This window comes from Mucilaginibacter sp. (assembly GCF_039925265.1).
Taxonomy (GTDB): domain Bacteria; phylum Bacteroidota; class Bacteroidia; order Sphingobacteriales; family Sphingobacteriaceae; genus Mucilaginibacter.
Genome location: NZ_JBDSZG010000057.1, coordinates 57,672 through 115,342 on the forward strand (window position 1 = coordinate 57,672; position 57,671 = coordinate 115,342).

The 57,671-nt window shown below is 46.4% G+C and carries 48 protein-coding genes (2 of these 48 cut by a window edge); 20 read left to right on the forward strand and 28 right to left on the reverse strand.

Annotated features, from left to right (window positions below):
* Together ABIX36_RS24695 and ABIX36_RS24700 are read left to right on the forward strand one after the other, a co-directional pair.
* Nucleotides 1-487 carry the 3' portion of an SDR family oxidoreductase gene (locus ABIX36_RS24695; protein ID WP_348084839.1) on the forward strand. 308 nt of this gene lie to the left of the window's left edge, so 487 of the gene's 795 nt are visible here — the last part of the coding sequence; its start codon lies off the left edge, out of view; the stop codon is at nucleotides 485-487.
* 250 nt (nucleotides 488-737) lie between these two features.
* Nucleotides 738-1,127 (forward strand): hypothetical protein, encoded by a 390-nt coding sequence (locus ABIX36_RS24700; protein WP_348084840.1) that lies wholly within the window; start codon nucleotides 738-740, stop codon nucleotides 1,125-1,127.
* A 16-nt stretch (nucleotides 1,128-1,143) separates the two neighbouring features.
* Here the strand turns inward: ABIX36_RS24700 and ABIX36_RS24705 are convergent, their stop codons facing one another.
* From ABIX36_RS24705 to ABIX36_RS24755, 11 genes are all read right to left on the reverse strand, one after another.
* A complete protein-coding gene (locus ABIX36_RS24705; RefSeq protein WP_348084841.1) occupies nucleotides 1,144-1,536 on the reverse strand; it encodes a group III truncated hemoglobin in 393 nt (130 codons plus the stop codon).
* Between the two features lies 1 nt (nucleotide 1,537).
* Nucleotides 1,538-4,198 carry a family 78 glycoside hydrolase catalytic domain gene (locus ABIX36_RS24710; RefSeq protein WP_348084842.1) on the reverse strand — a complete coding sequence of 887 codons (2,661 nt, stop codon included), beginning with the start codon at nucleotides 4,196-4,198 and terminating at the stop codon, nucleotides 1,538-1,540.
* A gap of 247 nt (nucleotides 4,199-4,445) precedes the next feature.
* Entirely contained in the window at nucleotides 4,446-5,180 is a 735-nt protein-coding gene (locus ABIX36_RS24715) for a DUF1080 domain-containing protein (RefSeq protein ID WP_348084843.1), read from the reverse strand.
* Nucleotides 5,181-5,210: 30 nt separating this feature from the next.
* On the reverse strand, nucleotides 5,211-6,926 hold the full coding sequence (locus tag ABIX36_RS24720; protein ID WP_348084844.1) for a GMC family oxidoreductase: 1,716 nt from the start codon (nucleotides 6,924-6,926) through the stop codon (nucleotides 5,211-5,213).
* A gap of 22 nt (nucleotides 6,927-6,948) precedes the next feature.
* Nucleotides 6,949-8,058 (reverse strand): hypothetical protein, encoded by a 1,110-nt coding sequence (locus ABIX36_RS24725; RefSeq protein WP_348084845.1) that lies wholly within the window; start codon nucleotides 8,056-8,058, stop codon nucleotides 6,949-6,951.
* Nucleotides 8,059-8,061: 3 nt separating this feature from the next.
* Nucleotides 8,062-8,796: a glucosamine-6-phosphate deaminase gene (locus ABIX36_RS24730; RefSeq protein WP_348084846.1), complete on the reverse strand. Its 735-nt coding sequence runs from the start codon at nucleotides 8,794-8,796 to the stop codon at nucleotides 8,062-8,064.
* A 388-nt stretch (nucleotides 8,797-9,184) separates the two neighbouring features.
* On the reverse strand, nucleotides 9,185-10,276 hold the full coding sequence (locus ABIX36_RS24735) for a Gfo/Idh/MocA family oxidoreductase (protein WP_348084847.1): 1,092 nt from the start codon (nucleotides 10,274-10,276) through the stop codon (nucleotides 9,185-9,187).
* Nucleotides 10,276-10,959 carry a GDSL-type esterase/lipase family protein gene (locus ABIX36_RS24740; protein ID WP_348084848.1) on the reverse strand — a complete coding sequence of 228 codons (684 nt, stop codon included), beginning with the start codon at nucleotides 10,957-10,959 and terminating at the stop codon, nucleotides 10,276-10,278. The genes ABIX36_RS24735 and ABIX36_RS24740 overlap by 1 nt, the downstream gene beginning before the upstream one ends.
* Nucleotides 10,960-11,167: 208 nt before the next feature.
* Nucleotides 11,168-11,860, reverse strand: a complete 693-nt coding sequence (locus tag ABIX36_RS24745) for an ATP-dependent Clp protease proteolytic subunit (protein ID WP_348084849.1) — start codon at nucleotides 11,858-11,860, stop codon at nucleotides 11,168-11,170.
* Nucleotides 11,861-11,967: 107 nt separating this feature from the next.
* A complete protein-coding gene (locus ABIX36_RS24750; RefSeq protein WP_348084850.1) occupies nucleotides 11,968-12,234 on the reverse strand; it encodes a hypothetical protein in 267 nt (88 codons plus the stop codon).
* Nucleotides 12,215-12,754 carry a sigma-70 family RNA polymerase sigma factor gene (locus tag ABIX36_RS24755; RefSeq protein ID WP_348084851.1) on the reverse strand — a complete coding sequence of 180 codons (540 nt, stop codon included), beginning with the start codon at nucleotides 12,752-12,754 and terminating at the stop codon, nucleotides 12,215-12,217. The genes ABIX36_RS24750 and ABIX36_RS24755 overlap by 20 nt, the downstream gene beginning before the upstream one ends.
* A 695-nt stretch (nucleotides 12,755-13,449) precedes the next feature.
* Between ABIX36_RS24755 and ABIX36_RS24760 the strand changes: the two genes are divergently transcribed.
* Together ABIX36_RS24760 and lysA are read left to right on the forward strand one after the other, a co-directional pair.
* Nucleotides 13,450-14,760 (forward strand): aspartate kinase, encoded by a 1,311-nt coding sequence (locus ABIX36_RS24760; protein ID WP_348084852.1) that lies wholly within the window; start codon nucleotides 13,450-13,452, stop codon nucleotides 14,758-14,760.
* Nucleotides 14,761-14,930: 170 nt separating this feature from the next.
* Nucleotides 14,931-16,121: a diaminopimelate decarboxylase gene (gene lysA, locus ABIX36_RS24765; RefSeq protein ID WP_348084853.1), complete on the forward strand. Its 1,191-nt coding sequence runs from the start codon at nucleotides 14,931-14,933 to the stop codon at nucleotides 16,119-16,121.
* On the opposite strand, the gene ABIX36_RS24770 is transcribed toward lysA, so the two are convergent.
* The gene (locus ABIX36_RS24770) at nucleotides 16,118-16,810 is read right to left on the reverse strand and encodes a hypothetical protein (RefSeq protein ID WP_348084854.1); all 693 of its coding nucleotides are present in this window, start codon (nucleotides 16,808-16,810) and stop codon (nucleotides 16,118-16,120) included. The two genes, lysA and ABIX36_RS24770, sit on opposite strands and share 4 nt — an antisense overlap.
* A 134-nt stretch (nucleotides 16,811-16,944) precedes the next feature.
* Nucleotides 16,945-17,595, reverse strand: a complete 651-nt coding sequence (locus ABIX36_RS24775) for an HAD family phosphatase (protein ID WP_348084855.1) — start codon at nucleotides 17,593-17,595, stop codon at nucleotides 16,945-16,947.
* 391 nt (nucleotides 17,596-17,986) lie between these two features.
* Between ABIX36_RS24775 and ABIX36_RS24780 the strand changes: the two genes are divergently transcribed.
* Both ABIX36_RS24780 and ABIX36_RS24785 read left to right on the forward strand, forming a co-directional pair.
* Nucleotides 17,987-19,132: a GAF domain-containing protein gene (locus ABIX36_RS24780; RefSeq protein ID WP_348084856.1), complete on the forward strand. Its 1,146-nt coding sequence runs from the start codon at nucleotides 17,987-17,989 to the stop codon at nucleotides 19,130-19,132.
* A gap of 88 nt (nucleotides 19,133-19,220) precedes the next feature.
* Complete coding sequence (locus tag ABIX36_RS24785) at nucleotides 19,221-19,415, forward strand: cold-shock protein (RefSeq protein ID WP_128534559.1); 195 nt, start codon at nucleotides 19,221-19,223, stop codon at nucleotides 19,413-19,415.
* A 494-nt stretch (nucleotides 19,416-19,909) separates the two neighbouring features.
* Here the strand turns inward: ABIX36_RS24785 and ABIX36_RS24790 are convergent, their stop codons facing one another.
* Nucleotides 19,910-20,137 carry a hypothetical protein gene (locus ABIX36_RS24790; protein WP_348084857.1) on the reverse strand — a complete coding sequence of 76 codons (228 nt, stop codon included), beginning with the start codon at nucleotides 20,135-20,137 and terminating at the stop codon, nucleotides 19,910-19,912.
* A 228-nt stretch (nucleotides 20,138-20,365) separates the two neighbouring features.
* On the opposite strand from ABIX36_RS24790, the gene ABIX36_RS24795 reads away from it, so the two are divergent.
* Nucleotides 20,366-20,752 (forward strand): YtxH domain-containing protein, encoded by a 387-nt coding sequence (locus ABIX36_RS24795; protein ID WP_348084858.1) that lies wholly within the window; start codon nucleotides 20,366-20,368, stop codon nucleotides 20,750-20,752.
* 168 nt (nucleotides 20,753-20,920) lie between these two features.
* On the opposite strand, the gene ABIX36_RS24800 is transcribed toward ABIX36_RS24795, so the two are convergent.
* The 3 genes from ABIX36_RS24800 to ABIX36_RS24810 form a co-directional block, all read right to left on the reverse strand.
* On the reverse strand, nucleotides 20,921-22,804 hold the full coding sequence (locus ABIX36_RS24800; RefSeq protein ID WP_348084859.1) for a M1 family metallopeptidase: 1,884 nt from the start codon (nucleotides 22,802-22,804) through the stop codon (nucleotides 20,921-20,923).
* A 255-nt stretch (nucleotides 22,805-23,059) separates the two neighbouring features.
* Entirely contained in the window at nucleotides 23,060-23,362 is a 303-nt protein-coding gene (locus tag ABIX36_RS24805; protein ID WP_348084860.1) for a hypothetical protein, read from the reverse strand.
* A gap of 2 nt (nucleotides 23,363-23,364) precedes the next feature.
* Nucleotides 23,365-23,874: a DUF892 family protein gene (locus tag ABIX36_RS24810; protein WP_348084861.1), complete on the reverse strand. Its 510-nt coding sequence runs from the start codon at nucleotides 23,872-23,874 to the stop codon at nucleotides 23,365-23,367.
* Nucleotides 23,875-24,012: 138 nt separating this feature from the next.
* Between ABIX36_RS24810 and ABIX36_RS24815 the strand changes: the two genes are divergently transcribed.
* From ABIX36_RS24815 to ABIX36_RS24825, 3 genes are all read left to right on the forward strand, one after another.
* Nucleotides 24,013-24,957, forward strand: a complete 945-nt coding sequence (locus tag ABIX36_RS24815; RefSeq protein WP_348084862.1) for a Smr/MutS family protein — start codon at nucleotides 24,013-24,015, stop codon at nucleotides 24,955-24,957.
* A gap of 366 nt (nucleotides 24,958-25,323) precedes the next feature.
* On the forward strand, nucleotides 25,324-27,717 hold the full coding sequence (locus tag ABIX36_RS24820) for a TIM-barrel domain-containing protein (protein ID WP_348084863.1): 2,394 nt from the start codon (nucleotides 25,324-25,326) through the stop codon (nucleotides 27,715-27,717).
* Nucleotides 27,718-27,879: 162 nt separating this feature from the next.
* On the forward strand, nucleotides 27,880-30,297 hold the full coding sequence (locus ABIX36_RS24825; RefSeq protein WP_348084864.1) for an ABC transporter permease: 2,418 nt from the start codon (nucleotides 27,880-27,882) through the stop codon (nucleotides 30,295-30,297).
* Between the two features lie 111 nt (nucleotides 30,298-30,408).
* Here ABIX36_RS24825 and ABIX36_RS24830 read toward each other — a convergent pair whose 3' ends face one another.
* From ABIX36_RS24830 to ABIX36_RS24840, 3 genes are all read right to left on the reverse strand, one after another.
* Nucleotides 30,409-30,840 carry an SRPBCC domain-containing protein gene (locus ABIX36_RS24830; RefSeq protein WP_348084865.1) on the reverse strand — a complete coding sequence of 144 codons (432 nt, stop codon included), beginning with the start codon at nucleotides 30,838-30,840 and terminating at the stop codon, nucleotides 30,409-30,411.
* Nucleotides 30,841-30,843: 3 nt separating this feature from the next.
* A complete protein-coding gene (locus tag ABIX36_RS24835) occupies nucleotides 30,844-31,167 on the reverse strand; it encodes a metalloregulator ArsR/SmtB family transcription factor (protein WP_348084866.1) in 324 nt (107 codons plus the stop codon).
* 276 nt (nucleotides 31,168-31,443) lie between these two features.
* Nucleotides 31,444-32,499 (reverse strand): glycoside hydrolase family 130 protein, encoded by a 1,056-nt coding sequence (locus ABIX36_RS24840; protein WP_348084867.1) that lies wholly within the window; start codon nucleotides 32,497-32,499, stop codon nucleotides 31,444-31,446.
* 322 nt (nucleotides 32,500-32,821) lie between these two features.
* Between ABIX36_RS24840 and ABIX36_RS24845 the strand changes: the two genes are divergently transcribed.
* The 4 genes from ABIX36_RS24845 (at nucleotide 32,822) to ABIX36_RS24860 (ending at nucleotide 39,733) form a co-directional block, all read left to right on the forward strand.
* Nucleotides 32,822-33,424, forward strand: a complete 603-nt coding sequence (locus ABIX36_RS24845) for a TetR/AcrR family transcriptional regulator (protein WP_348084868.1) — start codon at nucleotides 32,822-32,824, stop codon at nucleotides 33,422-33,424.
* Nucleotides 33,425-33,754: 330 nt separating this feature from the next.
* Nucleotides 33,755-34,894, forward strand: coding sequence for an efflux RND transporter periplasmic adaptor subunit (locus ABIX36_RS24850; protein ID WP_348084869.1), 1,140 nt, complete (start codon nucleotides 33,755-33,757; stop codon nucleotides 34,892-34,894).
* A 116-nt stretch (nucleotides 34,895-35,010) separates the two neighbouring features.
* A complete protein-coding gene (locus tag ABIX36_RS24855) occupies nucleotides 35,011-38,217 on the forward strand; it encodes an efflux RND transporter permease subunit (RefSeq protein ID WP_348084870.1) in 3,207 nt (1,068 codons plus the stop codon).
* Between the two features lie 103 nt (nucleotides 38,218-38,320).
* Entirely contained in the window at nucleotides 38,321-39,733 is a 1,413-nt protein-coding gene (locus ABIX36_RS24860) for a TolC family protein (RefSeq protein WP_348084871.1), read from the forward strand.
* Between the two features lie 100 nt (nucleotides 39,734-39,833).
* On the opposite strand, the gene ABIX36_RS24865 is transcribed toward ABIX36_RS24860, so the two are convergent.
* From ABIX36_RS24865 to ABIX36_RS24885, 5 genes are all read right to left on the reverse strand, one after another.
* Entirely contained in the window at nucleotides 39,834-40,616 is a 783-nt protein-coding gene (locus ABIX36_RS24865; RefSeq protein ID WP_348084872.1) for a hypothetical protein, read from the reverse strand.
* 193 nt (nucleotides 40,617-40,809) lie between these two features.
* Nucleotides 40,810-41,103, reverse strand: a complete 294-nt coding sequence (locus ABIX36_RS24870) for an antibiotic biosynthesis monooxygenase (RefSeq protein WP_348084873.1) — start codon at nucleotides 41,101-41,103, stop codon at nucleotides 40,810-40,812.
* 38 nt (nucleotides 41,104-41,141) lie between these two features.
* On the reverse strand, nucleotides 41,142-41,585 hold the full coding sequence (locus ABIX36_RS24875) for a DUF417 family protein (RefSeq protein WP_348084874.1): 444 nt from the start codon (nucleotides 41,583-41,585) through the stop codon (nucleotides 41,142-41,144).
* Between the two features lie 184 nt (nucleotides 41,586-41,769).
* Complete coding sequence (locus tag ABIX36_RS24880; protein ID WP_348084875.1) at nucleotides 41,770-44,121, reverse strand: TonB-dependent receptor; 2,352 nt, start codon at nucleotides 44,119-44,121, stop codon at nucleotides 41,770-41,772.
* Between the two features lie 63 nt (nucleotides 44,122-44,184).
* On the reverse strand, nucleotides 44,185-46,863 hold the full coding sequence (locus ABIX36_RS24885) for a ThuA domain-containing protein (protein ID WP_348084876.1): 2,679 nt from the start codon (nucleotides 46,861-46,863) through the stop codon (nucleotides 44,185-44,187).
* 451 nt (nucleotides 46,864-47,314) lie between these two features.
* Here ABIX36_RS24885 and ABIX36_RS24890 point away from each other — a divergent pair, with 451 nt between their 5' ends.
* On the forward strand, nucleotides 47,315-47,857 hold the full coding sequence (locus ABIX36_RS24890) for an alpha/beta fold hydrolase (protein ID WP_348084877.1): 543 nt from the start codon (nucleotides 47,315-47,317) through the stop codon (nucleotides 47,855-47,857).
* A 76-nt stretch (nucleotides 47,858-47,933) separates the two neighbouring features.
* Here the strand turns inward: ABIX36_RS24890 and ABIX36_RS24895 are convergent, their stop codons facing one another.
* Complete coding sequence (locus ABIX36_RS24895) at nucleotides 47,934-50,432, reverse strand: DUF4965 domain-containing protein (protein WP_348084878.1); 2,499 nt, start codon at nucleotides 50,430-50,432, stop codon at nucleotides 47,934-47,936.
* A 177-nt stretch (nucleotides 50,433-50,609) separates the two neighbouring features.
* On the opposite strand from ABIX36_RS24895, the gene ABIX36_RS24900 reads away from it, so the two are divergent.
* Together ABIX36_RS24900 and ABIX36_RS24905 are read left to right on the forward strand one after the other, a co-directional pair.
* The gene (locus ABIX36_RS24900; RefSeq protein ID WP_348084879.1) at nucleotides 50,610-51,164 is read left to right on the forward strand and encodes an acyl-CoA thioesterase; all 555 of its coding nucleotides are present in this window, start codon (nucleotides 50,610-50,612) and stop codon (nucleotides 51,162-51,164) included.
* Between the two features lie 196 nt (nucleotides 51,165-51,360).
* Nucleotides 51,361-51,567: a hypothetical protein gene (locus ABIX36_RS24905; RefSeq protein WP_348084880.1), complete on the forward strand. Its 207-nt coding sequence runs from the start codon at nucleotides 51,361-51,363 to the stop codon at nucleotides 51,565-51,567.
* Between the two features lie 182 nt (nucleotides 51,568-51,749).
* Here the strand turns inward: ABIX36_RS24905 and ABIX36_RS24910 are convergent, their stop codons facing one another.
* Together ABIX36_RS24910 and ABIX36_RS24915 are read right to left on the reverse strand one after the other, a co-directional pair.
* Nucleotides 51,750-52,784: an Atu2307/SP_0267 family LLM class monooxygenase gene (locus tag ABIX36_RS24910; RefSeq protein WP_348084881.1), complete on the reverse strand. Its 1,035-nt coding sequence runs from the start codon at nucleotides 52,782-52,784 to the stop codon at nucleotides 51,750-51,752.
* Nucleotides 52,785-52,786: 2 nt separating this feature from the next.
* On the reverse strand, nucleotides 52,787-53,107 hold the full coding sequence (locus ABIX36_RS24915; RefSeq protein ID WP_128534286.1) for a hypothetical protein: 321 nt from the start codon (nucleotides 53,105-53,107) through the stop codon (nucleotides 52,787-52,789).
* A 380-nt stretch (nucleotides 53,108-53,487) separates the two neighbouring features.
* On the opposite strand from ABIX36_RS24915, the gene ABIX36_RS24920 reads away from it, so the two are divergent.
* From ABIX36_RS24920 to ABIX36_RS24930, 3 genes are all read left to right on the forward strand, one after another.
* Entirely contained in the window at nucleotides 53,488-54,312 is an 825-nt protein-coding gene (locus ABIX36_RS24920) for a glycoside hydrolase family 25 protein (RefSeq protein WP_348084882.1), read from the forward strand.
* Nucleotides 54,313-54,489: 177 nt separating this feature from the next.
* Nucleotides 54,490-55,875 carry an SGNH/GDSL hydrolase family protein gene (locus ABIX36_RS24925; RefSeq protein WP_348084883.1) on the forward strand — a complete coding sequence of 462 codons (1,386 nt, stop codon included), beginning with the start codon at nucleotides 54,490-54,492 and terminating at the stop codon, nucleotides 55,873-55,875.
* Nucleotides 55,876-55,880: 5 nt separating this feature from the next.
* Nucleotides 55,881-57,671: the 5' portion of a glycoside hydrolase family 38 C-terminal domain-containing protein gene (locus ABIX36_RS24930; protein WP_348084884.1), read on the forward strand. The gene runs 780 nt beyond the window's last position; only the first 1,791 of its 2,571 coding nucleotides appear in the window; its start codon is at nucleotides 55,881-55,883; its stop codon lies beyond the right edge, outside the window.

The following is a 57,671-nucleotide window of genomic DNA, read 5'->3' on the forward strand; positions in this document are numbered from 1 at the left end:
CCTTATCAGCTCCACCGGCGTATATGCCGACCTGAACCAGGAAGTAAACGAACTAACACCGCCCCAACCCAACACACCCGCCGGGCAGGTGCTTTTCGAGGCAGAAGAGCTGTTTAATCGGCAAACCGCGTTTAAAACAACCATCATCCGTTTTGGGGGACTCATTGGCCCCGGCCGCGACCCGGGCCGGTTCTTCGCCGGGAAAAAGGAGATCCCCAATGGCCTTGCACCTGTAAACCTCATCCATTTGGATGATAGCATTGGCATCAGCAGGGCTATTATTCAGCAAGATGTTTTTGGCTGTACTGTTAATGCCTGTACACCGCATCACCCGCCAAAATCGGCATTTTATACACAAGCGGCGGGTAAAGCAGGCTTGTTACTACCCGAGTTTGTGCCTGAACTGAAGGAATGGAAAATAGTGAGCAGTACAATGGTTGGAAAACAGCTGATGTACAATTATCAAATAGATAACTGGCATAGCTGACCTCGAATTGGCCATTTTCGGCTAAAGCCAATTACGTTGCCCTTAACTTAACCGTTGGCTAAAGCCGAACGGCAATAAATAGAAAAAAAAGTGTTGTTTCTGCATTATTGCCGTCCCCTTTAGGGGACGGACGGCATAATACATGTGCGTGGCTTTAGCCAAAAGCGGGGATAAAAGTTTAAAAGCGATTTCCCTGCCGCAATAATCGGGGCTTTTGCTATTTAGATATTTATATTATTTTAGCAATACCATGGACCAATACAGCATTCCTATCAAGTACCGCAAAATGGAGAATCTCCATATCGTTTTCTGGTTATTTAAAGATATTGGCTGGTGCTTGTTTTGGAAACCATTGGGTATTGTGATGATCATCCCCACGCTGGCTATCTCTATCGTCATAGTTTACCGTACACGAAACATGGTGTCTGAAATGTGCCACAACCTCGCCATCACTTTTTGGATCAGTGCCAACTCGTATTGGATGATCAGTGAGTTTCTGAAATTTGACGCGCTTAGCTTTTATGGGGTTATCACCTATAAACACCTTGCGCTCATCCCGTTTTTGCTGGGAGTATTTTGCCTCGCCTTTTACTATGTGATATGGCATCCACGCCACCCCAACGAGATAGAAACGATGTAGAAAACCGAAGGTAGCTTTATTGAATATTAAGCGGGTTCTTTTTAAACCAGGCTATTTTGTATTCAAACATTTCGGCCATTTTGCCTGCACGCCATTTTGCTTCGTCGGCTTTTTCCCCGGCAAATAATTCATCAACCGTTTTTGTGAACAGCGCCATCCAGGTGGCAAAGTGCTTGTGCTCTACAGGTAACTTAGCATGTGGCGGAAAGGGGGTACCAAAGTAAGTATGCTCGCCCAATAAAACAGTTTGCCAAAACCGGTACATTTTTTCGAGATGCGTGCCCCAGTTATCCTGTATAACTTCATTAAAAACAGGGCCAAGCAGTGCGTCTGCCTGTATCCGTTCGTAAAAGGTGTCTACCAGCAGTTTTACATCATCTATTGTTAATATCGGGGGCCTGTCTTCCATGTTATATCAATCTAAAACTGTAAGTGCCGGCATTTATTGCTATGCCCTTCACCGTATTTAACGGCTTGCCATCCAAATAAACCTTTTTACCCTGCGGGAAGGTAATGGTTGCGGTGGTATTTGCGGGGATAGTTACGTTATACTCCACCGCAGTGCCGTTACGTTTCCACGAGGAAATGATCTTACCATAAGGCCCGGTATGCGCGGCCTCGAACTCGTTTAACCCGGTAACAAAGTTCGGTTTCAGTATTATATTTTTAAAGCCGGGGTTTTGCTCATCCGGCTCAATGCCGCCGATACCGCGGTACAGCCAGGCACCAATACCACCGAACATGATGTGGTTAAGCGATATATCGTGCTTGGCATCAATCGCCCAATTCTCATACAGCGTAGTGGCGCCGTTCACCATCCACCAACCCCAGGATGGGTACGTTTCCTGTGAGGCTATTTTATAGGCCACGTCGGCGTAGCCATTATCGCTCAACGCGTTCATAATGGCTTTTCCGCCCAGGATCCCTACATCCAAATGGAAGTTATCTGCTTCTACACGTTTGGCCAGGTTAGCCGCTACGCGGGCTTTATAAGCATCGGGTACCAGTCCCATAAACAGTGGTACGCTTAGTTCGGTTTGTAAACCTTTGTTGTAGCTGCCGGTTTGTTCGTTCAGGTATTTATCGTTAAAGGCTTTTTTAATCTTGGCTTGCAGGGTTGTGTATTTAGTATAATCGTCAGTCTTACCCAAGAGCTTGGCTATTTTGGCGAGGATAGTTACATCGGCATAATAGTAACAGGTAGAGGTAAGCTCTACCGGGGAAACAGATTTCACAGGTACCCAATCGCCAAGGCCCCAGCTGCATAGGCCGGTAGGGTATAGCTCGTCTATGTGGTTTACGTAACGGCGGATGTTGTCGTAATTATCCGAAAGTATTTTTTGGTCGCCGTAGAACATGTACACATTCCAGGGGATCATGGCCACGGTGCTGGTCCAGTCGGGCCCGTTGCCCCATTCGTAACCCCAGCCGGCGGTTGGAATGATAGATGGCAATACGCCGTTTGGCTGCTGTTCGTCGCGGTGGTCGGCCATCCATTTTTCGTAAACGGTGATACCGTCGAAGTTATATAAGCCCGTTTCTGAGGCGATAATGGCATCGCCGGTCCAGCCGTTCTTCTCGCGCTGCGGGCAATCGGTAGGGTAGCCGAACAGGTTGCTCAGGTACGAGTTGTTGGTGGCGTACCATATTTTATTGATGATGGGGTTAGAGGTATTCACATGACCCACAGGTGCAACATCGCTGTGCATAAAGTAGCCAGTAAGGCTCTCTTTGGTAAGCGTGATGGGTTCGCTGCTGTTAATTTCTACGTACTGAAAACCCTTGTAGTTGAATTTTGGCATAAAGGTTTCCTGGCCGTTGCCGCTCAGGGTGAAAATATCTACCTGGAAAGGGTCCTTATCATCGGTAGGACGGTAGTGCAGGTCGATGTTAGAAAGATCGACATGCCCGTTCTTGTAAAGCCTTTCGCCATGTTTAAGGCGGATAACGGTGCCAGCTTTGCCGCTTACGGTTATTTTGCTCACGCCGGAGATGTTCCGCCCAATGTCGAAAACGTAATTGTCATCATCAAACTTAGTAAGGGTTTGAGTGGGCACTTCCTCCACCGCTCGGATAGGTACCACCTGCTGCGATACGATGTTTTGCGAGGGCGTAGGGCGGGCAAAAGCGGGTTTCCATTTGGCGTCGTCAAAATTAATGGTGTTCCAGCCCTGCTGATCGAGCCGGGCATCGTAATGCTCGGCTGTATAAATGCTGTTGAGGGTGATCGGGCTTAAATTCGTTTTCCAGTGTTCGCTGGAGGTGATGGTTTCAAAGGTGCCATCCTCGTAAGTTATCCTAAGATCGAGGCAGAATGCAGGGCGCGCGCGCCATGATGCCAGGTGGAAATCCCAAACGGCTGTGCTTTGGTGGTTATACCAGCCGTTGCCCAGCAAAACACCGATGGCATTTTTGCCCGCAGCCAATTGTTTGGTTACATCATAGGTAACGTACAGCGTCCGCCTGTCGAACCGGGTGTACATGGGGTCCAGCCGGTGGTTGCCAATTTTCTCGCCATTGATATAGAGTTCATATAAACCTGCCACGGCAATATACGCCCTGGCCGACTTCACCTTTTTACCGGTGCTGAACGTGGTACGGAAGTACGGTGCCGGTTTTACGTTAAAGCCGTTCTCATCACTTATCCAGCTGCCTTTCCAGTTGGTCATCTTCATCATCCCGGTCTCAAAACTGTTAATGGCTGATGGTGCCGACCTAACGCCATCCTTATCCCAAACAACCACCTGCCAAAAGTATTTGGTAAAAGGCTGTAATGCCTTGCCCTGATAAGTGGCTAATATATTTGATGATAGCACTTTAGCTGTTGCCCAGCTCTCGCCCTTGCCGCTGCTTACCGTTGCGGAATCCGTCCCCACAAAAATTTGATATGCGGTTTGTTTTGCGCCCTGCCTGCTGTCGCCCAGCATCCAGCTAAGGCGGGGGTGCATGGCATCCACACCAAGCGGGTTGCTTAGGTATTCGCAACGCAAACTAATGGGTTTAACATTGGCAGCGTGCGCGTTAACAGTAATAAACAGAAATAGGCTTAACAGGCGGAAGGATGATCTCATGGTCCGGCTAATATCGAAATTAGCGGGGGGCTTGGCAAGGGGAAATTTTGTGTTGAGATGTAATAAACCCGTTGTCATTTCGATAGAGCAGGGGCGGGGTGTGAGCGGGAGCGAAAGAGAAATCTTAGACACCGTGCCTGCGGACTATGTATAACGGTAATACATAGCGTCAACACATGGCGTGTAAGATATCTCGTCGCTGCGCTTCCCTCGATATGACATTTTGGGTGTGTGGGCACAATGTTGCTTACAGTTCCTTGATCTTTATATCTTTAAACCAAACATCTGCGCCGTGGTCCTGCAAAACGATATGTCCTTTTTTAAATGTGCCGAAATCGGGCCATTCTTTAAACTTGCTTTCGGCAACCAGTTTTTTCCAGTTATCGGTCCAAAGTTTGGTGGTTAACACTTGCTCGTCGTTCACAAAAATATTAAGGACGCCATTGTTAACCAATACCATGGTTTTGTTCCACTCGCCGGCTGGTTTTACCACTTCTTTATTTATCGAGATCAGGTCGTACAGGTCGCCGGCATGGTGTTTTGGTATGTGCCCGTCCTCGTTTTCCTTATTATCGGCCACCTGGGTCTCTATGCCGGTGTGCCAGCTGTACGGGTATTTCTTGGGGTCCTCGTTCACGTAAAATATAATACCGCTGTTACCTGCTTTGGATATTTTCCATTCGATGCTTAACTCGAAATTTTCATATTCGGCATCAGTCACCAGGTCGCCGCCGTTTTTTGTCTGCCAGTCGCCTTTGGCGGATGCATCTAAATGCAACAAGCCATCCTGGGCTTTCCAGGCCTTGCCTGCTTCGGTTTTACCGTATGTATGCCAGCCTTTAGTGGTTTTACCATCAAAGAGGGGTGTCCAGGCGGTGTCTTTAAAAGCAGAGCTGTCGGTAGCTACATCGGTACCGCTTTTTGAAGAATGACAGCCGCTTACAATCATAGCGGCGAGCACTAAAAGTAAAAAATTTTTCATAGTAGGTAGGATTGATGATTTTTAAAAACGCTACAAATTTCCTTTCTTCATTTCGCTCACCGCATAGGTTGCCGCCCGCGCGGTAAGCGCCATGTATAGTATAGATGGGCTTTGGTTGCCGGTGCTGGCCATGCAGGCCCCATCAGTTACAAATACGTTTTTACAGTGGTGTAATTGGTTCCATTGGTTCAGCAGCGATGTTTTTGGGTCCTTACCCATACGCACGCCGCCCATCTCATGTATATCTAACCCCGGAGCCTGCTTATTGTTGTAAGTTTTTATGTTTTTACATCCGGCCTTTTCCAGCATTTCGCTGGTTTGGGTATGGAAATCTTTTACCATTCGCTCATCATTATCATCATAAGATACGGAAGTGACGAGCAACGGGATGCCCCACTGGTCTTTTTTATCTTCGCTGAGGCGCACATGGTTACTTTCCTTAGGTACGGTTTCGCCCTGCAGGTACGCAAATACATGCCAGTTGCCGGGTTCGCAAAGGTCATCTTTGTACTGCCCACCAACCTGGCCGGCGCTGGTTTCGTCGGGGTGCTGGTCGCGGTAGGCGTTCATAAAAGTGGTATAGCCGCCAAAAAAATCGGTTTCCTGCTTATGCAGGTTGCGGAAGTTTACCAGGATCAGGTCGGTAGGGTTACGCCCGAAATAGTATTTATCCAGGAAGCCATCGATATCGGCGGTAACCGATGCCCGGTAATTATGAAAGGCTATGTACTTACCCAGCAACCCGCTATCATTACCCAAACCGCTGGGGAAACGGTTTGATTTGGAATTGAGGAGCACCAGGTTGCTATTGAGGGCGGCGGCGTTGAGAAAGATGATGCGGGCTTTGAATTCGATAACCTCTTTGGTATTGGCATCTATAACCCTAACCCCGCTGGCCTTGCCCAGCTTCTCGTCGTAAATAATAGAATGTACTACCGAATGCGGCCGGATAGTAAGATTCCCCGTTTTTTTTGCCCAGGGCAGGGTGGAGCTTACCGAACTGAAATATCCGCCGAAGGGGCATCCGCGCATACACATATTCCGTGCCTGGCATTTGCCGCGGCCCTGATCCAGATGCACCTGCTGCGGATCTGTTAAGTGTGCCCAGCGGGCATGCACCAGGTGGCGGTCGGTATAGTTTTCGTTTAGTTTTTGTTTGATGTAGGTGAGGGGCGCGTTCATGTCGAAAGGCTTCATAAACTCACCATCGGGCATGGCCTCCAGGCCGTCCTTATTCCCGCAAATGCCGATGAATTTCTCTACGTGAGAGTACCAAGGTGCTACATCCTTATAACCAATGGGCCAGCCAATGCCGTAGCCAAAACGCTCGGGCGCGGTAAATTCAAACTCGCTCCAGCGCTGGGTGGCGCGGCCCCATGTTAACGATTTGCCGCCAACCTGGTAGCCGCGGATCCAGTCGAAAGGTTTTTCCTGTATGTAGGGATGGTCAGCATCTTTTACGAAGAAATGGTCGCAGTCATCGCCGTAGCCGGCTGCCTTGGTGATCAGCGGGTTCTCTTCCTGTTGCTGGCGGTTAATGCGGCCACGGTAGCGAAATTCCCATGGGGGAGTGGTGGCGGTTGGGTAATCTTTGTTGTGTTCCACGTTGCGGCCGCGCTCCAGCACTAAGGTTTTAAGGCCCTGTTCGCAAAGTTCCTTAGCTGCCCAGCCCCCGCTGATGCCCGAACCGATCACTATTGCATCGTACGTTAACGAGGCGTTATCATCCTTTAAATTTAACGACATGTAAAATCATTTATAATTGGTATTATAAAGATGAGGATATTAATTTGGAAATGTAATTGTCCAACGCTTTTAGGGTTGGACTTTCGCCGGTTTTTATGTAACAATTTGATGAGGAATTGGCCATGATAAGCGATGCGCCGACATCCAGACCCAGCAACTTCCCGATACAAAAACCAGCATTGAAATTATCACCCGCGCCTGTGGAGATGGTAGGGTTGGGTATGAATATGGGTTGATTGGAATAGGTGCCTTCCGCATCCCAGGCCAGCGATATTTTAGAGGTATGAATGATGAGCGTGGCTGCACCAAGCTGCGAATATAGCGCATCGCCAACCGCTTGTAAATCTGTGGGCAGGTTTTGGCCCACGAATATTTTATACAAGATCCCCGCCTCGTTGCGGTTGAGGCTAAACGTTACTTTACCATACCGGCCGAACTGCTTTAAGAGGCTGATAGCTGTAGTAATGGCTGTTGCGCTACGCTTAGAGCAGTCGGACAGGTCGAAAAAGAAATCGGCGTTGGTATCGATGCTGCTGAATACATCATTAAGCAAACCTTGCCATATATTGTTGGAATGGTCCAGTTCGCTCCAGTTAACGAGGCAGATGAGATCGGCATCGCTAAAGATCTCCTTTAACTTTTGCAGCCCGATAGCCGCTTTGATAACCTCCCAATCGGCATGGTTAAGGTCGGTCATTTGGGCGAGCATGATCTTGCCGTCGGTAAATTCCATGGCGGTGGTAAAACCGGGATTGGTAAAACTATGCAGGGTACAAGCGGGGTGCATATCCGTAAAAGCCGCATGTACGGAGGGGAGCCCGAAGGCACCCACACAATCAACCTTTGTCCCCATCTGCGCCATGGCATTTGCCATAATGGGCATATTGCCGCCAAGTTTTAGTAGTTGCTCTTCGCTCTCCAAACTAAAACCAGAGCCACTTTTCGTGGAGATATAATCGCCAAATTGTTTGATGGTTTGAAAATGCTCCGTACTGCCATCCTCGTTTTTGTTGTTCACAACTTTTACAATCGAATCAACAAAACTGTCAAAGCCTGCCACTACTTTTTTGGTAGCGAGTATGGCCGGGGCGCCTTGCAGGCATTCCTGAATGAGGAGCAGGTTATCCTTCATCGTTCAGGAGGTGTGTTCCAATTCAGATGCGGCACCTTCATCCAGCAGGATGCGGGCATGACGGATATTTTGCAACACAGAAGCCGGTACATCTGTACTGATATGTCCCTGTAAACTCTCGGCAATGATAGTCGCTTTTTTCTCCCCCGAAGCAATGAGCACCGCCATTTTTGCTTCTTGTAAATGCTTTAGGCCAAGGGTGATGCCCCGGGTTAAAACGGTTTCCTGTTTGAAATACTTCTGACCAACTTCTACCGTAATGGGCGCTAATTCCGACAAGTGGGCATACAGATCGAAAGGTGTGCCCGGTTCGTTCAGGCCCAAATGGCCGTTCATACCGATGCCAACGATCATGAGATCTAAGCCACCGTGGCTGCTGATGAAATCGTTTATCCTTCCGCATTCAGCCTCCAGGTCTTCGGCTTTGGCGTCAAACATAACCACACGTTCGGGGTCCAGGTCCAGATGATTGAAGAAGTTGGTGTGCAGGTAATGCTTGCAACTGCCGTAATCGCGCTCGTCCATACCTACCCACTCGTCCAGCCCGATGATGGTGCACTGACTAAAATCTGCTTTACCTTCATTGGCGTATTGAATTAGGTAACGTAGCATCCCCGAAGGTGATTCTCCCGAAGGGAATACAATAAGCGAGTTTGGTTTTTCGGCCAATTGCGCGGCAACCAAATCGGCTGCGGCTTTAGACATATCGTCGGTGGTTGGATATATGGATATTTTCATTTTGCTGATGTAATCTTTAAGTCCTTTTGTTTCCTTTTTTCAGTTCCCCTCTCGAGATTAATAGCCCATTAAAAGACAGCGTATTCAATTTTGTAAGCCTTCTATGAATTGTTTCAATTTTGCCCCATTTTACTAATTATCAAACATGCTTGATTAGGGTTAACATAACTTAACACAATTTCGATATTCAGTTTTTAATCATCTGATAATCAATAAAATAAAAAAATGCAGGGTTAACATTATTTTCACCAAAATAGTGTCACCATAAAACTTAAAACTTTATTATAAACCCGTAACGAAATTTAATAAACCCTGTCTTTTGATGGGCTATTACTCTCAAGAGGGGAATCGCACGAGGCCTTGCCTTTCTTAATTCGTGAAGTTCGTCCTATTTGTCTTTATTATCCAACCATAGATCCACCGGTTTACTAACCTTGGCGGTGAAGGGCAAGTTTATTTTTTTACCTTGCCCAGCCGATGCATAGGCGGCGTAGATCATTTCCATAACGGCACGACCATCGTCGCCGGTTACCAGCGGGGTTTTGTTGTCGCGGACGCATTCTATAAAGTGCTTTAACTCGTGCGGGTAGCCCTGGTTAAAAACTTCCTCAAAAACGGTAAAGCTCCAGCCCGCTGTGGTGTCGGCCTTTTCCATGGCGTAACCGTAACCTTCGCGGCTGTAAGTGATGGCTGCATTGCCCATAAAAAGGTCGGCATAAATAACGCCGCCGGTGCCGTAGATCTCGCATTTATCGTCCATGCCGCCGTGTTTGGCCCAGCTGCTTTCGGCAATGCAGGTTACACCATTCTCAAATTCTACTATTACTACTGCATTATCCTCGCCCTTGGTTCGGCCTTTATGGAAAACGGTATCCATCGTAGCATAAACGCTTTTTACTTTGGCGTGGTTAGTCATCCATCGGAACCAGCCTAAGGCATGGCAGCCCATATCCATCAGCACGCCGCCACCTGCCAGGTTAATATCGTAAAACCAGTCGGTATGTGGGCCACTGTGTTTTTCAGATTGTTTGAGCATGTACACCTCGCCAACGGCACCTTCCTTTACCAAATGCCTTGCACGCTCATATTTCGGCGCGAAGCAGAGTTCTTCGGCATACATCAGCTTTACATTGTTGACTTTGCAGGTAGCAATCATCTCGTCGGCTTCCTCCAGTGTCACCGCTAAGGGTTTTTCTATAATGATATGCTTACCAGCTTTGGCTGCTTTGATGCAGCATTCGGCGTGGAGGTAGTTGGGGACACAGATATCCACCACATCGCAATCGGTGTTGGCCAGCAGTTCATCCACATCGCTATAGCACTGTGCTATGTGGAATTTATCGGCAAAGGCCTTGGCTTTGTCCGCGTTGCGGGCGTAAACGGCAACAACTTCGGCCTCGGGGATAAAACGGTGGTACGATTCGAGGTGGATGTCCGATATAAAACCGGCACCCAATATGGCAACTTTGGTCCTGTTCATTATAGGTATTTCATCTTTTTAAGGTAATCCACCCAAATTACGTAGGCTTCGGGGCGCAGGTGAAGGCCCTCGAAGGTGTACTCATCCTTTAGGCGGCCATTTTTATCTGCAAAAAGAGGGGTAAGGGTGATGTAGGTATAGTCCATCGCGGCTGCTTTCGCTTTTAGCATGGCATTTACAATGGGGATGTGCTGCGCTTTATCATAATGCTGCGGGAAGCCGGCGTGTAAAGTGTTCAGCGGCAAAATGCTTTGCACGAATATTTTGGTGCCGGGGCTTTTGGCGTGCACTTGTTTAACAATTTTGAAGTAGTTATAAGCGATCACCGAATCGGGGATGTCTTTGCCGATATCGTTAATGCCTATGAGGATGAAGAGTTTTTTTGGTTCGCGGTCGGTAATGTCGTCCAACCGTTTTAATAGGCCATAGGTGATATCGCCACCGATGCCACGGTTGAGTACGGCGGTATCGTTAAGCAGTTTGCCCCAGTTGCCGGCCTCGGTGATGCTGTTACCCAAAAAGATGGTAACACCTTTAATAATGGGCTGTTTTTGAAAGATTGCAATTCGTTGGGGCGTATGCTCGGGGATAAATGGGATGGTGTCGAACAGGTTTTGATTGGTCGGTTTTTTTTGTGCCTGCGCGATAAAGGGCAGTAATAGCAATAGGAAGAAATATTTCATTGTAGTTTATATTGGCGGTTTAAAAATACAATAAAATGTCTGAATCAATTACAAAATTGCGTCGTTGCGAGGAACGAAGCAATCTCTAAACTATGCATTGAGGCTTTGCACGCCTGCTTGTCCAACGTAGAGATTGTTTCGTTCCTCGCTGACGATGATGAATAGGGGAATTTAAAGAGCGATCAACATAATCTCCAAATCATTAAAATCAGCGGTTCGGCCCCAATATCTCATCTATCATTCCAAATTCCTGTGCTTCGGCGGCTATCATCCAGTGGTCGCGGTCGGATACTTTGTAAACTGTCTCGTAGGGCTGGCCGCTGTGCTGGGCGATGATCTCGTAGAGTTCTTTCTTCATTTTGGTTACCTGGATGGCGGCTATCTCGATATCTGCCGCAGTACCTTGCGCACCACCGGAGGGTTGGTGCATCATCACCCGCGAATGGGGCAGGGCGGCGCGCTTACCGTGCTTACCGGCACAAAGCAGTACCGATGCCATAGATGCCGCCATGCCGGTACAGATGGTGGCAACATCGGGCGAGATGAACTGCATGGTATCGTAAATGCCCAGGCCTGCGTATACTGAGCCGCCCGGCGAGTTGATGTAGATCTGGATATCGCGTTTGGCATCTGCCGATTGAAGGAAGAGCAATTGCGCCTGGATGATGTTGGCTACATGGTCGTCCACCGCAGTGCCGAGGAAGATGATACGGTCCATCATCAGGCGACTGAACACGTCCATTTGCGAGATGTTGAGCTGGCGCTCTTCCATAATATGGGGCGTCATGGCCATGGGCATGTTAGCGGTGTTTACCTTGTCGATAAACCTATCTACATGTAAACTATTGACATGGCGGTGCCTCACCGCGTATTTGCGGAACTCATTTGTATCCATTTCCATAAAATTTTAATTAGTTATTTGAGAAGCCTCACCCTGCCCTCTCCAAAGGAGAGGGTTCTAAAAAACTTTTAAAGTCCTCGCCATAAGAGAGACTTCTAAAAAAACGCTTAGCGGAATAATTGCAATATTTTTTGCCGAAAGCTCTGGTGCTGCGGCAGGGTGAACAGTTGGTTATGCACATCGCCTATGATGCTTACGAGGTTTTTACGCCCATATTGTTGCACGAGGCCGAGGGTTTGCTTATGCCATTGTACTTTTAAGGGCAATTCTGCATCCAGCAGTAGTTTGGCCTCAAAAAGCAGGGCTTCATCAGGCGCGGCGGTGCCTTGCACGTGCTCATCTATTTGCTGGGTCTCAGTCAATAAAGTCCTCATATTGCAATGCGTTTTGTTTAATGGTTTCGCGTACTTTTTCCAGGCATTTGTATTTCTGCACGGTTACGGAGCGTTCGCCCGCGTAGCCGAATAAACCTGCAATTTGTTTCATGGGCAGTTTGTCGTAATAAAAGGCGCTGAGGATTTCCATGCACTTTTTGCCTGCGGTTTCCAGGTAATATAGTAGCCTTCCTTCGGAGGGTTGGGGATCAGCCTTGTCGGCAAACTCCGGGCCCTCAAATTGGTCCAGTGAAACATCATAAAGCCCATCCCTGTATTTCTTGAACCAAAGATGTTTGGCAATGCCTAATAAATAGGCGCTTTCCGTTTTTTGCAGTTCCAGTTTCCCGGCGGCGGCTTTTTCGTAATAGATCACCAGTGCGTCCTGGAAAACGTCGCGGGCATCGTCAAACGAGCCGCCCATTTTGGCTACATACCTCGCTACCGGTGGGAAGGCGCTTTTGTAAAGCCGCATAATGAGCTTTTCGGTTTCGGCTTGTGTGTTGTTTACTGGCATCATATCCGCGTTTAATAGTATGTGCTGCGTTTGGGAGAACTATCACCCTAAGGTGAGGATTTTTTTTGAAAGTGGTGAGTGGTGAGTGGTGAATGGTAAGTAGTAATTTGAAAGTCGAAGCAAATCAGCGAAATCATTTAATCATTAAAATCAACGGTTCAGACATCCGCGGTAGGGATAGCAGCGGAAAACCCACAGCCGTGCGGTGGGTTGCGTGCGGGAAGGGCGAGGATTTGCAGCGTATAGCCCGGGCTGAAAGCACCGCACAAAGATTTCAAGAGGCGATCACAGCAGCAAAGTCAGTTCCCTAACTTTCTCTATTAAAAAAGACGTTTCCCATATGTGGTGTTCATCCAACTTCTTGTACCGATCCTCCCACGATAAAGTATCATTGTCTACAAACTTTGGAACTTTTATCCATTTATAAGAGTTCAATATCGTATCTTTTTCTTCCTGGCTAATCATAATTAAAGATATGCATTTATAAACTTCAAATACCCCGCTCGCGCCCGAAGTTGCGCTGCTAACGTTCAAACAAGGATCCTAAAGTCAAACCTAATCATGATAATCATTAATTAAGAAAATCCCGGTTCAGATAATTTCTACCAAACCGGTAGAATATTGCTTTAAAATCCTATTTTTAGCGCCGCAAATGCCGGTGTAGGTTTACCGGCCATTATTTCAAGGGAACACATAGCATGAAAGTTTTAAAATTTGGCGGTACATCGGTGGGTAGCCCCGATCGTATGAAGAAACTGCTGGATATCATCAACCCTGCCGAGCAGCAAATTGTAGTGCTGTCGGCCGTATCGGGCACTACAAATAGTTTGGTAGAAATTGGTCAGGCGTACCTTACAGGCGATAAGCAGAAGGCCGCCCATCTTATTACCGTATTAAAGGATAAGTACGAAGTATTTATTAAGGAACTTTTAGAAAAGCCGGAGTTTTACGACCAGGGTAAGGAGGTTATTGATTACCATTTTCGTTTACTAAGCGGACTGGCTAACGACTTGTTCACCCCTATAGAAGATAAAATTATTTTAGCGCAGGGCGAATTACTGTCGACCACGCTGTACCATATTTACCTCAAAGAGATTGGCGTATCAAGCGTATTGCTGCCTGCTTTGGAGTTTATGAAAACTGATGAGGACAGCGAGCCGATTGTAGATCATATCACCTCGCACCTTACGCCGTTGCTGGAGCAGAACAAAGCTAATAACCTGTTTATTACCCAGGGGTACATTTGCCGTAACGCTTTTGGCGAGGTGGATAACCTGCGCCGTGGCGGCAGCGATTACACCGCATCGCTAATAGGAGCGGGCATCCGCAGCGAGGAAGTGCAAATATGGACCGACATTGACGGCATGCACAATAACGACCCACGGATTGTTAAAGGCACCAAACCAATTGCTCAACTATCTTTTGACGAGGCGGCCGAGTTGGCATACTTTGGCGCGAAGATATTGCACCCGCAAAGCGTGTTTCCGGCGCAAAAGTACAAGATCCCAGTGCGTTTGCTGAACACCATGGATCCGCAGGCTGCAGGTACTTTAATTACTAATGATAGTGAGAAGGACAGGATAAAATCCATAGCTGCTAAGGATGATATTACCGCCATAAAGATCCAAAGCAGCCGGATGCTGCTGGCGCACGGCTTTTTGCGCCGTGTTTTTGAGGTTTTTGAGCGTTACCGTACCAGTATTGATATGATCACCACATCTGAGGTTGCTGTTTCGGTTACCATTGATGATACCACTTACCTGGGCGAAATAACCAAAGAACTGGGCGCTTATGGTACTGTTGATATTGATGTGAACCATACTATTGTTTGTGTAGTTGGCGATTTTGCTGCCGAAAAGCATGGCTACGCGGCCCGTGTGCTGGAAGCTATTAAACATATCCCGGTGAGGATGATATCTTACGGTGGAAGCGACCATAACATGAGCCTGCTGGTAAAAACGGAAGACAAGGTGGAAGCGTTGAGGAGCTTGCATAACAGGTTGTTTTAATTTCGGATTTAGAATTTTCGATTTCGGAAGCCTCACCCAACCCTCTCCACAGGAGAGGGCTTTTAAAAATGTAAAGCGTCATTGCGAGGAACGAAGCAATCTCCCGATAGACGTAGCAAGGTTGAAAGTCATTTTTGACTTTTGACTTTTTAATTTTGACTTACAAAAACATGTTCAAACAAGATACCATAGAACGCTTTAAGGGGATTGAGACCCCGTTTTATTACTACAACATGGATGTGCTGCGGCAAACACTTGATGCTTGTCGCGATGCGTCATCGCAATATGGTTTCCATGTGCATTACGCCATGAAAGCCAATTTTAATACTAAGGTTATTGATGCTGTGCAAGCCTACGGTTTTGGTGCCGATTGCGTAAGCGGTAACGAGGTTAAAGCCGCCATTGAGCATGGGTTTGATAAAAGTAAAGTGGTTTTTGCAGGCGTGGGTAAATCTGATAAGGAGATAAATCTGGCGCTGGAGGCGGATATCTTCTGCTTTAATGTAGAATCTATCCAGGAATTGGAGATAATTAACGGCCTGGCCAAGGCAAAAAACAAAGTGGCGGGCATCGCTATCCGTATCAACCCCAATGTTGATGCGCATACGCACCATTTCATTACCACCGGGTTAGACGAGAACAAATTCGGCATTAACACCTGGCAACTGAACGATGTGGTGGAGATGCTGCGGAAGTGCACCAACCTCAAATTCCTGGGGATCCACTTCCACATCGGCTCGCAGATTACGGACATGGAGGTGTACAAAAACCTGTGTACCCGCATCAACGAAATGCAGGATTGGTTTGAGAACCACGGCTTCGCGATAAAAATATTAAACACCGGCGGCGGGCTTGGGGTAGATTATCATAATCCAGACGGTAACACCATCCCCGATTTTGAAAGCTATTTTAAAGTGTTCAAAAAATTCCTGAACGTAAAACCTGGTCAGGAGGTGCATTTTGAACTTGGCCGCGCGTTGGTTGCACAATCAGCCTCGCTGATATCGCGGGTGCTGTATGTGAAAATAGGGCAGAAAAAGAACTTTTTGATCCTGGATGCCGGTATGACCGAACTGATCCGCCCGATGCTTTACCAGGCGTATCACGTTATAGAAAACTTGAGTCAAGAATCAAGAATCAAGAGTCAAGACAAATCCGAAATCGAGCATCCGACATCCGAAATGAAGTACGATGTTGTAGGCCCTATCTGCGAAAGCACAGATTGTTTCCGCAAAGATGTTGACCTGCCGGAATCATTCCGTGGCGACCTGATAGCGGTGCGTACCGCAGGTGCTTATGGCGAGGTAATGGCATCGCACTATAACCTGCGCGATATGGTGCAATCGGTATATTCGGTTTAAAAACTGTAGCCCGCCCCTAATTGGATACCTAAGCCCAAGCCAGTGACGTAACTATTTGAGCTAAAAGCGAAAGTGGTGTGTACGTTAATACGGTTAAATTCGGCAAACAGCGTACCGCCGGTAGTGTTAAAACCCGAACCGTAATCATTTAGATCGCGGTTAATTTGCCCGGTAACTTTGTTGAGGAAAATTTTAAAGCCAACGTTCAGATCCGCTTTCGGGTGAAAAACATACTCGGTAAATATTCCGTAAGTAAGCATTTCGCTCCGGGGCGAACTCAGTATATCCGGCTGGCCATAAACGGATCTGCGAAATGCAAGGTAATCACCGCTTTCTTTGGTGTAGACGAGATCTGCGCCAAGCACCCGGAAATCGCACACCGCGTTGCTGAAATAGAATGATAAAGAGCCATTGAAACCGTAACCGATAAAACCCTTTGAAATATGAACATCGTTATTGGTTGTGCCGCCGGTGCTGTTACTACTGCTGCTGGTTTCATTCCGGGAATAGTTGCCTGCGAAGGCCAAGGCACCGTAACTTAAGTTGACATTTTTAAAGGTGTGCGATTGGTAAACATTCAACACGCCGCTCGATGCTGCGCCCTGGCCATTGGCGCCACTCTGTTCTACGAGGGTGCCCGCAACATATATTTTCCGTTTTGCCGAATCCTGCGAATGCGGTTTCATCATCAGTTGTACGTCGTTTTGATAAAGGCCTGGGGCGTAGTATTTCTTGGAGCATGATAAAAAAAAACAGGCAACTATTAAGGCGGCGAAAAGTGGGAGGTATAGGTTTTTCAATTGGTTAATTATTTTAACGCAAGTTAAATTAATCCGGCAAAATAATCATCATTAAAATCACTGGCGAAATGCAGGATGTTATCCAGTTTGGCAAAATCCTCCCGGGGATGGGTTGTGGTAAGTATCACCGCTTTCATGCCTGCGTTCTTAGCGGCTTCGGCGCCTTTTGGTACATCTTCAAACACAATGCAATCCTCGGGCTTTACACCCAATAAAGCGGCGGGCTTGGTGAACGATTCCGGGTCGGGTTTGCTGTGGGTAACATCATGGGCGCTTACAATGGCCTTAAAATAATGGCGGATGTTCAGGTTATCCAGCACAAAATCAATGTTGGATGGGATAGCTGCCGAGCCAATGGCCATCGGGATCCCCGCCTGGCAGGCGCGCTCCAAAAAATCGGCAAGGCCGGGTAAAAGCGCAAGCTCGCCAATATACTCGCGGCGGTATTGTTCTTCCTTATCTTCCGATAGTTTATCCATTTCGTCGCTGGTAAACCTGTCGCTGCCAAACAGTCTTACCAGTACTTCGGCATTTTTGCCGTACATATTGTTTTTTATCTCGGAATCGGTAAAGTTACCGCCAAGTTCCTCGTTGGCTATGCGTGTCCAGGCTTTGGCGTGGTATGGCATATCGTTTACCATAGTGCCGTTCAAATCGAAAATAAATGCTTTCATCTGGCGCAAAAATAATTAATACCTGTACAATCCACAGTAAAAGTTTAAACGTATGTTTTCACATAATATCGTTCGTTTTATTGGTATAGCGAGCAGGATAAATGATATTGCTAAACAATTGAGAGTAGGGTATGTGATTGGGTGATATGATTAATTGTTTGCGCAAAGCCCTTTGGTGAAAACCCGGGGCTTTTTTGTCACGGTTAATAGCTGATGTGCTACTAAAAATTTGATTTACAAATGTTAATGAATCCTGTCTTTAATTTCAATGTTGCTAATTTATTAACTTCAAATTATTAATATTATCATAATTGTTAATTCTACAACAACCCGGGCCTATTTTTCGTAGAACAAACCTATTACAGTGAAAACAACCAATACCCGAGCTAATTTGATAACGAACTATACCGAGCAACAACGCCTTAATGCTGTAGACAGGTTTAAAAACCTTGATGCCGGTATTACCACGGACATGAACGAACTGGTAGACCTGGTGGCCGAAATATGCCAGGCACCGGTTTCACTCGTAACACTGCTGGACGCCGATACCCAATGGTTTAAAGCGGCCAAAGGTACCGATGTAGTGTGTACACCGCGCGGCGTTTCGTTTTGCAATAACACCATCAAGCAAAACGACCTGGTTATTATCCCCGATATTTTGGCTGACGAGCACCATTGCACCAATCCCCTGGCAACGGGCGAGCCACATGTAAGGTTTTATGCAGGCGCACCGCTCATTACCGAAGATGGCTTTGCCATAGGGAGCCTTTGTGTAATTGATATGAAGCCACGCGATTTGACAGGCGCTCAGCGTAAAGCTATGCTCACGCTGGCTAAACAGATAGTGAATTTGATGGAATTTAACTGGAGCGTGCGCGTTTTAGAGGAGCAGCACCAAAAAGAACTGTTAAATACAAAGGCACGCAAAGAATCGGAGTTGAAGCTGAAAGCGATTTTTGATAGCTCAACAGATACACATATATTGGTGGGCCGCAATTACGAGGTAATGGCTTTTAACAAATCTGCCGCCATATTTACGCGCAGCCACTACAAACACAAACTCACAAACGGCGATTCGATATTAAAATACACCGAGTCCGCCATTCTTGGCCAGTTTAAAAAATATTTCAACATAGCCCTTGCCGGCCGCTCCATAAAACGGGAGTGGATGCTGATGCCGGGCACCCCGCTGGAGTGCTGGAAAGTGACCACTTTTGTACCCGTGCGCGACCATGACGGCGAGGTAATAGGTGTATCGCTCAACTCAACAGACATCACACACCGCAAACGCCAGGAGGCCTATATCAACGTGCAAAACGAAGCCTTACAGCGCATTGCCATTATGCAATCGCATGAGCTGCGCCGCCCGGTAGCATCGCTGTTGGGTATTATGGACCTAATGAAGATGGAGAACATCTACTTTAACTATTTTGAGATGATGGAGCTTACCGTTAACGAGCTTGACGAGAAGATCCGCGGTATTGTAAAAGACTCTGAAGATACCCTGCATGGCCGCCATTTATCCATCGTAGCTTAGTCATTAAGGCGTAAAGGAGTGCGATAAAAGCGCTTTTTGTATGAATATCGATTATTATGACTACATTTGCACTTTAATAAATAAAATAATGCAAAAAGAAGGAACAGTAAAATTTTTCAATGAGACAAAAGGTTTTGGCTTTATTACACCTAACGGTGGTGGCGCAGACGTATTTGTTCATTCAACAGGCCTAATCGACGAAATCCGTGAAAACGATAAAGTTGAATTCGAAGTAGAAAACGGCAGAAAAGGCTTGAACGCAGTAAATGTAAAAGTTGTTTAATTATATATTAATCATCAAGCGTACAAAAAAAACGCCCCGAATTTCGGGGCGTTTTTTTTGTGGGTAGATTTTTGGGTTGGGGGTGATGCTTTTTGTAGATAGAGTTTTTTGGTGATGGTTTTTTGGTGTTTTTTTTGTGTGAGTTTGTTTTTGCGGAGCGCAATAAGAGCTGTTTTCCAATTCCCTCCCCTGGGAGGGGTGCGGTGTTATCCTGAGTCTGTCGAAGGGCGAGCAATCTCCGTTTTGCAACTATTCACTACTCAACCAATTAACCACTCTCTAATAATGGCGATGCCTGCGGCCCGGGCTTTTCATTCCAACTCCTCATTCCGTCCCCACTGATAGAAGTGGGGACTCCATTCCGGGGTTTCCATTGCAATCCCTATCGCGGAGGACTATCTGAATCGGAATTTTCAGATTTTGAAGACCAAGTTAAATTTGCCTGATGCGTAAATAAAGATTCTGTTCATTCTAAGATTCTGATTCAGACGGCTTTACTCATTCCCGCTCATCCAAAACAGCAAAGCTCCAACGGCTAAACCAGCTATCAATACAGCTATCAGCGTATCTAATATCCGCCTCAGTATCTTTTTGGGCAGCGCTTCCCGGTGATCTATAATAGGGATCAGCGTATACTTAATAGCGAATAATAAAATGATGAGAAGAATGCTTACCAGGTAAAATACCTTCCGGAAGTGTATGGATTGAAGTACTGTTTCCATGAAATACAATGTTTTGTTTTGCGATGGGCAATGTGCAAAAAGTAAGCCCTTGTATTTTATACGAGCATAAAAACAGGTTTATGACCGTGCTGTGTTATAAAACCGAGTATGCCCCAAGCATATTGGCCATTAAAATGCAACCGTAACTTTTTTTTAATATTTTAAACACTACGGCATGGGCTTTGTTAACTAATAAACAAATCATCTACTAAAAACCAAAAAAAGGATATGAAAGATCAAGCAAAAATTATAGCAGCGCTTTTAGTGGGTGCTGCAGCAGGCGCCGCACTGGGCTTATTATTGGCACCAGAAAAAGGTGAAGAACTAAGAGGCGATATAGCTGATTATGTAAACGACCTTGTAGACGCGGCAAAAACGAAAGCGCAAACTACCGCCGATAACCTGAAAGAATACAGCAGCAATGCCGTAGGTTCGGTAAAATCAAAATATAACGACCTGGTTGGCGATGCCGGCAAAATGGTTGACAGTGCACGCGGTACAGCCGAAGATGCCGTTGGTTCCGCTAAAGCATATGCACAAAACGGCGCAGGCGAAGCTAAAGCAAAAGTAAAATCAGCCGCTGACGACTGGAATAACTCCGTACAAGGCGCGTAATCATAACATTAATAAAACAAGAAAACCCGGCTTATGGCTGGGTTTTCTTGTTTTATTAATATGTCATCAATATGTCATCGAACGAGCGATAGCGAGGAGAACTTCTATGAACATGGTATTCGCAACATACTTTTAAGTCACTACTAACCACTCACTACTCCCCAGTCACTACTTCACTACCCAGGTATTATCTGCTTTGGTAGCATCTACAAAAATGCCGTTATCCAATGTAACCGATTTTAGGCTTTTACCTATAACGGCTTTAAAGGTTACGTAGGCTTGCTTTTGGTTTGCTTCCCAAATAGCAGGCGTTTGGTGGATGGTTTTGGTAGTTCCATCTGCAAAGGTTAATACCACATCAAACGGAATTGCGAAACCGCCAACGTTGCTTACAGTTAATGTGTAACCATCTTTACCTTTTACACCGGTTGTAATGGCAAGGTCGTTGTAACCATTGCTGAAGAACCAGTTATTGAAGAACCAGGTAAGGTTTTTGCCCGATACACTGCTCATCGAATTAAAATAATCCCATGGGATAGGGTGCTTGCCGTGCCATCTGTCCATATAACCGTGCAGTGCTTTTTTAAACAGGTCATCGCCCAGCATATCTTTCAAGGCTAAGTAGCTTAATGATGGCTTGCCATAGGCGTTGTTTCCATAACCGCCTTTTTGCTCGCTGCTCATGGTGATAATGGGCTGATCTTCGGCGGTTGATTTATCACCTATCCAGCCGTTTATGCGGAACTGTTTGTAAAAGTTATCCGCTTTTACCTTACCGTTCTCGGCAATACCTATCAGGTATTCCAGCGTGGTTGCCCAACCTTCGTCCATAAAGGCGTATTTGCTTTCGTTGATGCCCATGTAAAAAGGGAACCAGGTGTGTGCTATCTCATGGTCTTGCACCAGTTGTGCAAAAGTGGCGTCTCCAAACTGGCTGTCGTTCACCATCATGGGGTACTCCATATCGGCGAAACCTTTAAAGGCGGTCATTTTTGGGAAGGGGTAAGGTACACCCGGCCAGTTGGCGCTAAACCAACCTAAAGCGTTGCGCCCATATTGTACAGATTTTTTAAAGTCCGTTGCGGCTTCCGGGTATGCTGCTTGCATGCTGCTGCGGCGACCAGTGGTTTTATCCACTATAACGCTGCCCGCATCCCAAATATAATGGTTGCTGATGCCCACGGCTATATCGGTAATGTCGTCCGCTTTCCACACCCAGGTATTGGTGGCATTCTGCGCGGTTACGGTGTTGGCGTTTAACTCGGCAAGCGTAGCCACGTGTACGGTGGAGTCGCTCGTCATCGAAGTTGATAAACGTTTTGCAAACTCGGGCTGTAAAACCTGTGCCGGGTTTTGCAGAGTACCGGTTGCCCAAACAATGTAGTTTTTAGGTACGGTTACACTTAGCGTGTAATTGTTAAAATCGTTGTAAAACTCTTTAGAATCTACAAATTCTACGCGATCCCAGCCCTGGTAATCGTCATACACAGATACACGCGGGTAAAAATAAGCGAGGTAGAACGAGGTGGAATCTATCACACCTTCGCGGCCGCTCTGCTTACTGAGGTCGAAATGCCAGGCAATATCAAGTTTAAGCGAATCGTGCGGCATCAATGGCTTGCTTAAATTCACTATCTGGTTGGTAGTTGCAGCGGTTTTATTATTCCAGCTCTTTTTTTGTCCGGCGACCAAAAAGCTATCCACCTGTATACCTTCAGTGAGGTAATCTAAACCGGCACCTCCATCGCGCGATGCACCCGGGCGGTGAACGTTGAGGATCAGCTTCATGTTTAGCCTTTTCAAGGTATCGGGGCTGTTGTTAAAATAGGTAATAGTTTCTACCCCTTTTACGGTGCGGCCCGGTGGCGTAAGGCTTACCGAGATGTTGTACTTGCCAAAATTTTGCCAGTACTTGCTGCCGGGTTTACCATCTGGCGAGCGGGTCCCCTTGGTATAGGCCTGCTTAATTTCGCGCGGCATATACAGGTTTTGAGCTTGTAATTGTAACAAAAACAGGCTGCATAATGCGGTTAACGCAATTGGTTTTAACATAACTTATAAGGTTGTTGGATGGATATAGTGTATTTGATGATTTAGCGCGCAAATTAAATATTATACCTCTAATAGTTGAGACGATCAGCGTAAACGAATTGTTACAATGCTAACGGCATATTAATTTGCGCGGCGAAAATTAATTATGTTGATTTGTTCAAAGTTATTTTAGTAGGGGTATTAAATAACTGTGCAAAGCCGGGCATTCTGTCCGGCTTTTGTTATTTATAGCCGTTTTTATTTCGGGAAATCCTTTTAACCCCAAGCGTAAAGCGCCACGATAGCCAAGATGGGCAGCACGTTCAGGAAAACTAAAGTGCCGACGCTTGTTGTTGATTCGGTTATGGGTTTTTTAATAATACGAATTAGCGCTGTGCAGAATACGCTATAATAGCCCATCAAAATAAAAAAGATAAACCATAAAATTAGTGCACCCAATTCTAAGTTTTGAGTAAAACTTACATAGATAGGGAAGGCAATACAGAACAAAAGCTCAACGAGGCCAATTACTAAAATAATGTGATAAGCTTTAGTAGATTCTTCTTCGGCCTCGGGCATGCTTAATCCTGGCTAATATATTCCTTCGCTATCAGGGTAAACAGCTTATCGTTCTCCTGCGATTCATCAAAACTTTCCTTCAGCATTTGGATGATGTTATCATGCTTCAAGGTTTTTGATATCATGATGAGCATCCGGTACGACGTAATGTTCACGTGCTCTAATAATTGTATATAAAGCATCAGGTCGAGGTCGTTCAATAATGGAACGGTTTGGTTTTCGTCCAGGCAAAACTCATCCTTAATAATATTGGTGATGGGGTTGCATTCATTATCTATTGGTGTTTCGCCTAATAGCGCGTAGATAGTTTTCATCCGCACAATTTGCTTAAGCACATCTTCGCCAAACTCGTCAATAGCCAGTTGCAGCCCTTTGAACGAGGCAAGGGCGTTAAGGCCGGGCAGGGTTTTGTATAGAAAACATTTTCCGTTGTATATCCTGTTTAGATGGTGGTGGAAAACCTCTTTTAACAGGTCATCATTTAAAGGAGCAGGAGTAGGTGTAGTGTCCATTCTGTTAAAATTAACCGTGACGGGGGAGTGCAAAACTGTAACTAATTTTTTAATTAAAAAAAGGTTTTACTACGTAAATATAAGTTTAATTATCGGGCTTATGGTATATTGATACCTTTGCCAATTATTACGTGTGCTATGAAATATAAATTAGGTGATTTTGTACGGTTTGTGGACGAGAAGATGGAGGGTTACGTAACCCGCATCATTAACGACCAGATGATAGGGGTTACCGGCGAAGATGATTTTGAGATCCCCGTGTTGGCCACCAAAGTAACATCGGTGCATGGGCACAGCAAATTGGTGGGTGATGAGGAAGAGGCGGAAGTTGAAGCCATTATTCCCGGAGAGTTTAAAAGCAAAGGTGTATATATTGCCGTGGTTGCCGATGCCAAAGCAAATTCGGTAGTGCATCTGCATTTGCTGAACGAAACCTCTTACCAGCTATTAGCCTCAGTTAGTACCGAACAAAATAAACAATACAAAGGCGAGTTTGCGGGTATTATTGAGCCGCGCAGTTATGCAAAAGTATATTCCGCCAAACTGGCCGACCTGCAGCTGTGGCCTAAACTGATCTTCCAGGTACTGTTCCATACCAAACAAAACCAGCCGGTGCTTAGTCCGCTAAATATAAGTGAGCAATTTAAAGCGAAGGATTTTTCGGGAGCCAAAAAACAGGTGCCCTTTATCAATCAGTTGGGCTGGATGATCCAGTTAGATGAACCGGAACTGGTGATAGATGCCCAAAAACTAAAGGAAAGTTTTTTTAAGCCTGCCGAAGAGAAACAGGTGGTTGCCAAGCCGCAGCAGGAAGTAGACCTTCACATAGAAAAACTACGCGATGACTACCAATTTTTGGCCAGCAGCGAGATCCTGAATATCCAGTTAACCAATTTTAAACACGCTCTGGATGCCGCCATTGTACACCAGATGCCCGATATTACCTTTATCCACGGCACAGGCAACGGGATTCTAAAACACGAACTGCACAAACTCCTCAGCAAGAACGCCAAAGTGCAAACCTTTATGGATGCCCGGAAGGAGAAGTTTGGGTATGGGGCAACGAAGGTGGTGTTGAAGTAGGAGGGGATTGTTATGGTGAACTTGTCGAACCATTCGCCGGTATTGAATGACGTATAGGTCTTCGACAGGCTCAGACTGACACAACGACAATTGTCCGCGTTAGGGGGTGAAGCGGGTACCGGCCTGCGCTTAATGCCTGTGGCGTATGAGCGGAAGACCCGACCGAAGGGAACGCCCAAATTAAAAGTATCTCAGAATAGCTTTTACCCCGATAGGCCATATTGATGCTGATTTATACTGCTATTTTCTTAAAACGTTTTCTTTCACATCTTCGGGTTAACATTTTTATTATTAATATGTACAATTGACACATTGCCTCTTAGCCGCTATCTCTATTTTTAAAAACTCAATTATCAGTCATTATTTATGCTTCGATTAAATTCTGTTTTTAAAAAGTTAGCGCTCCTGTGCGTTTGTATTTCCTGTTTCGGCAACGCAAAAGCCACCATAATTTCCCTAACCAAAAACGCGAAAAGCGTGGTTTTTAAGCTGGATAAAGGCTTAATGCAACTGAATATTTGCAAGGCGGATATTATTGAAGTGAGGTATACCATTTTCGATAGCTTCCAAACCAAAGAATCGTTGGTGGTGAACAACAAATGGCCGCTTGCAACCGCTTTTACTGTTGCTGACGGTAAAACCGAAGTAACCATAACAACGGCCAAACTCAAAATAAAAATAAACAAAGCAACCAATGCCATCACCTATTGCGATCTGAGCGGCAAGGTGATCTCGGCGGAGACAAGCAGTAATAAAAGCATGTCGGCGGCTACTATCGCGGGCATCAGCACCTATAATGTTAGTACATCATTCAATTCCCCCGCCAACGAAGCGCTTTACGGGATGGGCTGCCACCCTTTAGACTCGCTGAGCATCAACTACAAGGGCCGAAATCAGGATATGGCCATCAAGTACCTTACCGGCGCTATCCCGGTGATGCTTTCTACACAGGGTTACGGATTGATGTGGGATAACTACTCGGCTTCTAACTTTTACGGTGCCGAGGATGGTAACACGCAATTTAAATACGTATCAGAAAGCGGGAAACAAGTAGATTACTATTTTTTCTACGGCCCGGATTTTGACCATATCATCGACTTGTACCGCACCGCCACCGGCCGCGCGCCAATGTTTGGCAAATGGGCCTATGGGTTATTTCAGTCACAAGACAGGTACCTGAGCGAGGCCGAGATCTTAACCGTGAAAGACAACTATCGCAACAACCATATCCCGGTAGATGTATTGGTGCAGGATTGGTATTACTGGGATCCGTTGCCAATCGGCTCCCACATTATGAAACCCGAGCGTTACCCGCATCCAAAAAAGCTGGTGGATGCTTTGCATGCCGCCAACCTGCACGCCATGATCTCTATATGGCCGGTATTTGGCAAAGGAACGCCAAATTACGATGCATTAGAAAAAATGGGCGGCCTCACCAGTATTACCTGGGATAACGTGGTTACCCATACTTATGATACTTATTATGACGCCCACAACCCCAAGGCGCGCGAATTATACTGGCAGCAAGCCCGCGATAGCCTGGTGAAACGTTACGGTTGGGATGCCTGGTGGATAGACCAGTGCGAACCCGACAACGGCACCCTGTTGGATGAACGTCGCAAAGCCAACTTTTATACCGGCAAAGGGATAGATTATTTTAACACTTACTCCCTGCAACATACCAAAGGCGTTTACGAAGGCTGGCGCAGGGATATCCCCGGCAAGCGCGCTTTCTTTTTGGTAAGGCAGTCGTTTGCGGGCGAGCAGAGGAACGCCGCTACGCTATGGTCGTCTGATATTGAATGTACATTCGCAAACTTTAAAAACCAGGTACCGCAGGGAATTAACGCCTGCGCGTCGGGCATTCCGTACTGGACGTCGGATATTGGTGGCTACCACTATGGTTGGAAAGCACCGGATTGGTCGAAACCAGAGTTTCGTGAACTATTTACCCGCTGGTTCCAGTTTGGGGCGTTTAGCCCGATATTCCGCATCCATGGAAAAGGGGAGCGGGCCATTTTTTCCAAAAACTGGGACGAAGACACCCGTGCTACCTTGTTGAATTTTGATAAGCTGCGTTACCGCTTGTTGCCATACATTTACTCACTGGCGGGCCGTGTAAATACCGAGAACTATACCATGATGCGTGCGCTTACTTTCGATTTCCAGAAGGATGCCAACGTTTACGGCATACCAGATGAGTATATGTTTGGTCCGGCGTTTTTGGTGAACCCCGTTACCGCGCAATTGTACACAGGCGCAGACGCGGCAGGCAAAGCTAAAACCCGCGAAGTATACCTGCCGGCTGCAACAAAGTGGTACAACTTTTGGACGGGCGAAGTCACCAATGGCGGACAAAAGCTAACGGTTGAGGTGCCCATGAACATGATGCCATTGTACATCCGTGCAGGTTCTATCGTACCGATGGGCCCGGTAATGGAATACGCCACCGAAAAACCTGCCGACAAAATAGAGTTGCGCATTTACCCAGGGGCAAACGGCACCTTTAAATACTACGAAGACGAGAACGAAAACTACAACTACGAAAAAGGCGCAAAGGCAACGTTCACGTTAAACTGGAATGATAAATTGCGCCAGCTAAGCATTTCGGCCACCAAAGGCAACTTTAAAGGCATGTTGAAGAAACATACGTTTAATGTAGTACTGGTAAAAGGCGCGCACGGCTCAAATACCGGCGAAGCCGATAAGATAGATAAAACGGTAGTTTATAACGGGAAAGTTTTGGTGGCGAAGCTATAGCACACCAAGTAATCCTTTTAACATCAACTGTACGATATCGTACAGTTGATGTATTAAATCCGAACGTATTAGGAGTTGCGAAATTGATTTATATTATTGATATACAATTAGTTAAAAAATTGGTATTCTTTTGGCCTTATTGGTTTCACTAAACTGATAGCCATGCTTAGAAATTACTTCCTTATCGCGTTCCGCAACTTGTCTAAAAACAAAGCGTTCTCTTTTATCAATATTTTCGGGCTGGCCATTGGTATGGCGGCCTGTTTGCTCATACTGCAATACGTAAGTTTTGAACTGAGTTACGATAATTTTCATGTTAATAAGGACCGTGTTTTCCGCGTTAACCAGGACAGGTACGATAAAGGCAAACTAAGCACCCAATGGGCCGGCGGAGCATTCGCACCCGGCAGCGCTTTCAAAGCCGATGTGCCCGAAGTAGAGGATTTTGTAAAGCTGGTTCCTGCCGGTAATGCCCTCGCCAATTATAAAGACGAGAAGATCGTGATCAAGAAGGATTTCTATTGTGGCAGCTCATTCTTCAACATATTTTCATACCCGTTACTAAGCGGCGACCCCAAAACCGCATTGGTAGAGCCAAATTCGGTAGTGATATCCGAAGAAGTAGCTCAAAAGCTTTTTCACAGTACCGAGGTGGTCGGACAAACCTTAACGCTTAATACCACCAAGCTTTTAAAAATTACAGGCGTAATGAAAAGTATGCCTGCCAATACGCACCTGAGTTTCGATATTTTACAATCGTACAGCACGCTGTTGAAAGAGAACCCGCCAAGGGATGGAAATAATTTGGATAACGCATGGTATTCTGACGGTTGTACCACCTACCTGTTGCTGAAACCAGGTGCCAGCCCTAAGACTGTAGAAGCTAAATTTTTACCCATTGTAAAAAAAGCATACCAGCAGTTTGCCAGTTCGGGTGCAAGCGCCATATATACCTTGCAGCCCATGCCGAGCATTCATTTATATTCCAACCGGATGTTCGAGATCCAGCCTAACGGCGATGGCAAATCTGTTTACCTGTTGCTGGGTATCGCCATTTTCGTAATTATCATCGCGTGGATAAATTATATTAACCTGGCCACCGCACGCGGGATAGGCCGTGCCAAAGAGGTTGGCGTACGTAAAACATTGGGTTCGGCCAAAACGCAGCTGGTGACCCAGTTTATGCTGGAGGCCATGTTTCTGAACGGGCTGGCGGTGCTTTTTGCCATAGCGTTTATTGCCATTTGCCTGCCCATACTGGCCAATATTGCGGGCGTACAAATAGGTTTCGCCTTATTTGCGAAGCCCGGTTTTTGGGCGGCTGTCATCGGGATATTTGTAGTGGGTACTTTCTTCTCGGGTTTTTACCCGGCTATCGTATTGTCTTCTTTTAAACCTATAGAGGTAATGAAGGGGAAATTAACCGCATCACCAAAAGGTATTGTGCTGCGTAAGGGCATGGTCATCTTCCAGTTCGCGGCATCTATATTCCTGCTGATAGGCGCGCTAACGGTATATCGGCAGATCCAATTTATGCAAAGCCAGAAATTAGGCGTAAGCATAGATCAAACTCTGGTTATCAAAGCCCCACTGGTAAAGGTCGATTCGTTTTACCGCAGCATGAGCGCCTTTAAACAGGAGAGTTTAAAACAGCCGTCTATCAAAAGCATCACCGTGTCCACATCAGTACCGGGCGAAGCCGTAGGATGGAACGCCGGCGGTATCAAGCTCACAGGCGCTGCCGATGCGACTGCCGACCAGTACCGCATCATCGGTGGAGACTATGACTATTTAACTGCTTATGACCTGAAACTTTTAGCAGGCCGGAAATTTTCTAAAGAGTTCAGCACCGATCCAAAAACCGTGGTGTTTAGTAAAACGGGCGTACGCCGCCTGGGCTTTGATAAACCCGAGCAAGCCATAGGCAAGCGGATTGATTTTTGGGGTGATGTATATACTATAATAGGTGTGGTTGACGATTTTCACCAGCAATCTTTACGTGATACCTACGATGCCATTATTTTCCGTTGCATCCCGGATGTTAGGGGAGATGTGTCGGTCAAGATAAACTCCACCAACGTTGCCCAAACCATTGCCGGCTTAAAAACCACCTGGGACTCCTTCTTCCCCGGCGATCAGTTCGACTACTTTTTTCTGGATGAACACTTTAACGACCAATACAAAGCCGACCAGCGCTTTGGACAGGTGTTTGGCATCTTTACGGTTATAGCCATTTTTGTGGCGTGTTTAGGCTTGTTCGGCCTGGTATCGTTCACCATTGTGCAGCGCACCAAAGAGATCGGGATCCGTAAAGTGCTTGGCGCATCGGTAAACGGCATATTGCAGCTGCTTTATAAAGATTTCGCACTGCTCATCCTTATTTCTTTTGTTGTTTCGGCACCGCTGGGCTGGTACGCCATTAGCAAATGGCTGGAGAGTTACGCGTTCCGTATCGGCATAAACCCGGTGTTATTTATTGTTCCCTTTTTAGCGGTGCTGATCATCGCGTTTGCAACGGTATCCTGGTTAAGCGTAAAAGCCGCCCTCACAAACCCGGTTAAGAGCCTTAAAACAGAGTAGTTAATATTGTTAAGCAAGTAAACCCCGGCTCGAAAGCCAGGCAATAATAGCCTTAAACAAAAACAAGCCGCTGCGCAAAATGCAGCGGCTTGTTCGCTTTGTAGGTTTTAACTATTGCTCTTCTACAAATTTCTTTAAGCTTTCGCCCAGGATGTAGTTCCAGCCCTTGCTAAAGCTCGATAAAGCGAAATCCGGTCCGTTTTGTGGCATAGTTTCCAGCCCGGTATGGGTTATCCTCACCAGTGTTTTATCATCTTCGGGGAAAAGCTCAAAGCTCACTTCCGAATCGCCGGGAAAGCCTTCATAGCGCCAGGTGTAGCTCAATTTCTTTTCGGGCTCAACGGCGGTTACGCGGCAAAGGTGGATGTATTTTTCGCCGGTGCTGCCCTGGCCGGCAAAACTAAACTCAAAGCCAACACGTGGTTCAAAGCTTTCCAGCTTAAAATACCATTGTTTCATTTTTTCGTTATCAGTAAGGGCTTCCCAAACTTTACTTGCCGTCGCGTTCAGCGTACGCTCCACTATCAGCGGTTGTGTTTCCATAATTTATTTAAGTTTTGTCGTTTTTTCTTCGTCTAAAAAGTTCTCCAGCGCATCCAGTTTATCGTTCCAAAATTTGCGGTATTGCGCGGCCCAGTCTTCTACCTGCTTTAACTTTTTAAAGTTTGCCTGGCAAAAACGCTCGCGCCCCTGCTGTTTGATAGTGATAAGCCCGCATTCAGTCAGTATCCTGATGTGTTTTGATACCGCCGGCCGGCTGATGTCGAACTTATCGGCAACAGCATTGAGGTTAAGCTGTTGCGATGCCAGCAGGCTGATGATTTCGCGGCGGGTAGGGTCGGCAATGGCCTGGAATACGTCTCTTCTCATAAAACAGGCTATATGAAACCTTTCGGTTACAAATATATGTGAAACCTTTTGGTTACGCAAGCAATTGTTTGGAAATTCACAGATTTATTTTGATGACACCGATGATCGGGTGGCGGTGGGGACACCGGCTTGGGTGAAGAGGGGATTGGCTGAAATCCTCCCTGCCTCTGCGCCTACAGGCGGCGGTGAGACACCGCCTTGTGGAAGAGGGGAGGCAGTGCCATTGCAATGCCTCTGCCAAAAAAGCTAACCCCTATGGCGGGTCCCCACCGCCATTTATACGCCCATCGCAGCAAATATCTCCTTCATCGAAAACCTCGCCCCGCAAACGTGCTCGTCTGCTGCGCCGTAATACATGGTGATGGTGTCGCCGTCATCTTCGAGGATATGGCCGTTGGTGAATACCACGTGGCCGAAGAAGCCGGTAAGCTCGTAAGGTTCCGAGGGTACCATAATAGGTTCGCCGGTACGGGCGATGACTTTGTACGGGTCGTTAAGATCTAACAGGAAGGCGCCGAGGCAATACTGATGCTCATGGTTCGCACCGTGGTAAATTTCCAGCCAGCCTTTATCGGTTTTTATGGGGGAGCAGCCGGCGCCTACGCGGGTGCGGTCCCACATATCGCCTCGGGTTTTTACAATGCATTGGTGATTTCCCCAATGTTTGCCATCAGGCGATTGCGCCAGCCAGATGTAATTACCGCCAATATCCACACTGCTGGGGCGGTGCAGGGCGTAGAACATTCCGTTTATCTTTTCCTCAAAAATGGCGCAGTCCTTATTATGTGGCGGTAGTATCATCCCGTGCTCTTCAAAGGTTTTCCAGTCGGTGGTGGTGCGCATACCTACGCCAACGCCGCTATCGCTCACGGCGGTAAAGGTGAGGTAGAATTTATCATCAATGTTGGTTACCCTGCAATCTTCAATCCCAAAGGTTTGCAGGGGGCCTTTGCCAATGAGGTATTTGTAGCCTTCAGGTTCGTAAAATTTTACGCCATCATCGCTACAGAGCAAGCGTAAGTGGGATAGGGTGGTGAGGTAATCCACACCTTTATAACGTACCACCCGGGCGTCAGTTGCTATCAGGTCGGCATCGTTCAGGGCTATTTCCATGATGTGAGTTTCGCCGGTAGCGGTCAATATCGGGAAGGATACCAGTACCTCAGATTGCTCAGGCCGTTCTGCAACGCGCACCAGCAGCCAGGTTTTACCTTCGTATTTAAATACGCCGGGATTGAGCAGACAGGCAACGTGCAGTCCATCCAAACTTGGTTTTAAATGCGCGGGAGATAATAAGGGGTTCTGGGGGAATCGTTTTGCAATATCGGCCATAAGAATATATAATGGTGTGGTAGGGTAACAGGCGGGGTTAGGATAGGTTTAGATTTTGTTGAGAAAGGGGATGTCTGAATCAGAATCTACAGAATTTAGAATGAACAGAATTTATATGGGGGACTAGATTCTTAATCAATTCTATTTATTACGATTATTACGAGCATTCTGAATATTTTAATTCTGTAAATTCTGATTCAACCAATATTTAGTAAACCAAGTTGACTTATTTTTTTTCATGACAATTAAATTATACGGACTTCAATTTATCGCTGTACATTTGCTTAACACTGTTAAATGATTTAATAGCAGTTAAAACACAATGGCAAGTAAAGACAGGATATTGCGCTTAAAGGAAGAAACCAGGTCAAGTATACTGGATGCTGCTTTGCGTATTGTAAAGGAAGAAGGCTGGCAAGCTTTAAGCATGCGCAAGATTGCCGACGTAATTGAATACACCGCCCCCATTATATATGAGTATTTCGCTAATAAAGAAGCAATATTACTGGAACTGACCCGTATGGGTTATCTTAAATTGGCTAAGGAGTTAGAGGAAGTAAAAAGCCAGAATACCAACCCGGCCGACCAATTGGAGGTTATGTGGCTGGCCTATTGGAACTTTGCTTTCGCGAATAAAGAAATATACCAGGGGATGTTCGGTATCACCACCTCATGCGCCTGCGATATGGTAAACAAATTGCCCGAGGCGGAACTGCCGTGGGATATTATATCCGCATCCATAGGCGAACTGATGAAGATCGACGATATGGACTCGGAGATCATCTGTACCAAGTATTATACCTTTTGGTCAATAGTTCATGGTTTGGTTTCTATCAACCTGCTCGACCGGGGTAATAGCGACGACATTAACAGGCAAGTATTAAGAGATGCCATCACCGGCATCATCAGGAGTATCACTCCTTAAGTTTTTCAACTAAAAGATACGATGTTAAGTTATTTAACATCGCTAAATAAAAACGGCTCTACATCTATCATTAACTTTTAAAAACTACACCTATGGAAACAATTACGCAAAACCCACATACATTACTTAACACTGTTAAGCAATTTAATGATGTTATAACATCTAAATCGTTGCGATGTCGTTAGCTAAGTAGCTTATTGCTTACAAGATCCGCAAAAAAACATCTATCAATACAATATTATGAATACCCTCAACTCAAACGAATCCATCTACATCAATAGCCTCCGGGCAACTTTTAATCCTACTAACTCACGCTCAAAATTAATCATCATGAAAAGTATCTTAATAGCCATCATAGCGATAGCACTCTTCAGCTGCTCGCCAAAACAAGAGGTGGCGCAGGCTCCCGCGCCACCGGCTTTACCGGTATCAACCGTATTAGCGGGCACTCAAACCACTTACCAGGAATATCCTGCCTCGGTAGAAGGTACCGTTAACGTGGAAATACGCCCGCAGGTAAGCGGCGCTTTAGATAAAGTTTTTGTTGACGAAGGCGCATTTGTTGCAGCCGGCCAACCTATCTTTAAAATAAACGAACAACCTTACCGTGCAGCCTTAAACAACGCGCTTGCGGCCCTACACGCAGCAGAAGCAGCAGCAGGCAACGCGCAATTAGAAGTGGACAAACTTACTCCGCTGGTTGCCAACAAAGTGGTATCAGATTACCAATTGAAAACCGCTAAAGCGGCCTACCAGGTAGCCAAAGCCAATATCGAATCGGCAAAAGCAAACGTATCTGCCGCACAAATTAACGTGGGTTATACTTTAATAAAAGCACCTGTTAGCGGTTACATTGGCAGGCTGATAAAAAAACAGGGAAGCCTGGTATCACCGCAGGATGTTGACGCTTTAACCCAATTATCTGATGTACACGATGTGCATGTGTACTTCTCTTTAGGCGAAAAGGATTTCGTAGCCTTTAAAGAGCAATACCCGGGCGCAACATTAAAGGATAAGCTTAAACAATTGCCGGCCGTAGCCCTGCTTTTATCAGATAACAGCGAATACGCAAAAGAGGGCCACATTGATATGATAGACGGCCAGTTTGATAAAACTACCGGTGCTATCACCTTAAGAGCAAGCTTCAGCAACCCACAGGGCTTGTTACGCAGCGGTAACACGGGCAAAATTCGCCTGAGCCTGCCGCACAAAAACGCGTTGATCGTCCCGGAATCTGCCACCATAGAAATGCAGGATAAGGTATTTGTTTGGGCCGTGGCCGACAGCAACAAAGTGACAAAGCTGGCTATTACCATTGAAGGTAAAAGCGGTAATAACTACCTGGTTAAAGACGGCGTTAAGGCGGGCGACCGCATAGTGCTTGCCGGCATTGACAAATTGCAGGAAGGCACGGTGATAAAACCCGAACCCGTTGCAGCCGATAAAACTGTAGCTGTAGCAAAAAATTAATAAAAGTAGAATCAAGATATAAGAATCAGGAGTCAAGACAAGGTAGGATTGAGAGCGGAGACCGTGAGGTGTCTTGTCTCTTGGTTCTTATATCTTGCCTCTGCAACACAAAAACCATGTTTCAGAAATTTATAGAAAGGCCGGTATTATCAACCGTTATCTCCATACTGTTGGTGATAGTGGGGATACTTGGCCTAACCAAACTGCCCTTAGAACGTTTCCCTAATATTGCCCCACCGGCAGTGTTGGTAACAGCGGCTTACCCGGGCGCCAATGCCGAAACGATATTACGTTCGGTAACACCTTCTTTGGAAGAAGCAATTAACGGTGTAGAGAACATGACCTACATGAGCTCTACCGCAAGTAACGATGGTTCACTGGCTATTACAGTGTACTTTAAACAAGGTACTAACCCAGACCAGGCGGCAGTAAACGTCCAAAACCGCGTTTCGCAGGCTACAAGCCAGTTGCCTGCAGAGGTGGTGCAATTCGGTATCACTACCACTAAACAGCAAAATAGCTTTATTGGTGCCCTGGGTATCTACTCAGATGATCCGAAAAAATACGATCAAACCTTTGTGGCCAACTACGCGCAGATCAACATCGTACCCGAGATCAAACGTATCCCGGGCGTAGGTTCGGCGAGTATATTCGGCGGTGTTAAGGATTATAGTATGCGTGTTTGGCTTAACCCGGCGCAAATGGCAACTTACAAAGTTACCCCTGCCGAAGTAATGGCCGCCATACAGGACAAAAACCTGGAAGCCGCGCCGGGCCGTTTCGGCGAGCGCAGCGATCAGTCGTTCGAGTATGTAATTAAATACAAAGGTAAACTCACCAAGCCGGAGGAATACCAGAACATTGCTATCCGCGCCAATGCCGATGGTAGCGTACTGCACCTTAAAGATGTGGCACGTGTGGAACTGGGCGCTTACTCGTACAACAGTGTAAGTAACCTTAACGGACACGATGGTGTTATTGTTGGTATTATTCAATTATCAGGATCGAATGCCAACGAGATCCAGATCCAGATTGATAAACTGATGGAGAAAGCATCAAAAAGCTTCCCCGCAGGCATCAAATACAATCAGTTTTATCGCACCAAAACAGACCTGGACGAATCTATAAGCCAGGTTGAGCATACGCTTATAGAAGCATTCGTGCTTGTATTTATTGTGGTGTTTATATTCCTGCAGGATTTTCGGTCTACCCTTATCCCGGCTATTGCTGTTCCGGTGGCCATTATTGGTACGTTCTTTTTCATGAGCCTGTTAGGGTTCTCCATAAATCTGTTAACCCTGTTTGCATTGGTGCTTGCCATTGGCATTGTGGTGGATGACGCCATTGTGGTGGTAGAGGCCGTGCACGCCAAAATGGAGCATGACCCCAGCCTTAGCCCTAAAAAAGCAACCACCGAGGCCATGCACGAAATTACCGGTGCTATTATATCTATTACCCTGGTGATGGCGTCGGTGTTCCTGCCGGTAAGTTTCATGACAGGTTCTACAGGTATCTTCTACAGGCAGTTTGCGCTTACCATGGCCATAGCCATCATCATATCGGCTGTTAACGCTTTAACGTTAAGCCCGGCCCTGGCTGCCTTGTTCCTGAAGAACAAACATACTGCAGATGGCCATGCCGCGCCTAAAAAAGGTTTTGCCGATAAATTTTACGCAGGCTTTAATGGCAGTTTTAACTACCTCACCGATAGGTATATTGGCGGTATAAAGATCCTTTTACGTAATAAATGGATAAGCATGACCGGCCTTGCAGTGCTAATAGCGGTAACCGTATTTATGGTGAACCGTACCAAAACCGGCTTTATCCCAACAGAAGATCAGGGCTTTGTGGCCGTAGCGGTATCTACACCATCCGGAACTTCTTTAGCCGGTACCAACAAGATCTTTAAACAGGCCGAAGACCAACTTAAAACGCTGCCATCTGCAAGGTTTGTTACGGCCTTATCCGGCTTTAACTTCTTAACACAATCCAGTAGCCCATCAGCTGGTGTAATATTCCTTTTGCTGAAACCAACCGACGAGCGTGGTGATGTGAAGAACATTGACGAGATACAGAACATTGTTAGGGGCAAATTAGGCGCAGTGCCTGGGGGCACATTCTTTGTATTCAGCTTCCCTACCGTGCCGGGCTTTAGTAATGTTGAGGCACTGGACGTAATGCTGCAGGACAAGACCAACGGCAAACTTGATAAATTTAGCGGCGTTGCCAATACGTTTATTGCCAAGCTAATGCAGAAACCGGCTGTTGCCTACGCATTTACATCGTACAAAGCCGATTATCCGCAATTACAATTAGAAATTGACAATGAGAAAGCCAGCCAGCTGGGCGTAAATGTGAAGGACATCCTTTCCACAATGCAGGCCTATTTTGGTACCGCGCAAGCATCAGACTTTAACCGCTTTGGTAAATACTACCGCGTGGTTGTACAGGCTGATATTGCCGACCGTACCGACCCGAGCACCATCGACCGGGTGTTTGTTAAAAATAATAAAGGCGAAACCGTACCGATAAACACACTGGTAAAGCTCACCCGTGTTTATGGTTCTGAAACAGCTTCGCGCTACAACCTGTTCAACTCTATTGAGGTGAACGCCATCCCAAAACCGGGTTACAGTTCGGGTGATGCCATTAAAGCCATCGAAGAAACGGCCAGAGAGCAGCTTCCTGAAGGGTTTACCTACGAATTCTCGGGCCAAACACGCGAGGAGATCTCGTCGGGCGGGCAATCAACCGTGGTATTCTTGCTGTGTTTGGTGTTTGTATACTTCCTGTTATCGGCACAGTACGAAAGCTACATCCTGCCATTGGCGGTAATACTTTCTATCCCAACAGGTATCTTCGGTGTGTTTGTAGTGCTGGGCTTAACCGGTATCGAAAATAACATCTACGTACAGGTAGCCCTGATCATGCTTATTGGCTTATTAGCCAAGAATGCCATTCTAATTGTAGAGTTCGCGGTGCAGAAACGGCGTGCCGGCATGAGCCTGGTTGACGCAGCCATTGAGGCATCCCGTTTAAGGGTCCGCCCGATAGTGATGACGTCGCTGGCCTTCGTATTCGGTTTATTCCCGATGAGTATTGCTACTGGCCCATCTGCACAGGGTAACCACTCTATCAGTATTGGTGCCGCGGGCGGTATGGTGTCGGGGGTATTGTTAGGCTTGTTCATCATCCCTGTACTGTTTGTAATATTCCAGCACTTACAGGAACGTATAAGCGGCGTACCCTTCGACAGGCATCGTAATAAACAGACCGGTGGTAACGACAAACATGTAGATGAACTGCAAACGGAAATGATATAAAAACCTCACCTAAATCCTCTCCAAAGGAAAGGACTTTACGAATCTTAGCCCCTCTCCCCTGGAGACGGGTTGGGATGAGGCTTCAAACTTTAACAACAAGACAATGAAAAATTTATTTAGTAAACTGGCTTTTATACTGGTGGTGTTATCCGGTTGTTCAGTTTCAAAAGATATAGAAACACCCAAACCTGCGCTGCCAACTGAATTTAGAAATGTGGCAACTGTAGGCGATACTACCAGCATTGCAGATATTCAGTGGAAAAGCTTTTTTGCTGATGCAACCCTGCAACAACTGATAGACAGTGCTATCGCAAAGAACTACGATATGCAGATAGCGGTGAAAAATATAGAAGCATCTCAATTGCTTTTTAAACAGGTAAAATGGGATTACGTGCCCACCGTTGGTTTAAATGTTACCGCAAGCAGCAACCGCCCAAGCGATAACAGCGTTACCGGCTTAAGCATTAGCCAGTTTGGCATCGGTACCAACCATGTTGAAGATTATTCTGCCAACCTGGCATTATCATGGGAGGCCGATATATGGGGTAAAATAAAGAACCGCCAGCGCGCTGCTCTTGCCCAGTACCTGCAAACTGCAGAAGCTAAAAAGGCTATTCAAACCAACATCGTTGCCAGCGTATCCCGCGGGTATTATAACCTGCTGATGCTGGACGAACAGTTGACCATTGCCCAAAAGAACGTAAAACTGAACGACAGCACCTTACGCATTATCCGTTTGCAGTATGATGCCGGGCAGGTAACTTCCTTAGCCGTACAGCAGGCCGAAGCCCAGCGCCAGGCAGCAGAGCAGTTGGTGCCGCAGTTTGAGCAAAACCTCACCATACAAGAAAATGCCCTGCGCATTCTCACCGGCGAATTGCCAGGCAGCATTGCACGCAACGCAAAATTGTATGATCTTGCCGTACCAGAAAATCTTTCAGCAGGTGTGCCTTCGGCTATCGTAAGCCGCAGGCCCGATGTTAAAAGCTCGGAATTAGCTTTAAATATTGCTAATGCGAATGTAGGTATCAACAAAGCGGAGATGTATCCTGCATTGCGTATAACTGCATCTGGTGGTGTTAATTCGTTTAAAGCAAGCAATTGGTTCAACATTCCCGCTTCACTATTCGGTATCGTATCGGGAAGCTTGTTGCAGCCGCTTTTAAATCATAAAGAGCTAAGCACAAAATATGAAGTAGCTAAAGTTGAGCGCGAGAAAACTGTGCTACAGTTCCGCCAGTCGGTATTGAACGCGGTAGGTGAGGTGAGCGATGCTTTGGTAAGGATAGAAAAGCTGAAACAACAGCAGGCTATTGCTGCCAACCGTGTAAAAACGCTGCAGCAGGCAACAACCAATGCTAACTTGTTGTTCAAGAACGGCCTGGCCAATTACCTCGAAGTAATAACCGCCCAAGGCAATGTTTTACAAGGCGAGCTTGAACTGGCTACGGTAAAACGCACCCAACTGGATGCCGTATCAGAACTGTACCGCTCATTGGGCGGTGGTTGGAAATAAGCAAAATTATCAACCCTACTATATGCACAAACGCCTCCCGGGTCATCGGGAGGCGTTTATGCGTTAGCGTTATTTTTAGCGCTGATGATGGATTTATTGCTTAAACTATTTGCCCGGTTTGGGTATCTACGGTATAGGTAGCACCATCGATGGTTATCTTCACCTTATGGTTTCCTAAAAACAGGATAGTCCCTTTATAGCTCCATTTGCCTTGTGGGGTATCGCCGGTGGTTTCGAAAGTTGCACTGCCGCTCTCTATATCGCCGTCGTTGGCCGTGTTGATGATCAGCGAAGCCAGCTTATACTTAAACAACAAGGCGAATTTTTGCTTCGACCCGGTTTTATACTGCAGATTGGCCTGCATGTTCATCACGCCGTTAAATGATAATTTATCGGGGTTTTGCGCGTTCAGCACGTTAACTGTCAGGTTTTGAAGGATGTTGTATTTTGCTTCTAACGACGGGCTTGCCATAGATACCAGCAAACTGTCGTAAACGATTAAGCCGGTTGGCTTGTCGTTTGTGCAAATAGTAGCAAATTTATACCGCCCGCTAACGCTAATCTTGGTAGTGTCTAAATCTATGCTGTAGGTAAGGGTGGTGTCCATTTGCATACCACAATCCGGGTCAACCGAGTTGATAATTATCTTTTTACGATTTGGCGAAATGGCATTTATCTTGGGGCTTAAACCATCTTCAAGGCTAAATCCGCCTATGCCGCCATACAGGGTTTGCGCCAGGTTTAGCGCAATTTGCTGGCTTACCGCCTTAGAAGATACTGTGCTGCCGCCGGAAGAAAACTCGGGCGCATCCTTTTTGCAGGAAGTATAAAGAAGTACTATGGCTGCAACAGCTAATATGCACGAGAGTAATTTTAGTTTCATGTGATGAAGATTTAGTTCGGGATATTTTTTGTATAAATTTAGTTAAAACTATAATACTTTCAAAACAACAATACGCTGTTTTTAAGTTAATTAAAAGATGAAAGAGGCTTTTAATAAAATATAGCCCGCAAAATAGAAAAGCCCCCTGCTTTGCAGCAAAAGGACTTCTCTTATCACCCCCAAATTAAACTTTTTATTTGCTTGCAAGTATTTCTACATGCTCTATCGTTGGCTCCAGCGCCAGCAGGTGCGGAGCGTTTGCCATTAATGCTTCGGCAATTTTACCTGCTAAATGGGCGTTACGGCCCTCATCACCCGGGAAGGTATCAAAGATCCCGAATGTGCTTTCGCTCACCCTGAACGCGTACCAATTGATGGTTTCGGACTCATCCTGCGCAAGCGGCAAAGCGCTTTTTAAAAATTCGGCCAGGTCATATTCCTTGCCGGGTTTCGCTATCAGTTTTACCAATAAACCTGCTTTTATCATGTGGTTGTTTTTTATAGGTAGATGTAATAGAATTACGTTTAAACCGTAGCCCCGGTTTTATTTATCAAGCGATTTTTGCCAATAACCATAGATCCCAGCGCGAGGAACGCCAAGTCTTTCACAATAAAAAATTCGGTAACGGGTATGCCGTCTACAATTTTCCAAACGCCAGGGGTGGTAAGCAAAAAGCTAAGCGTTGTTAAAAAGATAGTAACAGTAAGATAACCGCCAATCAGCCCAAGTTTCCTGTTCCAAAAAGAGGCGATAAGGAGCAGGCCGGTAACTATTTCAAAAAAGCCTATAAAGTTTGACACCCCCTGTGTGCTGCCGATCTTGTACATCCAGCTCATTAAAAAACTATGTTGCACCAGCGGCATTATAGCGCCTGCCTCGGTTGGAGTAAATTTAAAAATGCCTATCCATAGTAAAATAAGCGCGGTTGATGCTACGCCAATAGTGTAGCCAATTTTTGTGTGGTTCATGCTGTTGTGTTTTTGTTTTTATGGCTTTGTCGCGGGTGGGGGACAAGCCTTACAGCAGCGCGCAAAAAAATCGCCCCGGCTGTTTAAAGCCGGGGCGATTTTTTTATTTTGTCTGTCTGAGCTTGTCGAAAACCTATATATTAGGCAATGTTTAAGCTAAGCATAACAAGTTTACCATCACATGTTAAAAATTAGTCCTTACGGTAACGCCATACATTCTTGGGTTACCCAAATGCGATGCGCCGAAATCGTAAGCGTAATCGATGTAGTTTTTGTTGCTTAAATTGGTTCCCCAAACAAACACATCAAGCCTTTTAGTGGTAACACCTAAACGTGCGTTAAAAGTGCTGTAAGCTTTTTGCTCAATGTTGTTAGCCAGGTCAAAGTATTGTTTGCCGAGGTATTTCCACTCGCCGCGGGCAACTAATTTGGTGCCTCTGCCAAGCGAATAACCATATTGAAGGGCCAGCATAGAGGTTACATCAGGCGTATAAACCTGGTGGTTGCCATTCAGGTTTACTACAGCGCCGTTGCTTGGTACCTTCAGGTCGGTATAACGGGCGTGGGTATAACCAAAGTTGTAAGAGATATCCAGGCCTTTTAAAACGGTTGCGGCAAGTTCCAGTTCGGCACCTTTGCTGCGCAGTTTACCGGCGTTACGGGTAAGTACAATCGCTTGTGGCAATACCAGTGTTGGTACCTGCGCGTTGTTTATTGAAATATAGAACAAGGATGCGTTCACCCTTAGTTTGTTATCGAAGAACAGGTTTTTAGATCCTACTTCAAAGTTGTTGCTGTATTCAGGCTTGTAGGCGAACAAAGGCGGCGACGAGGGATCGGCACCAAGCTGACTGATACCGCCTGCCCTAAAGCCGCGGCTGTAAGCTGCATACAGGTTGCTTGCCTCAGATACATGGTAAGCAAGGCTCAGCTTTGGTGTAAAGGCTTTAAAGCTCGCAGTAGATGAAGTATCATTCTGTGTAACTACAGGGGCGTCACCATCCATCTGGAACTCGCCCTTTACTTCTTCTTTTTTATGCTCATAATCGTAACGTAAGCCAGCGGTCAGGTCCCATTTTGGATCAAGCACAAAAACTACCTGGCCAAATACCGCGGTGCCGTAGTTATGCTCGATATTGGTATTGATAGTGCTGAAATTTGGGAACGGAGCGCCAACCATTTCACCATCTTCACCAAAGTGCGTACCGGTTTTGGTTGGGGCGTAACGGTAGAAACCATATAAGCCGGCTGTCCACCTGATGTTGGTTGCCGAAGCAGGGGAGGAGAACCTAAATTCCTGCGTGGTTACCTTCACCTTGTTAAAACCGGGGCCGTAATTATTGATTACGCTCACACCATCAATCGGCGAAAAGTCTCCGTCGATAGGCACGGTGTAGTAGCGGTAGTTTTGCTGGTAAGCCGTGCTTGATGTAAAGTTGAAATCTTTGCCGGTGTAGCTGGCAGACAGGGAAGCGTTAAAGATGTTATCGATCATTTTGGTAACTGCGTTTTGGCTAACCTGGAAAGGCGTAGCTAAAGCATCGCCCGGCGAGCCTGATAAGGCGAACGGGCCATTGTTGCGGTTAGCGTAGTTCTTAACGTTCAGCGTTAAATTAAAGTTCTGGGTGGCCAGGTACTTCAAATAATAGTTCCCCATAAAGGAATGCTGTTTATCCAGCTTGGTGTTGTTAAACTGGTTGTTGTAAAAACCATCAAAACCATTATACAGGCCGGCAACACCCAGGTATAGTTTATCCTGTACCAGCGGTGTGCGGATGCCCAGGCTGATGCGTTTTTGGCCATAGCTACCAAAGTTCACTTCGGCAAAGCCGCTGGTTTGGTTGGTTGGTTGTTTAGTTATTACATTAATAACACCACCCATGGCATTACGGCCATAAAGGCTGCCCTGCGGGCCACGCAATACTTCTACGCGCTCCACATCAAAAAGCTGTGGGATATAGGTGTCCAGGGTAAACTGGTTCACACCGTCTATGTAAGTAGCAACAGCGGGGTCATAAGAAGTTGTTGCCACGCCGCGGATGCTGGTTACGTTCCTGTCGTCGCCGGGGCTGGCGGTATACAGGTTGGGTACAATAGCGGTGATATCCTTCAGGTTCCACACCTTGTACTCCTGTACTTGTTTGGCAGATAAGGTAGAGATACTGGCCGGAATCTGCTGGGCAGCTTCTTCACTTTTTTGCGCGGTAACTACCACTTCATCCAGCCGCCTGCTTGCTTCGGTAAGCTTGATGTTGGTTGATGCCGATTGTGTGCTAACAGTGATGCTTTGATTGATAGCCGCATAGGCTACATTGCTTACATGCAGGGTATACTTGCCCGCAGGTACATTCTTAAAGCTAAAAGCGCCTTGGCCGTTGGTAATGGCGGCGTAATTGGTGTTTAATAAACTTACCGTAGCGCCCGCAATTGGGGAATCGTTTGCGGTAGTAATGGTACCCGAAAAATTAATACGGGTTTGAGCGAATGCTGAACAAAATAGCGTCAGCGCGAGTAAGAGAGCAGATAATTTCTTCATTGTAAAATAAAAAAGCGGATATGATGTGGGGTTATCATATCCGCTGCAAAGAAAACAATTTTATTATTTAAGTGAGTATATCCAGTTAATGATCTTTTGGCTTTCTGCAGGTTTTAAAGCAGGGTGGCCAGGCATATCTACATCACCCCAAACACCGTGACCGCCGTTTGCTATCTTTTTGATGAGATGAGCAGAGGAAGCAGCATTGGAAGGATACTTTTTAGCTATCTCGGCAAAAGCAGGCCCTACCGATTTTTCTGATACTTTATGGCAGGCCGAGCAATCAAGCGACATCATCAGGGCTTTGCCTGCCGCGTTGGCTTTGATGTTAGCTACTTTTGCCTTCATATCCGGTGAATCCTGGCCTGCTAATACAGCTACCGTTTTGGTACTGGTGCTTACGGCATCATACTCGTCCCTTGCCTCAACAGAAACAGTATAGTTGCCTTTTTTGGTATAGGTATAAGTTAATTTAGGTAAGGTGGTCATCTTTTTAACACCGTTGCCCAGATTCCACATGTAGGTCATTTTGTTTTTCTCAGGGTCGGTTGCCTTCACCGTTAATACGGTAGTTAATGGCAATGCGCCGTAAGATTTGGTAGAAGCTATGCTTGCTACTTCGGGCGCGCGGTTACCGCTGTTGTAATCTATACGCGCTAAACCTGCATCCTTGTTTTTAGCAAACCAGCCGGTACCGTATTCTAACAAGTAAATTTTACCATCGGGGCCGGTTTCCATATCAATAACGTTATTGAATTTGGTATTGGCCATAAACGGCTCCATTTTATCCAGGTCGCCGTTTGGCTGTAGGGTAAGCAGTTTAATAAATCCGCGGATCCAATCGTAAAAAACAACTTTCTTATTAAAATAATCGGGCATACGCGTAGCCTTCGGGAACATATCTGTGTAATAAGCCGGGCCTGCCATAGCATTACGGCCACCGGTACCTACCTGCGGGAAATCAGGAGATTCGGCATAAGGGTACCAGATGAATGCAGGCTGTGCTGGTGGTAATTCGCGCAAACCTGTGTTATTTTTCGAATCGTTCACCGGGTGCATTGGGTCCCAAGGAGCGCCGGATACACCTGTAGCATAGTCAAACGGACGGTAGGCGTAGTTGTTACCTATAAAAAATGGCCAGCCGAAAAAGCCTGCTTTACGCGCCTGGTTAAACTCATCGTAACCGCGCGGGCCGCGTGTTTCTAAGCTATCCTTTTGCGCATCCGGGCCAACTTCGCCCCAATACAAGAAACCGTTTTTCTGATCCACCGAGATCCGGTATGGGTTCCTGTCGCCCATTACATAAATTTCGGGGCGGGTTTTTGGTGTACCTTGTTTAAATAAGTTCCCTTCGGGGATGCTGTAAGTAGCGTCCGGGTTAATTTTTATACGTAAGATCTTACCGCGCAAATCATTGGTATTACCGGCAGAACGGCGCGCATCGTGGTTTAAAAACTCGGGGCGGTCGTCCTGTGGTGCAAACGCGCGGGTATTAAATGGTTTTTTGCCCGGCTCATCAAAAGGGGTACTGTTATCACCGGCTGATAAGAACAGCATATGATCCGGACCGAAAGCGATAGAACCGCCGGTGTGGCAGCAGATCTCGCGCTGAGAGTACATTTGCAATATAACTTTTTCGGTTTTGTTATCGATGGTGTCGCCGGTCATGGTGAAACGCGAAAGGCGGTTTACTGAGGTATCCGACGGGCTGTAATAAATATAAACGTAGTGGTTGGTTTTAAAATCAGGGTCGATGTTTAAACCCAACACACCTTCTTCGGCATTAACGCCTTTGGTATGCGTTTTCCAGTACACATCTAAAAAGCCGGCTTGTTTTACTGTTTTAGTGCCGTTTTTGTACAGCATCAACTCGCCGCGGCGCTGCGATACCAATATATCGAAGTTTGGCAATACAGCCATTTCGGTAGGTTCAAAAAAGGTGCCTTGTACCAATTGGGTCTTCTCAAAACGGTTAGCTTCCGGCACGCGCACAGTTGTGGCTTTGCTGTAATCTAACGCTTTGTTATCGCCAATGGCGTATTTAATGCCGCCAAGCAGGTGGCCAAGGAATAATGGGTCCGTGTAAGATTCATCGGTGTGGCCCAGTTCGGTGTAAAAAGAACGGCCGTTCTCAAAATTCTGGTACCAGGCCATTGGGTGGGTAGGGCTGTTTTTGCCGCCGGTGTAGCTGGTTTCATCAATCGTTATCAGCACGTGAAGTTTCGGGCTGATGCTTTTGAAGTTGTACCATTCGTCTTTACGTTTCCAAACGTCGGGTAAACCGCGGGTAGACGGGTGGTTTTTGTCAACTACGTTCAGCGTAGCTTCCTGTTGCTGCGGGTGGCTTAAAAAATAGGCGCCAACCAGGCGGCCATAGTATTTCCAGTCGTATTCGGCATCGGCGGCGGCATGTACGCCAACAAAGTTACCGCCAGCCTGCATATAGCGCTCCAGGTCGGCTTGCTGGTAGTTGTTCAGCATGTAGCCGGTGGTATGTAAAAACACAACCGCCGAGTATTTTTTAAGGTTGCTTTCAGTAATCTTCGAAGCATCAGAGGTGCTGTCTACCAAAAAGTTGTTTTCGGCACCCAGCTTCATAATGGCGGGCACGCCAACGGCAATACTTTCGTGGTGATAGCCTGATGTTTTTGTGAAAACCAGTATTCTTGGCTTTGTAGGTATTTTGCTGAAATTAAACAGCATTACACAGAGCACAAGCAAGAGGGTAATTTTAAATCGCATATTGGAAGTTTATTTGGTTGATAATTAGTTAAAAACCACACGTTATTCTCATTGTGTGATTATTACGCATTAAATATAATATTAAAACTAATAAATGGAAAACAAGTATCTCAAATATTACACATTACTACGGTATATTGTACAATTGTGTTAATAAAAGCTCAAAAAAAGCAAATGTTTTTTGGAAGAAGAGTATAATTATTTTGAAGAAGTGGGGTAGGCCTCCTTGTTTTTAAGTTTACTGAATATATTAAAATAGGAGGAGAGAGGTAAATATCTTACTGCTTCATCTAAAGATTTTACCGTTAACTGGGCGTTGCCTTCGGCACACGTTATCAGCCCGGAAATATTTTGTTTGATGAAATTCGGAACGGAAATAAATCTGTAATATCTTTAAAAGGTTTTTTTTGACCCTCATAATCAGCTAATGCAAATTTTATCAACCACAGCAATGGACTTTAAATCGACTATTTTTATTCTCCCGGGGCTGGGAGGTTCGGGCCCGGAACACTGGCAATCTATCTGGGAAAACCGTTTTGGCTTTGTAAGGATAGAACAGGATGACTGGGAAACCCCCGTTTGCGAAGATTGGATAGCTAAAATACAACAAACCATCAGCCGGCAAGAGCCGGGAACGGTAATATTGGTGGGGCATAGCCTGGCTTGTGCAACCATCGCTTTTTGGGCACAAAAATACAATTACGCCATTAAGGGCGCGCTTATGGTAGCACCAAGTGACACAGAGGCGGATAGCTATCCCCTCGGTACCACAGGCTTTGCTCCGGTTCCCTTAGCGGCATTGCCATTCAGATCTATCACCGTATTCAGCACTAACGATTTTTATGTAACAGCAGAGCGCGCAACGCTTTTCGCGGAGAGTTGGAACAGCGAATTGAAAAATATTGGTGACGCAGCACATATTAACTCTGCCTCCAACTTAGGGCTATGGAAACAGGGATTGACCTATCTGCAAGCCCTTGACCAGGGTGCGTAGCAAAAGTATAAACGGCGGATAATAAAATAACGATGGGCTTTAAACCCATCGCTATTAATTAACACCGAAACATTTCTTATTTCTTCCCCGTCATTTTATCCTTTAAGGCTTTCATAAAGTATCCGCCCACAACACTCCTGGCTTGGAAACCAACCATTTTACCGGTGGTAGTTTCGTGCCAGTCGCTTAGCGGTACGCGAGACGATGTTTCCTGCGCGAATTTGTAAATGGGTTTCACCAACGCGTCAAAATCCTTGCGGTTATCGGCCATGGCAGCGGTCCACAAGATCCAGTCACTTTTGGTGTAGGTTTTGCGGCTGTCTAATGGCAAGCCGTAGTTTTCCTGTTTGCCCAGGTAGTATTTTATCTCCTTATCGTACACATATTGCGGGAACAGGTTCAGTCCTAAAACTTTGTCCCAAACCATGTTATATTTCTGACTCCAGGTGTTCTTATCATCGAAAACAAGCGCATAGTGATCGCCTGCATCATCCTTGGCTATCCATTTGGTAGCCAGCTCTTTAGACAGCGTGCTGTATTTAGCGGCAGTTTTTGTATCGCCAAGCATGGCTGCCATTTTAGCATAAGCGCCGATAGCCACAATAGCTTTGACGGATAGGTTGGCGTTATGTGCCAGGTGGCCTGCAAAATCGTCGGTACATAATTGGTTGCCCGGGTCAAAGCCAGCTTCGGCGAGGTAATTGGTCCAGGTAGTGAGTGTTTTCCAATGCTTTTTGGCATAGGCAGGGTCTTTTTGTGCCATTGTAATGGCGCCCGCCAGTATCACCATGTTGCCGCATTCTTCTACCGGCATATCCTCCCCGTAAGTTTGCCCGTTGGCAAGAGGGTAGGTGCCCAAATCATGTGCCGCGAATGGTTTTGCCCATTTGCTGCTTTCGCTGTAATAAAAAATACCGTTCATCATGCCTTTAAGCAATTCGGGGTTATATAGCAGGTACAAGGGTGCCGATGGATAGGTAATATCCACTGTGTTGATAGAACCGTTACTAAAGTTTTCTTTAGATAAGAAAAGCAGTTCGCCCTGCGGGCTTTTTACCAACTGATGCGCCGCGATGCTTTGGCGGTAAGCCAGCACGCATAATTTGGCATACTTTTCACCACCGGCCTGGTAGGCGCCGATATAGATTTTAGCATCAGCGTTACGGCAGGCGGCCATAACCGTTAAATAATTTTTTAACGAAGCGGCCAAAACGCCATCCATGGTAGCGCCTTTTGTATTGCGCCACCATGGGCGCAGGTCGGTTTTAAAATATTGTACCGAGTAAATATCGTCGTAACCAACAGCGATGTGTTTTTCCGCGCCGTTTTTGCCAACCCTGCCAAAAGGCAGCAATGTGTTCAGCATCAATTGCTTGCCAACCACCGTAGCATTGGTTCCCGGGGTTGAAAGATAGGAATTGATCGCCTCATCCTCGGTTGTGATATATTGCCTGGCATTATAAGTTGGTGATGCCACATACAGGTATCCCCAGTCTATCCGCAGGTCGTCGCCGCGTTTTTTGAGGACAGGCTGCTCGGTTGTACCCGCCTTCATAATTTTGATGGTGCCGGCGGTATAAGTTTCGGCCTTAACTTCCTGTGCCGGGGTATTCACCGCAGCATCGGTAGAAACGCCTTGGTAAAGATCTACCGCGTGGGTTTTGTTATCGTTTGCCTTTACCTCGTAAGTGATGTACGATACCGGGTTAGCCAATGTTTTAATATCGGTTATCAGCAAGGGCGAAGTAAACGTTACATTCAAATTTACCGCGCCGCATTTAAAGCTGTAGATGGTTTGAGTGGCATCCACTTTTACGGCAGTTTGTTTGGCCATTTTAATAGCCTCGTTTGTTTTGTCTTCCACTTTTACAGAAAGACCGGCATCAAGCGAAGCCAGGCCGCCCGTGTTGGTGCAATGCAAAGCCAAAACATTTTCGCCGGTTTTTAAGGCGGATGCAGCCGCAGGAGATAGCTCAAACATCTGCAAATCGCCATTGGCACCGCCGCTGGCGTAGATCTGTTTGCCGTTGAGGTAAACCTCCACATCGTCGTCATGAAATAAACGAAGCAATAGAGGGCTTTTTGGTAGCTCGTTCAGCGTAAAAGCACGTCGTACCCATACTTCGCGGCTCGTCCAGCGCGTGCCGGTAGTGTTTTCGTTATCGCTGAAAGGGGCTTTGCCGCTTTTCCAATCCTGGTCGGCATAGTTTTGTTTTTCCCAGCCTGCCGCAGGGGCGGTAAAACTGTATTTGCAGGTGTAGGAGCTTTCGTCTGCCGCCGGTAGTACGGTTTTGTAATGCGGCGCGGCCTGCCCCATAAAGCGGTAATATTCGCCGTCCACCTTTAACACACCTAACAGCGACTGGCTTTTGCCTGTCCAGTGCGTGGTGGTAGATTCGTTCAGCTTATCGGTTGTAGACCAGATGCTAAAATAGGGGTTATGCGTGATCAGCGGATAGGCAGGGGCATGATCCTGCTGTGCCAATACAGGCACTGTTGAACTGACTAAAATGCCGCATAAGAGCGCTCGGCCGGGGTTTCCCCAGCCGGAAATAAAATTGAAGAATTTTTTCATGTAAATGATGTTTTAAAAATTGTTGGACCCGTGACTATTCAAAACACAGAATACAATAGTATAAATAAGGATTTGTTTAACCATGAATTAAATGCATTTAGCAGTTAAAGCCTGTGTGATGCTTTTTTGATACCTTAAATTATTTGCGCAAATTGGGCGCTTATTAACGCCTTGCTTATGGACACCTTTAAAACCGTTACCGAATCGCAAACCACCCTCACCGAACTGATGATCCCATCCTACGCCAACTTTGGCGGAAAAATACACGGGGGCATTATTATGGGGCTGATGGATAAGGTTGCTTATGTATGTTCGGCCAAGCATGCGGGCGCTTATTGCGTAACCGCATCGGTGGAAGATATTGATTTTTTGGCGCCCGTAGAGGTTGGCGAACTGGTATCATTGATGGCATCTGTAAACTATGTGGGGCGTACCTCGCTGGTGGTGGGCATTAGGGTAGTATCTGAAAATGTAAAAACCCACGAGATAAAACACACCAATACCAGCTACTTTACCATGGTGGCTATGGACGATAACCATGTTCCACTGCAAGTGCCCGGCCTTATACTGTATACCGACGTAGAGATCCGCCGCTTTTTTCAGGGCCTGCATCGCAAGCAGCTGAAGAAGTACTACCGCCAGGAAGAATCGCGCATCAAATCAGATTTTGAGATGAATGAGACTATCGAACTGCTGAAAACGGAAAGATGCAGGATTGAAAGGGTGAAGTAAATTGATTTCGGATATAGAATGTTCGATTTCGGATTTTAACTTCCCGTCATGCCGAATAAGTTCTGCATCTTAGGGTTAACGAGGCCTTTCGGAGATTTAAAGGAAAGCCCAAAGAAGAAAAAAATTGTGCATATCCCCCGCTAATTAAAGGCTTTTTTTATGTGGCCTACTTGGTAAATTTAAATAGAACCTTGTTATGGATAAAAACACCATTTATATAATAATGACACTTTTAAAAGCAGTAATTATTATAACAGGTATGGTGTATTTATTTTTTAATTTTATCGCATGGCTAAGGACCAAGGATGGGAAAAAATTAAAAAAAGCAGCAATAATATTGGGCGGAATTTTTCTATCGATACTGATACTTACCGGGATAGAGTTTATGATAGTATTTAATTAATTCAGGCAAACCCCAAAAGCAAACCTATATTTTCTGTGATAAAATCCATCTGTCGCAATTTATATATAGCGGCGATGGGTTATAAACCCATCGCCGCAGGACTTTTATCTTCGCCCTCTTTGCGAAGCAGAGAGGGTCGGGCAGCGAAGCATACCCCGGGGCGAGTCCACTCGCCGGGCGGTTTAAACCACTCCTAATTCCTTCCTTACCACCGGTGCCACTTTCGTTCCAAACAATTCTATCGCCTTTAATACCCCGCTATGCGGTGTATGCCCGGTAACCAGCTGGGCCAAAAAACGGGTGTTTTTAAACAGGCGGTGCTGTTCCAATATCTTGTCAATAGCCATTTGCGCGTCGCCAACTATCAGTGGACCGTCGCTGCGGAGGTATTCAAATTGCTCCTTACTCATGGGCGACCAGCCCCTCTCGCGGCCAACGCGGTTCATCAGCGCCTCGTAGGAGGGGTAAAACTCATTCACCGCCCGTTGGCTGCTTTCGGCTATATAAAATTGTGAACTGATGCCGAGCTGTAGTTTGCTAACATCGTGCCCGGCTGCTGCCGCGGCTTCGCGATACAGTTCTACAAAGGATACAAAGTGTTTTGGCGCGCTGCCCAATATCGCAATCGTCATGGGAAGGTTTAACCGCCCGGCGCGTTTTGCAGATGCCGGCGTACCGCCAACGCCCAGCCAAATGGGTATTTCGGGCTGCAGGGGGCGTGGATAAATACCCTGATCTTTTATCGGCGCCCGGAACTCGCCCTTCCAGGTGATTTTTTCTGTTTTGTTTATCTGCATCAACATGTCAAGCTTCTCGCTGAACAGCTCGTCGTAATCATTCAGATCATAGCCAAACAAAGGGAACGATTCGATGAACGAACCGCGTCCGGCCAGGATCTCTGCGCGGCCACCGCTGATCAAATCAACCGTGGCGAAGTTTTGGAAGGTGCGCACCGGGTCGGCAGAGCTGAGTACGGTAACCGAACTGGACAGCCGGATGTTTTTGGTAACAGATGCAGCGGCGGCCATAAATATTTCGGGCGCCGAGATCACAAAATCGGGCCGGTGATGCTCGCCAAAGGCAAAAACATCCAGGCCAACGTCGTCGGCCAGTTTAACTTCTTCCAGTAACTGTTGTACGCGTTTATGCGCGTTAACAGCGCCGCCCGCTTTACCATCCGGGCTAACCTCGCCGAAGGTGCTTATCCCTAATTCCATGTTTAATCCTGCTTTGCCTGGTATTTATAATGCAGCTGTTTCAGCGTTTCTTCCGCTACTTCATCTGCCGAATAGCCGTAGCCGGTAACTAAAATACCCTTTTGGCCTGCCGGTGATGCCAGTGCGTAAACGGTTGCTTCGTCGGCCGGGTCGGATGGGCCTTCGTAGCGGTACACATCCACAATTTCAAACTCATCGGCAGGGTAGGTGTATTCGCCGGCTTTTAAATGGTTAGCCTCCAGGTTAAAATCTAAGTCGAAACCCTGCTCTTTCAGCTTGTCTATGGCTTCGCTAACGGTTGCGTAATGGAATTTTTGTTTCATCGGTTTGGTATGTTAAGGTTGTATGCTACAACAAACTTATAAAAAGCTGTTTGGTTTCGGGTTGGGTCTGAATCAGAATTTTCAGAATTTCAGAATGAGGGTTGACCATATGCGTCTTATTGCGAGTTTTAAAACCGGAGTTCTTTGAATCGGCAATAAATTATCATGATCCGCCACACAATTTGTTATCGATAATCAGATGACGTGAAGGAGTTTAATCTTGCAACCTCCATTTAAGCAAATTCTGTTAATTATAGAATTCTGAAAATTCTGATTCAGACAAATTCCAATTCAGACAATTTCACCAGAAAAACCCCGGTTGTTATTACCTTTGCATTGTGGCAGCACCCAGATCGACCAAACCTCCTGTAAAACGAACCTTGAAACCGGCAACCCGAAGCAAAAAGGGCAAACCCGGCAGCACCTGGTGGAGATGGCCCGTCGTAATATTCGTGCTCATCCTGCTTTCGCCTTTTTATTATGGGTATATCCTCAATGGCTTTACCGGTGCCTGGCGCTGGATCCGCGATATTGGCAACGACCCGAACTATCGCGCCTATAAAAGCTACAAGATCCGCATCCCGGCGGGCTACCAAATACACGGCATAGATGTATCATACGCGCAGGGCAAGATAGACTGGCATAAAGTACGCGCCATGGAAGACGATAGCGTACGTGTTGGTTTTGCCTTTATAAAAGCCACGGAAGGCCTGATGCTGGTAGATTCCTATTTTAAACGCAACTGGCGCGAAGCGCCAAAAGCGGGCATCACCTGCGGGGCTTACCATTTTTTCAGGCCGAAGAAGGCAGGGCTTTGGCAGGCGCGTTTCTTCCTGCAAAACGTTACGATGGAACGTGGGGACCTCCCCGCCGTTTGCGATATTGAGGTGTTGGACGGCACCTCGCCCGAAGCTATGCGCAAAGAGCTGAAAGCGTTTTTAAAGCATGTAGAAGGCAAAACCGGCGTAAAGCCTATTATTTATACCAGCATCAGTTTTTATAAGGACTATCTCGACGGCTATTTTGATGGTTACCCTTTATGGATAGCGCATTATTACCAGGCCAGGCTAAAAATGGATGGTAGCAGCACCTGGCGTTTCTGGCAGCACTCGGATAAAGCCCGAGTAAACGGCATCAACCACGCGGTAGACTTTAATGTGTTTAAGGGCGATAGCCTGACCTTTCAAAGATTGCTGGTGAAGTAGGGGAGGAAAGCAACTCCTGACCAGGCTTAGTTTACCTAAAGATTGGTTACCTCGAAACTACCATCATCCCCCGCTTCCATCAAAGCTGTTACAAAAAACTTTTTCGCTGCTCTTGCAAAATCAAATTAAATGCCATTTATTTGCTAAATCAATTTAGCTATTTAAGCCTCGAATTTCATGAAGCGTTTTTACCTTGTTGTTTTCCTCATCGGCAATGTGCTGTATTTACACGCGCAAACCATCCAGCCATTTAAGGCGGGGGATAGGGTGGTATTCACCGGCAACAGTATCACCGATGGCGGGCATTACCACTCTTACATCTGGCTGTATTATTTAACCCATTTCCCCAATCGGCGCATCCAGCTTTTTAACGCCGGGATAGGCGGCGACGTTTCCAAACAAATGTATGAGCGCCTGGACAGCGATGTGTTCGCCAAAAAACCTACGGTGGTTACGCTTACCTTCGGCATGAACGATACCGGGTACCAAAACCTCAAAGGCGCTAAAACAGATTCGGTTTATACAGCAAAAGTGGCCGAATCGCTAAAGAGTTTCGCTTTGATAGTGGATAAACTAAAGCAACACCCCGGGGTCAGGAAGATCATGATCGCATCCTCGCCTTATGACGAAACGGCCAAAATTAAAACGACGCCGCTTTTAAAAAAGAACATTGCTATGCAGGAGATAGCAGCAGAGCAACGCACCGTAGCCCTGCAAAATAAATGGGACTTTGTAGACTTTGGTACCCCAATGACCGCCATTAACCTGCGCGGGCAACAAACAGATTCGGCCTTTACCCTGCAGGGCAGCGACCGCATCCATCCCACAAACGACGGGCAGATGGTGATGGCCTACGTGTTCCTGAAATCGCAGGGACTGGATGGCAGCAGTGTGGCAAACATCTCTATAAACGCCAAAAATAAAAAAATCGTTTTAGCTAAAAATTGTTTAATTACGCAGCCTGCTATCACAACCGGCAGTGTTAAATTCACTTATCTCTCCAATTCGTTGCCTTACCCTATGGATACCATCCCCGGCGGTTTCGGCAGGCCGAACAAAGCGCAATCGGAAGCTTTAAAGATCATTCCTTTTACCGAAGAGTTTAATAAGGAGATGCTGCAGGTGAGCGGACTGGAGGATAGAAAATATAATTTAAGGATAGACGGCAAGGCGATTGGTGTTTTTAGCGGCGGCGAGTTTGCGCAGGGCATTAATCTCGCGCTTATTAAAACAACCCCGGAGTACCAGCAGGCGCTTGCTGTAATGCACCTGAACGAGGAACGCTGGACGATAGAACGCCGACTGCGCGAATATTACTGGATCCACTATTCTATCCTGAAACCCCAAGGCCTGCTGTTTAACGATGGCGATGCCACGGTAGACTCGCTGCAGAAGTATGGCAAAAAGGATTTTTTTGTCGCCGTAACTATCCCAACCTACCAAAAAGCCCGGTTTAAAGCCGTACGGGATGCCTGGCAAAAAGAAATGGACCTGCTTACCAACGAGATGTATACGGTAAACAAACCCGTTCCGCACCGTTTCGAGATCACCTTAGTAGATTAATACTGATGAAATGTTATCCTAATATATTCCGTGCCTTTGTGGTGGCTGTGGCGCTGTCGCTTACACACGCCGCATCCGCCCAAACCGCTTATTATATCGACGGTTACCACGGCGGCATCTGGGGGCATTACCCGGATTGGAACACCCGCTTTATGGCGGATATGCTAACGAAAAACCCCAACTGGAAGGTAAACATTGAACTGGAGCCCGAAACCTGGGCCCGCGCCAAAGCCGTCGACCCGGCAGCTTACGCGGATTTTAAGACCCTCTTTGCCGATCAATCCCTCAATGGGCGCATAGAGTACGTAAACCCAGCCTACGCGCAAAGCTATAATTACAACATCTCCGGCGAGAGCATCATCAGGCAATTCAGTTATGGGACGAAGCTGGTAAAGGCGCATTTCCCCGAAGCTATTTTTACCAGTTATTCCTCCGAGGAACCATGTTTTACCAGTGCGCTGCCACAGATATTAACTTCATTTGGCTTTAAATATGCCTCGCTTAAAAACCCAAATACCTGCTGGGGTGGCTATACCCAATCGCACGCAGGGGAACTGGTGAACTGGATCGGTCCGGATGGCACCAGCGTTATCACTTCGCCGCGGTATGAGGTGGAGAAATTGTCGCCCAAATCTACCTGGCAAACTATTGCCTGGGATAATTCATCCGAATACATCAACGCCGCCTTTGCCGCGAGTATGCCGCACCCGGTAGGCATGACCTTGCAGGACGCAGGCTGGAAGAACGGCCCATTCATTGGCAGCGGACAAAAAGGGAACATAAAAAGTATTTACACCACGTGGCGGAACTATTTTGGCAACGTGGCCAAAAACGACGCCCGCGAAGACTGGAAAGTGTCACAAGAAGATATGCTGGTGAGCCTGGTTTGGGGTTCGCAGGTGATGCAGCGGATAGCGCAACAGGTGCGGGTATCCGAAAATAAACTGGTGATGGCCGAGAAACTGGCAGCTATGGCAAAGATATATAGCAAAACACCATGGCCGCAAGCACAGCTCGATTCGGCATGGCGAACACTGCTTTTATCGCAACATCACGATTGCTGGATAGTGCCTTACAACGGCAAACCCGGCGATACCTGGGCCGATAAGGTAGTTAAGTGGACAAACAACACCAACGCCATCTGCGATAGCATCATTGATAAAGCGCAGCTAAGCCTTGGCAGCGGCAAAAGCAAAGCCCGCTACGTAACGGTTTACAATACCACGGGCAGCAACAGGGCAGAGTTGGTTGCTTTTAAGCTGCCACGGGGAATAAGCCCCGCCGGGCTGGTATTGTTGGATGTTAAAGGCCAACCGGTATCTGCGCAGCTATGTGCCGATAAGAGCAGCATTATCTTTAAGGCAACGGTGCCGGCCCTGGGCTATGCTGCGTACCGCCTAACCTTAAAAGATAGCGCCAATCGGGAGGGTTCGATGCTTAGGCAACTGGGCGATGGCAAATATTTGGTAGAAACCGACCTCTACAAAATTACGATCGATCCTTCGCACGGCGGCGCTATTAAAAGCATCATTGCCAAAAAATTAGGTAACAAAGAATTTATCGATCAGGCAAATGCGCGCAGCTTTAACGAATTGCGGGGCAATTTTTATAAGGACGGACGCTTTAAGTCGATCATTGAGCATGCGGCCAATGTGGAGATCATGGAGAACGGGCCGTTGCTGCTTAAACTCGCCGTAAAAGGGACTATCGCAGGGAATGATTATACTCAAATGATCACATTAGGGCAGAGTCAACCCCGCATTGATGTAGTCCTGAATATCGATTGGAAAGGTAAC

Excerpts from the sequence above, each read along its gene's own strand:
- ABIX36_RS24820 (WP_348084863.1), top strand. The coding sequence starts at position 25,324 with ATGCTTCGATTAAATTCTGTTTTTAAAAAGTTAGCGCTCCTGTGCGTT.
- ABIX36_RS24720 (WP_348084844.1), bottom strand. The coding sequence starts at position 6,926 with ATGTCGTTAAATTTAAAGGATGATAACGCCTCGTTAACGTACGATGCA.
- ABIX36_RS24800 (WP_348084859.1), bottom strand. The coding sequence starts at position 22,804 with ATGTTAAAACCAATTGCGTTAACCGCATTATGCAGCCTGTTTTTGTTA.
- ABIX36_RS24785 (WP_128534559.1), top strand. The coding sequence starts at position 19,221 with ATGCAAAAAGAAGGAACAGTAAAATTTTTCAATGAGACAAAAGGTTTT.
- ABIX36_RS24835 (WP_348084866.1), bottom strand. The coding sequence starts at position 31,167 with ATGAGAAGAGACGTATTCCAGGCCATTGCCGACCCTACCCGCCGCGAA.
- ABIX36_RS24910 (WP_348084881.1), bottom strand. The coding sequence starts at position 52,784 with ATGGAATTAGGGATAAGCACCTTCGGCGAGGTTAGCCCGGATGGTAAA.
- ABIX36_RS24885 (WP_348084876.1), bottom strand. The coding sequence starts at position 46,863 with ATGCGATTTAAAATTACCCTCTTGCTTGTGCTCTGTGTAATGCTGTTT.
- ABIX36_RS24740 (WP_348084848.1), bottom strand. The coding sequence starts at position 10,959 with ATGAAATATTTCTTCCTATTGCTATTACTGCCCTTTATCGCGCAGGCA.
- ABIX36_RS24770 (WP_348084854.1), bottom strand. The coding sequence starts at position 16,810 with ATGATGAAACCGCATTCGCAGGATTCGGCAAAACGGAAAATATATGTT.
- ABIX36_RS24725 (WP_348084845.1), bottom strand. The coding sequence starts at position 8,058 with ATGAAGGATAACCTGCTCCTCATTCAGGAATGCCTGCAAGGCGCCCCG.
- ABIX36_RS24790 (WP_348084857.1), bottom strand. The coding sequence starts at position 20,137 with ATGGAAACAGTACTTCAATCCATACACTTCCGGAAGGTATTTTACCTG.
- ABIX36_RS24755 (WP_348084851.1), bottom strand. The coding sequence starts at position 12,754 with ATGATGCCAGTAAACAACACACAAGCCGAAACCGAAAAGCTCATTATG.
- ABIX36_RS24730 (WP_348084846.1), bottom strand. The coding sequence starts at position 8,796 with ATGAAAATATCCATATATCCAACCACCGACGATATGTCTAAAGCCGCA.
- ABIX36_RS24845 (WP_348084868.1), top strand. The coding sequence starts at position 32,822 with ATGGCAAGTAAAGACAGGATATTGCGCTTAAAGGAAGAAACCAGGTCA.
- lysA (WP_348084853.1), top strand. The coding sequence starts at position 14,931 with ATGTTCAAACAAGATACCATAGAACGCTTTAAGGGGATTGAGACCCCG.
- ABIX36_RS24795 (WP_348084858.1), top strand. The coding sequence starts at position 20,366 with ATGAAAGATCAAGCAAAAATTATAGCAGCGCTTTTAGTGGGTGCTGCA.
- ABIX36_RS24775 (WP_348084855.1), bottom strand. The coding sequence starts at position 17,595 with ATGAAAGCATTTATTTTCGATTTGAACGGCACTATGGTAAACGATATG.
- ABIX36_RS24850 (WP_348084869.1), top strand. The coding sequence starts at position 33,755 with ATGAAAAGTATCTTAATAGCCATCATAGCGATAGCACTCTTCAGCTGC.
- ABIX36_RS24825 (WP_348084864.1), top strand. The coding sequence starts at position 27,880 with ATGCTTAGAAATTACTTCCTTATCGCGTTCCGCAACTTGTCTAAAAAC.
- ABIX36_RS24915 (WP_128534286.1), bottom strand. The coding sequence starts at position 53,107 with ATGAAACAAAAATTCCATTACGCAACCGTTAGCGAAGCCATAGACAAG.
- ABIX36_RS24715 (WP_348084843.1), bottom strand. The coding sequence starts at position 5,180 with ATGAAAAATTTTTTACTTTTAGTGCTCGCCGCTATGATTGTAAGCGGC.
- ABIX36_RS24750 (WP_348084850.1), bottom strand. The coding sequence starts at position 12,234 with ATGAGGACTTTATTGACTGAGACCCAGCAAATAGATGAGCACGTGCAA.
- ABIX36_RS24860 (WP_348084871.1), top strand. The coding sequence starts at position 38,321 with ATGAAAAATTTATTTAGTAAACTGGCTTTTATACTGGTGGTGTTATCC.
- ABIX36_RS24865 (WP_348084872.1), bottom strand. The coding sequence starts at position 40,616 with ATGAAACTAAAATTACTCTCGTGCATATTAGCTGTTGCAGCCATAGTA.
- ABIX36_RS24805 (WP_348084860.1), bottom strand. The coding sequence starts at position 23,362 with ATGCCCGAGGCCGAAGAAGAATCTACTAAAGCTTATCACATTATTTTA.
- ABIX36_RS24700 (WP_348084840.1), top strand. The coding sequence starts at position 738 with ATGGACCAATACAGCATTCCTATCAAGTACCGCAAAATGGAGAATCTC.
- ABIX36_RS24895 (WP_348084878.1), bottom strand. The coding sequence starts at position 50,432 with ATGAAAAAATTCTTCAATTTTATTTCCGGCTGGGGAAACCCCGGCCGA.
- ABIX36_RS24840 (WP_348084867.1), bottom strand. The coding sequence starts at position 32,499 with ATGGCCGATATTGCAAAACGATTCCCCCAGAACCCCTTATTATCTCCC.
- ABIX36_RS24830 (WP_348084865.1), bottom strand. The coding sequence starts at position 30,840 with ATGGAAACACAACCGCTGATAGTGGAGCGTACGCTGAACGCGACGGCA.
- ABIX36_RS24875 (WP_348084874.1), bottom strand. The coding sequence starts at position 41,585 with ATGAACCACACAAAAATTGGCTACACTATTGGCGTAGCATCAACCGCG.
- ABIX36_RS24925 (WP_348084883.1), top strand. The coding sequence starts at position 54,490 with ATGAAGCGTTTTTACCTTGTTGTTTTCCTCATCGGCAATGTGCTGTAT.
- ABIX36_RS24880 (WP_348084875.1), bottom strand. The coding sequence starts at position 44,121 with ATGAAGAAATTATCTGCTCTCTTACTCGCGCTGACGCTATTTTGTTCA.
- ABIX36_RS24890 (WP_348084877.1), top strand. The coding sequence starts at position 47,315 with ATGGACTTTAAATCGACTATTTTTATTCTCCCGGGGCTGGGAGGTTCG.
- ABIX36_RS24760 (WP_348084852.1), top strand. The coding sequence starts at position 13,450 with ATGAAAGTTTTAAAATTTGGCGGTACATCGGTGGGTAGCCCCGATCGT.
- ABIX36_RS24905 (WP_348084880.1), top strand. The coding sequence starts at position 51,361 with ATGGATAAAAACACCATTTATATAATAATGACACTTTTAAAAGCAGTA.
- ABIX36_RS24855 (WP_348084870.1), top strand. The coding sequence starts at position 35,011 with ATGTTTCAGAAATTTATAGAAAGGCCGGTATTATCAACCGTTATCTCC.
- ABIX36_RS24870 (WP_348084873.1), bottom strand. The coding sequence starts at position 41,103 with ATGATAAAAGCAGGTTTATTGGTAAAACTGATAGCGAAACCCGGCAAG.
- ABIX36_RS24900 (WP_348084879.1), top strand. The coding sequence starts at position 50,610 with ATGGACACCTTTAAAACCGTTACCGAATCGCAAACCACCCTCACCGAA.
- ABIX36_RS24710 (WP_348084842.1), bottom strand. The coding sequence starts at position 4,198 with ATGAGATCATCCTTCCGCCTGTTAAGCCTATTTCTGTTTATTACTGTT.
- ABIX36_RS24705 (WP_348084841.1), bottom strand. The coding sequence starts at position 1,536 with ATGGAAGACAGGCCCCCGATATTAACAATAGATGATGTAAAACTGCTG.
- ABIX36_RS24735 (WP_348084847.1), bottom strand. The coding sequence starts at position 10,276 with ATGAACAGGACCAAAGTTGCCATATTGGGTGCCGGTTTTATATCGGAC.
- ABIX36_RS24810 (WP_348084861.1), bottom strand. The coding sequence starts at position 23,874 with ATGGACACTACACCTACTCCTGCTCCTTTAAATGATGACCTGTTAAAA.
- ABIX36_RS24745 (WP_348084849.1), bottom strand. The coding sequence starts at position 11,860 with ATGGAAATGGATACAAATGAGTTCCGCAAATACGCGGTGAGGCACCGC.
- ABIX36_RS24815 (WP_348084862.1), top strand. The coding sequence starts at position 24,013 with ATGAAATATAAATTAGGTGATTTTGTACGGTTTGTGGACGAGAAGATG.